The organism is Lacimicrobium sp. SS2-24, assembly GCF_002201535.1.
GTDB lineage: Bacteria > Pseudomonadota > Gammaproteobacteria > Enterobacterales > Alteromonadaceae > Lacimicrobium.
In genome coordinates this window covers 57,672-115,342 of the sequence record NZ_NIWW01000010.1, presented here as the reverse complement: position 1 = coordinate 115,342, position 57,671 = coordinate 57,672, and the positions used below count along the sequence as shown (strand labels likewise).

Annotated in this window: 55 protein-coding genes (2 of these 55 cut by a window edge); 27 read left to right on the top strand and 28 right to left on the bottom strand. The window is 50.6% G+C overall.

Annotated features, from left to right (window positions below; translation table 11 throughout):
* Positions 1-641, top strand: partial view of a replicative DNA helicase gene (gene dnaB / locus CCY32_RS15500; RefSeq protein ID WP_088332299.1) — the 3' end only. 751 nt of this gene lie to the left of the window's left edge; only the last 641 of its 1,392 coding nucleotides appear in the window; the start codon falls outside the window, past its left edge; it ends in the stop codon at positions 639-641.
* Between the two features lie 61 nt (positions 642-702).
* On the opposite strand, the gene smrB is transcribed toward dnaB, so the two are convergent.
* On the bottom strand, positions 703-1,257 hold the full coding sequence (gene smrB / locus CCY32_RS15495) for an endonuclease SmrB (RefSeq protein ID WP_088332297.1): 555 nt from the start codon (positions 1,255-1,257) through the stop codon (positions 703-705).
* A 55-nt stretch (positions 1,258-1,312) separates the two neighbouring features.
* On the opposite strand from smrB, the gene prmB reads away from it, so the two are divergent.
* The 5 genes from prmB to CCY32_RS15470 all read left to right on the top strand — a co-directional run bounded on the left by prmB (position 1,313) and on the right by CCY32_RS15470 (position 5,535).
* Positions 1,313-2,242 (top strand): 50S ribosomal protein L3 N(5)-glutamine methyltransferase, encoded by a 930-nt coding sequence (prmB, locus tag CCY32_RS15490; RefSeq protein WP_088332295.1) that lies wholly within the window; start codon positions 1,313-1,315, stop codon positions 2,240-2,242.
* 27 nt (positions 2,243-2,269) lie between these two features.
* On the top strand, positions 2,270-3,367 hold the full coding sequence (aroC, locus tag CCY32_RS15485; protein ID WP_088332293.1) for a chorismate synthase: 1,098 nt from the start codon (positions 2,270-2,272) through the stop codon (positions 3,365-3,367).
* 219 nt (positions 3,368-3,586) lie between these two features.
* Complete coding sequence (locus tag CCY32_RS15480; protein ID WP_088332291.1) at positions 3,587-4,129, top strand: elongation factor P hydroxylase; 543 nt, start codon at positions 3,587-3,589, stop codon at positions 4,127-4,129.
* The gene (locus tag CCY32_RS15475; protein WP_088332368.1) at positions 4,119-5,237 is read left to right on the top strand and encodes an ATP-NAD kinase family protein; all 1,119 of its coding nucleotides are present in this window, start codon (positions 4,119-4,121) and stop codon (positions 5,235-5,237) included. Before CCY32_RS15480 ends, CCY32_RS15475 begins: the two co-directional genes overlap by 11 nt.
* Before the next feature lie 19 nt (positions 5,238-5,256).
* Positions 5,257-5,535 (top strand): YfcL family protein, encoded by a 279-nt coding sequence (locus CCY32_RS15470; RefSeq protein WP_168171546.1) that lies wholly within the window; start codon positions 5,257-5,259, stop codon positions 5,533-5,535.
* 37 nt (positions 5,536-5,572) lie between these two features.
* Here the strand turns inward: CCY32_RS15470 and glgC are convergent, their stop codons facing one another.
* Positions 5,573-6,844: a glucose-1-phosphate adenylyltransferase gene (gene glgC, locus CCY32_RS15465; RefSeq protein WP_088332287.1), complete on the bottom strand. Its 1,272-nt coding sequence runs from the start codon at positions 6,842-6,844 to the stop codon at positions 5,573-5,575.
* Positions 6,845-7,013: 169 nt separating this feature from the next.
* Between glgC and CCY32_RS15460 the strand changes: the two genes are divergently transcribed.
* The 3 genes from CCY32_RS15460 to CCY32_RS15450 are packed head-to-tail and all read left to right on the top strand — an operon-like array spanning position 7,014 to position 9,064.
* Positions 7,014-7,601: a FlgO family outer membrane protein gene (locus tag CCY32_RS15460; RefSeq protein WP_088332285.1), complete on the top strand. Its 588-nt coding sequence runs from the start codon at positions 7,014-7,016 to the stop codon at positions 7,599-7,601.
* A gap of 5 nt (positions 7,602-7,606) precedes the next feature.
* Complete coding sequence (locus CCY32_RS15455) at positions 7,607-8,368, top strand: FlgO family outer membrane protein (RefSeq protein ID WP_088332366.1); 762 nt, start codon at positions 7,607-7,609, stop codon at positions 8,366-8,368.
* Positions 8,369-9,064, top strand: coding sequence for a FlgO family outer membrane protein (locus tag CCY32_RS15450; protein WP_088332283.1), 696 nt, complete (start codon positions 8,369-8,371; stop codon positions 9,062-9,064). It abuts the gene before it with no gap.
* 73 nt (positions 9,065-9,137) lie between these two features.
* On the opposite strand, the gene mnmC is transcribed toward CCY32_RS15450, so the two are convergent.
* A complete protein-coding gene (gene mnmC / locus CCY32_RS15445) occupies positions 9,138-11,129 on the bottom strand; it encodes a bifunctional tRNA (5-methylaminomethyl-2-thiouridine)(34)-methyltransferase MnmD/FAD-dependent 5-carboxymethylaminomethyl-2-thiouridine(34) oxidoreductase MnmC (RefSeq protein WP_088332281.1) in 1,992 nt (663 codons plus the stop codon).
* A 127-nt stretch (positions 11,130-11,256) separates the two neighbouring features.
* Here mnmC and fabB point away from each other — a divergent pair, with 127 nt between their 5' ends.
* From fabB to CCY32_RS15415, 6 genes are all read left to right on the top strand, one after another.
* A complete protein-coding gene (gene fabB, locus CCY32_RS15440) occupies positions 11,257-12,471 on the top strand; it encodes a beta-ketoacyl-ACP synthase I (RefSeq protein ID WP_088332279.1) in 1,215 nt (404 codons plus the stop codon).
* A 299-nt stretch (positions 12,472-12,770) separates the two neighbouring features.
* Positions 12,771-14,072 (top strand): DEAD/DEAH box helicase, encoded by a 1,302-nt coding sequence (locus CCY32_RS15435; protein WP_088332364.1) that lies wholly within the window; start codon positions 12,771-12,773, stop codon positions 14,070-14,072.
* Positions 14,073-14,145: 73 nt separating this feature from the next.
* Complete coding sequence (locus tag CCY32_RS15430; protein ID WP_088332277.1) at positions 14,146-14,955, top strand: transporter substrate-binding domain-containing protein; 810 nt, start codon at positions 14,146-14,148, stop codon at positions 14,953-14,955.
* A 38-nt stretch (positions 14,956-14,993) separates the two neighbouring features.
* Positions 14,994-16,133 carry a 4-phosphoerythronate dehydrogenase gene (locus tag CCY32_RS15425; RefSeq protein ID WP_088332275.1) on the top strand — a complete coding sequence of 380 codons (1,140 nt, stop codon included), beginning with the start codon at positions 14,994-14,996 and terminating at the stop codon, positions 16,131-16,133.
* Positions 16,134-16,138: 5 nt separating this feature from the next.
* On the top strand, positions 16,139-17,155 hold the full coding sequence (locus CCY32_RS15420) for an aspartate-semialdehyde dehydrogenase (RefSeq protein ID WP_088332273.1): 1,017 nt from the start codon (positions 16,139-16,141) through the stop codon (positions 17,153-17,155).
* 497 nt (positions 17,156-17,652) lie between these two features.
* Positions 17,653-20,457: a FimV/HubP family polar landmark protein gene (locus tag CCY32_RS15415; RefSeq protein WP_088332271.1), complete on the top strand. Its 2,805-nt coding sequence runs from the start codon at positions 17,653-17,655 to the stop codon at positions 20,455-20,457.
* Positions 20,458-20,704: 247 nt separating this feature from the next.
* On the opposite strand, the gene CCY32_RS15410 is transcribed toward CCY32_RS15415, so the two are convergent.
* Positions 20,705-21,091, bottom strand: a complete 387-nt coding sequence (locus CCY32_RS15410) for a TerB family tellurite resistance protein (RefSeq protein ID WP_088332269.1) — start codon at positions 21,089-21,091, stop codon at positions 20,705-20,707.
* 365 nt (positions 21,092-21,456) lie between these two features.
* On the opposite strand from CCY32_RS15410, the gene truA reads away from it, so the two are divergent.
* The 6 genes from truA to purF all read left to right on the top strand — a co-directional run bounded on the left by truA (position 21,457) and on the right by purF (position 27,246).
* Positions 21,457-22,245: a tRNA pseudouridine(38-40) synthase TruA gene (gene truA / locus CCY32_RS15405; RefSeq protein WP_088332267.1), complete on the top strand. Its 789-nt coding sequence runs from the start codon at positions 21,457-21,459 to the stop codon at positions 22,243-22,245.
* Between the two features lie 131 nt (positions 22,246-22,376).
* A complete protein-coding gene (gene accD / locus CCY32_RS15400) occupies positions 22,377-23,228 on the top strand; it encodes an acetyl-CoA carboxylase, carboxyltransferase subunit beta (RefSeq protein ID WP_088332264.1) in 852 nt (283 codons plus the stop codon).
* Positions 23,229-23,230: 2 nt separating this feature from the next.
* Positions 23,231-24,484, top strand: coding sequence for a bifunctional tetrahydrofolate synthase/dihydrofolate synthase (gene folC / locus CCY32_RS15395; RefSeq protein WP_088332262.1), 1,254 nt, complete (start codon positions 23,231-23,233; stop codon positions 24,482-24,484).
* Complete coding sequence (locus tag CCY32_RS15390; protein ID WP_088332260.1) at positions 24,474-25,121, top strand: SPOR domain-containing protein; 648 nt, start codon at positions 24,474-24,476, stop codon at positions 25,119-25,121. Before folC ends, CCY32_RS15390 begins: the two co-directional genes overlap by 11 nt.
* Positions 25,122-25,208: 87 nt before the next feature.
* Positions 25,209-25,706 (top strand): CvpA family protein, encoded by a 498-nt coding sequence (locus tag CCY32_RS15385; RefSeq protein WP_088332258.1) that lies wholly within the window; start codon positions 25,209-25,211, stop codon positions 25,704-25,706.
* A gap of 25 nt (positions 25,707-25,731) precedes the next feature.
* Positions 25,732-27,246 carry an amidophosphoribosyltransferase gene (purF, locus tag CCY32_RS15380; protein WP_088332256.1) on the top strand — a complete coding sequence of 505 codons (1,515 nt, stop codon included), beginning with the start codon at positions 25,732-25,734 and terminating at the stop codon, positions 27,244-27,246.
* An 89-nt stretch (positions 27,247-27,335) separates the two neighbouring features.
* Here purF and CCY32_RS15375 read toward each other — a convergent pair whose 3' ends face one another.
* Positions 27,336-27,938 carry a Yip1 family protein gene (locus CCY32_RS15375; protein WP_088332254.1) on the bottom strand — a complete coding sequence of 201 codons (603 nt, stop codon included), beginning with the start codon at positions 27,936-27,938 and terminating at the stop codon, positions 27,336-27,338.
* Between the two features lie 140 nt (positions 27,939-28,078).
* Positions 28,079-29,695 (bottom strand): Na+/H+ antiporter NhaC family protein, encoded by a 1,617-nt coding sequence (locus tag CCY32_RS15370; protein WP_088332252.1) that lies wholly within the window; start codon positions 29,693-29,695, stop codon positions 28,079-28,081.
* 224 nt (positions 29,696-29,919) lie between these two features.
* On the opposite strand from CCY32_RS15370, the gene miaE reads away from it, so the two are divergent.
* The gene (gene miaE / locus CCY32_RS15365; RefSeq protein ID WP_088332250.1) at positions 29,920-30,711 is read left to right on the top strand and encodes a tRNA isopentenyl-2-thiomethyl-A-37 hydroxylase MiaE; all 792 of its coding nucleotides are present in this window, start codon (positions 29,920-29,922) and stop codon (positions 30,709-30,711) included.
* Here miaE and lpxH read toward each other — a convergent pair.
* The gene (gene lpxH, locus CCY32_RS15360) at positions 30,651-31,376 is read right to left on the bottom strand and encodes a UDP-2,3-diacylglucosamine diphosphatase (protein WP_088332248.1); all 726 of its coding nucleotides are present in this window, start codon (positions 31,374-31,376) and stop codon (positions 30,651-30,653) included. The two genes, miaE and lpxH, sit on opposite strands and share 61 nt — an antisense overlap.
* A 7-nt stretch (positions 31,377-31,383) precedes the next feature.
* Entirely contained in the window at positions 31,384-31,881 is a 498-nt protein-coding gene (locus tag CCY32_RS15355) for a peptidylprolyl isomerase (RefSeq protein WP_088332246.1), read from the bottom strand.
* A gap of 152 nt (positions 31,882-32,033) precedes the next feature.
* Here CCY32_RS15355 and cysS point away from each other — a divergent pair, with 152 nt between their 5' ends.
* Entirely contained in the window at positions 32,034-33,413 is a 1,380-nt protein-coding gene (gene cysS / locus CCY32_RS15350) for a cysteine--tRNA ligase (protein WP_088332244.1), read from the top strand.
* A gap of 72 nt (positions 33,414-33,485) precedes the next feature.
* Here the strand turns inward: cysS and CCY32_RS15345 are convergent, their stop codons facing one another.
* The 8 genes from CCY32_RS15345 to putP form a co-directional block, all read right to left on the bottom strand.
* A complete protein-coding gene (locus CCY32_RS15345; protein WP_088332242.1) occupies positions 33,486-34,616 on the bottom strand; it encodes a PQQ-dependent sugar dehydrogenase in 1,131 nt (376 codons plus the stop codon).
* 108 nt (positions 34,617-34,724) lie between these two features.
* Positions 34,725-36,452 carry an SLC13 family permease gene (locus tag CCY32_RS15340; protein ID WP_088332240.1) on the bottom strand — a complete coding sequence of 576 codons (1,728 nt, stop codon included), beginning with the start codon at positions 36,450-36,452 and terminating at the stop codon, positions 34,725-34,727.
* Between the two features lie 10 nt (positions 36,453-36,462).
* Positions 36,463-37,878 carry a sulfate adenylyltransferase subunit CysN gene (gene cysN, locus CCY32_RS15335; RefSeq protein WP_088332238.1) on the bottom strand — a complete coding sequence of 472 codons (1,416 nt, stop codon included), beginning with the start codon at positions 37,876-37,878 and terminating at the stop codon, positions 36,463-36,465.
* Between the two features lies 1 nt (position 37,879).
* A complete protein-coding gene (cysQ, locus tag CCY32_RS15330) occupies positions 37,880-38,665 on the bottom strand; it encodes a 3'(2'),5'-bisphosphate nucleotidase CysQ (protein ID WP_088332236.1) in 786 nt (261 codons plus the stop codon).
* On the bottom strand, positions 38,665-39,258 hold the full coding sequence (cysC, locus tag CCY32_RS15325; protein WP_088332234.1) for an adenylyl-sulfate kinase: 594 nt from the start codon (positions 39,256-39,258) through the stop codon (positions 38,665-38,667). Before cysC ends, cysQ begins: the two co-directional genes overlap by 1 nt.
* The gene (gene cysD / locus CCY32_RS15320; protein ID WP_088332362.1) at positions 39,258-40,172 is read right to left on the bottom strand and encodes a sulfate adenylyltransferase subunit CysD; all 915 of its coding nucleotides are present in this window, start codon (positions 40,170-40,172) and stop codon (positions 39,258-39,260) included. Before cysD ends, cysC begins: the two co-directional genes overlap by 1 nt.
* A gap of 187 nt (positions 40,173-40,359) precedes the next feature.
* On the bottom strand, positions 40,360-41,577 hold the full coding sequence (locus tag CCY32_RS15315; protein WP_088332232.1) for an HDOD domain-containing protein: 1,218 nt from the start codon (positions 41,575-41,577) through the stop codon (positions 40,360-40,362).
* 161 nt (positions 41,578-41,738) lie between these two features.
* The gene (gene putP / locus CCY32_RS15310; RefSeq protein ID WP_088332360.1) at positions 41,739-43,253 is read right to left on the bottom strand and encodes a sodium/proline symporter PutP; all 1,515 of its coding nucleotides are present in this window, start codon (positions 43,251-43,253) and stop codon (positions 41,739-41,741) included.
* A gap of 134 nt (positions 43,254-43,387) precedes the next feature.
* Between putP and CCY32_RS15305 the strand changes: the two genes are divergently transcribed.
* Positions 43,388-43,849, top strand: a complete 462-nt coding sequence (locus CCY32_RS15305) for a GNAT family N-acetyltransferase (RefSeq protein WP_088332230.1) — start codon at positions 43,388-43,390, stop codon at positions 43,847-43,849.
* Between the two features lie 159 nt (positions 43,850-44,008).
* Here CCY32_RS15305 and CCY32_RS15300 read toward each other — a convergent pair whose 3' ends face one another.
* The 9 genes from CCY32_RS15300 to queF form a co-directional block, all read right to left on the bottom strand.
* Positions 44,009-45,457: a phosphomannomutase gene (locus tag CCY32_RS15300; protein ID WP_088332228.1), complete on the bottom strand. Its 1,449-nt coding sequence runs from the start codon at positions 45,455-45,457 to the stop codon at positions 44,009-44,011.
* Between the two features lie 10 nt (positions 45,458-45,467).
* Complete coding sequence (locus tag CCY32_RS15295) at positions 45,468-46,883, bottom strand: mannose-1-phosphate guanylyltransferase/mannose-6-phosphate isomerase (protein WP_088332226.1); 1,416 nt, start codon at positions 46,881-46,883, stop codon at positions 45,468-45,470.
* Positions 46,884-47,009: 126 nt separating this feature from the next.
* Positions 47,010-47,309: a ComEA family DNA-binding protein gene (locus CCY32_RS15290; RefSeq protein ID WP_168171545.1), complete on the bottom strand. Its 300-nt coding sequence runs from the start codon at positions 47,307-47,309 to the stop codon at positions 47,010-47,012.
* 156 nt (positions 47,310-47,465) lie between these two features.
* The gene (locus CCY32_RS15285) at positions 47,466-48,473 is read right to left on the bottom strand and encodes an isocitrate dehydrogenase (protein WP_088332222.1); all 1,008 of its coding nucleotides are present in this window, start codon (positions 48,471-48,473) and stop codon (positions 47,466-47,468) included.
* A gap of 141 nt (positions 48,474-48,614) precedes the next feature.
* Complete coding sequence (locus tag CCY32_RS15280) at positions 48,615-50,303, bottom strand: HDOD domain-containing protein (protein ID WP_088332220.1); 1,689 nt, start codon at positions 50,301-50,303, stop codon at positions 48,615-48,617.
* Positions 50,300-50,677, bottom strand: a complete 378-nt coding sequence (locus tag CCY32_RS15275) for a DUF3192 domain-containing protein (protein ID WP_088332218.1) — start codon at positions 50,675-50,677, stop codon at positions 50,300-50,302. The genes CCY32_RS15280 and CCY32_RS15275 overlap by 4 nt, the downstream gene beginning before the upstream one ends.
* A 105-nt stretch (positions 50,678-50,782) precedes the next feature.
* Complete coding sequence (ppnN, locus tag CCY32_RS15270; RefSeq protein ID WP_088332216.1) at positions 50,783-52,144, bottom strand: nucleotide 5'-monophosphate nucleosidase PpnN; 1,362 nt, start codon at positions 52,142-52,144, stop codon at positions 50,783-50,785.
* Positions 52,141-53,718 (bottom strand): GGDEF domain-containing protein, encoded by a 1,578-nt coding sequence (locus tag CCY32_RS15265; protein WP_088332214.1) that lies wholly within the window; start codon positions 53,716-53,718, stop codon positions 52,141-52,143. The genes ppnN and CCY32_RS15265 overlap by 4 nt, the downstream gene beginning before the upstream one ends.
* 361 nt (positions 53,719-54,079) lie before the next feature.
* Entirely contained in the window at positions 54,080-54,916 is an 837-nt protein-coding gene (gene queF, locus CCY32_RS15260) for an NADPH-dependent 7-cyano-7-deazaguanine reductase QueF (RefSeq protein ID WP_088332212.1), read from the bottom strand.
* Between the two features lie 69 nt (positions 54,917-54,985).
* Here queF and syd point away from each other — a divergent pair, with 69 nt between their 5' ends.
* Positions 54,986-55,543 carry a SecY-interacting protein gene (gene syd, locus CCY32_RS15255; RefSeq protein WP_088332210.1) on the top strand — a complete coding sequence of 186 codons (558 nt, stop codon included), beginning with the start codon at positions 54,986-54,988 and terminating at the stop codon, positions 55,541-55,543.
* On the opposite strand, the gene CCY32_RS15250 is transcribed toward syd, so the two are convergent.
* Positions 55,540-55,830: a hypothetical protein gene (locus tag CCY32_RS15250; RefSeq protein WP_088332208.1), complete on the bottom strand. Its 291-nt coding sequence runs from the start codon at positions 55,828-55,830 to the stop codon at positions 55,540-55,542. The two genes, syd and CCY32_RS15250, sit on opposite strands and share 4 nt — an antisense overlap.
* Before the next feature lie 196 nt (positions 55,831-56,026).
* Between CCY32_RS15250 and CCY32_RS15245 the strand changes: the two genes are divergently transcribed.
* Positions 56,027-56,386: a DUF3192 domain-containing protein gene (locus tag CCY32_RS15245; RefSeq protein ID WP_088332358.1), complete on the top strand. Its 360-nt coding sequence runs from the start codon at positions 56,027-56,029 to the stop codon at positions 56,384-56,386.
* 124 nt (positions 56,387-56,510) lie between these two features.
* On the opposite strand, the gene CCY32_RS15240 is transcribed toward CCY32_RS15245, so the two are convergent.
* Positions 56,511-56,852: a hypothetical protein gene (locus CCY32_RS15240; protein WP_141096245.1), complete on the bottom strand. Its 342-nt coding sequence runs from the start codon at positions 56,850-56,852 to the stop codon at positions 56,511-56,513.
* Between the two features lie 83 nt (positions 56,853-56,935).
* On the bottom strand, positions 56,936-57,166 hold the full coding sequence (locus CCY32_RS15235; protein ID WP_168171544.1) for a DUF2789 domain-containing protein: 231 nt from the start codon (positions 57,164-57,166) through the stop codon (positions 56,936-56,938).
* 93 nt (positions 57,167-57,259) lie between these two features.
* On the opposite strand from CCY32_RS15235, the gene CCY32_RS15230 reads away from it, so the two are divergent.
* Positions 57,260-57,671, top strand: the 5' portion of a protein-coding gene (locus CCY32_RS15230; RefSeq protein ID WP_088332204.1) for a GNAT family N-acetyltransferase. 230 nt of this gene lie beyond the right edge of the window; the window shows 412 of its 642 coding nt (coding positions 1-412); its start codon is at positions 57,260-57,262; the stop codon falls past the right edge of the window.

The following is a 57,671-nucleotide window of genomic DNA, read 5'->3' as shown; positions in this document are numbered from 1 at the left end:
GTCTGGAAATGCCGGCAGAACAGCTGATGATGCGTATCCTAGCGTCGTTGAGCCGTGTCGATCAGACCAAAATTCGAACCGCCCAGCTGGATGATGAAGACTGGGCACGCATTTCCAACACCATGGCAATGCTCAAAGAAAAAGATAACCTGTTTATTGACGATGCGTCGGGGCTGACGCCTATGGAAGTACGCACCCGTGCACGGAAGCTGGCCCGTGAGCGCGGGGGGATTTCCATGATCATGGTGGATTATCTGCAGTTGATGCAGGTGCCAGGATTAAGTGAAAACCGCACACTGGAGATTGCAGAGATTTCGCGCTCATTGAAGTCCCTTGCAAAAGAGCTGAATGTGCCTGTGGTAGCCCTGTCTCAGCTTAACCGAAGTCTGGAGCAGCGGGCCGATAAAAGACCGGTGAACTCTGACTTGAGGGAATCAGGCTCAATCGAGCAGGACGCCGACCTGATCATGTTTATTTATCGTGATGAGGTTTATCATGAGAACAGTCAGGAAAAAGGCATTGCAGAGATTATTATTGGTAAGCAGCGTAACGGTCCCATCGGTACTGCACGATTAACATTCCAGGGGCATTTCTCCCGTTTTGACAATTATGCCGGCCCGGCCATTGCAGACGAATACTGAGCTGGAAGTTTTCATTCATCCGTTTTCAGCTGACAACTGGGCCCTGAATACTGACCACTTATTAAGTTTGCAGTAATACCAGTAAGGCGCCATTGCCGCCCCATTCTAATGTCGCCTGATGAAATGCCAGTACATCCGGATGTTGAATCAGCCAGTTCGGGACGTGGCGTTTTAGTACATGCCCACCCAGACCATGAACGATACAAACACAACTGCAATGCTGCCTGCGTGCTGTGTGTAGCAGTGCTGCGATTTCCAGTTTCGCTTCTTCCCGTTTCAGCCCATGTAAATCGAGGATCAAATCCGGCGGGTAATCTCCCCGGCGTAGCCGCTTTACTTCATGGTTATCCACGCCGGGTTTGACATACTTAACCGGAAGGTTGGGATCAAACCAGGCCTCAAATCCATCTGAGAACTGGAAACTGGCTGCTGCCTGACGGGCATCGCGGTCTGATCCCCGGTTTTGTTTAGCACGATTTGATCTAACCTCTAGGGTTTTTTTCTTGCTGGTAGGGGGCAGAGGCTGTATTTTGTCCTGCTTTATGGGCTTTACCTGACCTATTTCGCGGCGAAACAGATGGATGTCTTCGTCGGCCAGTGGCGGCTTTCTCGGCATGAGCAATACTTTTGGGTAAACTTCTCACCATGATAACAAAATCGCAGGTATTTGAATGCAAGGCGTAACTGAACAGGAATTGGCGGAGCAGGCAGTCAATGATCTGCACAGCATGCTGGATTTGATGCGTTGGTGTGCAACTCAGTTTAATCAGGCCGGATTGTATTTTGGCCACGGCACGGACAATCCCTGGGATGAAGCGGTGAGCCTGGTGTTGCAGAGTGTGCATCTGCCCCATGACAGCCCCCAGGATTTGTTTGCGGCAAGACTGACGCAGGCAGAGAAAAAGCATATTGTCATGCTGGCTCAGCGACGTGTAAATGAGCGCCTTCCTCTGGCTTATCTGACCCATCAGGCCTGGTTTGCCGGCTTGCCTTTCTATGTGGATGAACGCGTTTTGGTACCGCGCTCACCCTTTGCAGAGCTGATTCAGGGGCATTTCGCGCCGTACATGGATTTCGAACCCGACACCGTACTCGATATGTGTACCGGAAGTGGGTGTATTGCTATCGCTGCCGCAATGGCGTTCAGTGAGGCAGAAGTGGATGCCGTTGATATCAGTGCCGACGCCCTGGCGGTAGCGGAGATCAACATCCAGGAACATGATCTCAGCACCCGGGTCTTTCCCATTCAGTCGGATTTGTTTGAAAACCTCAGTGGTCAGTGTTACGACCTCATCATTGCTAATCCACCCTATGTGGATGCTGAGGACATGGCGGATCTGCCAGAGGAATTTCACCATGAGCCGGAGTTAGGGCTGGCCGCCGGTGATGATGGTCTGGACCTGGTGCACGATTTACTTAAAAAAGGCCCTGACTTTATGAGTGAGCGCGGTTGGATGTTTGTGGAAGTCGGTAATTCCATGGTGCACGTTGAGCAGCAATATCCTGATTTACCCCTGGTGTGGATAGACTTTGAGCAGGGTGGACATGGGATTTTTGCCATCAGTAACCGAGACTTAAAAGCCTGGCTCGGTAAACAATAAATTATTCAGTATAGATAGACGGGAATTATGGCCGGTAATCATTTTGGAAAGCTTTTTACGGTCACCACCTTTGGTGAAAGTCACGGTATAGCCATTGGCGGTGTGGTGGACGGCTGTCCGCCGGGGCTAGAGATCAGCGAAGCGGATCTGCAGGTGGATCTGGACCGGCGAAAACCCGGTACATCACGCTATACCACTGCTCGGCGCGAGGCGGATGAAGTCAGGATCCTTTCCGGGGTGTTTGAGGGTAAAACCACGGGTACGTCAATTGGTTTGATCATTGAAAACACCGACCAGCGCTCAAAAGACTATTCCAAGATTAAGGATACCTTTCGTCCTGGTCATGCTGACTATACCTATCAACAAAAGTATGGCCTGCGTGATTACCGCGGTGGTGGGCGTTCCAGTGCGCGTGAGACCGCCATCCGGGTCGCGGCGGGTGCCATTGCCAAAAAGTACCTGAGAGATCGCCTGGGTATTGAGATTTGTGGTTACCTTTCTCAGCTGGGGCCGATTAGTCTGGCGCCAGAAGATTTATCCATTACCAATGACAATGCGTTTTTCTGTGCCCAGGCCTCGAAACTGGATGAACTGGACGCGTATATGCGGGATTTAAAGAAGTCCGGTGATTCTATTGGCGCCAAAGTGTCAGTGGTCGCCACTGGTGTGCCGGTGGGACTGGGTGAGCCGGTATTTGACCGTTTAGATGCGGACATTGCCTACGCGATGATGGGCATTAACGCAGTTAAAGGAGTCGAAATCGGTGACGGCTTTGCGGTGGTAAATCAAAAAGGCAGTGAACACCGTGATGCCATGTCCCCACAAGGATTCAGATCCAATCGCAGCGGCGGCGTGCTCGGAGGCATTTCCAGTGGCCAGGATATTGTCGCGCACCTGGCTTTGAAACCGACATCCAGTATCAGCGTGCCGGGTGAGTCAGTGGACATTCACGGGTATTCAACGGAGGTGGTGACAAAAGGGCGCCACGATCCCTGTGTTGGTATCCGGGCGGTACCCATTGCTGAGGCCATGCTGGCGTTGGTGCTGATGGATCACTTCCTGCGTCACCGTGGGCAAAATGCGGATGTCAGCAGTATCACACCGGTACTACCGGCATCATGCTGACACTCAGCACTGGAAAGGTATCGCAACCTTAAAACGGCGTCGTTTCAGGCCTGATATTGTCTTAGCTGGTAAGCTCAGGGCCTGTGCAGACTTGAGCTGTTGTTGAGCCGCAGTGCGCGCGCGGTTACAATGCCGCCTTTGTTACTCCCATTATTCATCCGTGACAACTCAATGCAGCACTTTCGTGCAAACCGTTAAGAGGTAAGGCGGTACGTGGAAATGACACATCATTATCAGGATCTGATTCAATTGTTTGATGGTCAGTTTGCGGGTAGTTACAACACCAGGCTGATTAAGGGTACCGATGAGCCTGTTTATCTGCCAGCAGATGATCATTGTCCCTATCACCGGATCGTTTTTGCTCACGGTTTTTACGCCAGCGCTTTACATGAAATTGCCCATTGGTGTCTGGCCGGCAGCCGTCGTCGCCAGCTTCAGGATTATGGTTACTGGTATTGTCCTGATGGTCGTGATGCCAGCCAGCAGGCAGCCTTTGAACAGGTAGAGATCAAACCCCAGGCAATTGAATGGGCCTTTTGCCTCGCTGCTGCAAAGACGTTCAGGGTCAGTACCGATAATCTGGATGGGGCTGAGCCCGATCGGGAGGGGTTTACCCGTAATGTCCAGGCTCAGTTGAACAACTATCTGAAGCACGGATTTCCAGCCCGGGCGCAGCAATTTATCCGTGTCCTGCAGGAGTTTTATAAGACGCCATCGCTGACATTGGTTGGGGCCCATCAAGAGGTCTGCACTGATGTTTAAACTGGGACTGATCATTAACCCCTATGCTGGCATTGGCGGAGCGCTGGCGCTAAAAGGCAGTGATGGTGCTGAGATCCGGCAACAGGCGCTGGACATGGGTGCAAAACAGCTGGCACCGGAGCGCGCAGCGCAGGCCCTGGCGTTGCTGATTCCCTATCAGGCGGACATTACCGTTTATACCGCTGGGGGGGCGATGGGAGAAGATTTGGCCAGGCAGATGGGGTTTTCCACGCAAGTCTGTTTCCAGCCGCCCGCGCAGAGTGAACCCGAAGATACTGAGCAAACAGCCCGCGAACTGATCAAGCAGGAGGTGGACCTGCTGCTATTTGCCGGTGGCGATGGTACCGCTCGCAATATTTGTTCCGTCGTGGATGAGACGCTGCCTGTTTTGGGGATCCCCGCCGGCTGTAAAATTCACTCGGGCGTGTACTCGGTCACACCAAAGGCAGCGGGTCGCGTTGTGGAAAAACTGGTTAAAGGGGAACTGGTGAGTCTGCACGCTGCAGATGTGATGGATATTGATGAGAAAGGTTTCAGAGAAGGGGTGGTCAGAGCACAGCGATTCGGTGAAATGCAGGTGCCTGCAGAGCTGCAGTACGTGCAGTCAGTCAAAATGGGTGGGCGAGAGTCTGAAGAGCTGGTACTGGATGATATTGCCGCTCATGTGATTGAGCTAATGGACGATGAAATTTTTGTCATGGGCTCAGGCTCCACAGTGGCAGAAATCATGGCCTCAATGGGACTGAGCAATACGTTGCTGGGTGTTGATCTGGTGCAGCATCAGCAGTTGCTGGCAGAGGATGTGACAGCGAATCAGTGTCTGCAGGCCATCCGTGACAAGCCCGCAAAACTGGTGATTACCCTGATAGGTGGACAAGGCCATATCTTTGGACGCGGTAACCAGCAGCTTAGCCCTGAGGTCATCCGGGCGATTGGCCGCAATAATATTCTGCTGGTGGCGACAAAATCTAAACTTAATGCGCTGAATGGCAGACCCTTGCTGGTGGATACCGGCGATCCGCATTTAGATCAGGAACTCTGCGGTCTGATGCCGGTTATCACCGGTTATCATGATCAGGTCCTTTATCCGGTTCAGATCCCTCAATAAACATTCCAAGGCAGACTCGATGACTGAACAGCAATTTATCGATTACGTAGAATCCATTGAAGTACACTTCCATCAGACCGTTGCGCAAGGGGATGAGCAGGAGTTGTTTGTTTCAAGTTACCTCAATGGCCACTTTGACCTCATGGTGTCGCGGGCCCTGAATATGGGGATCTACAGTAAGGAAGCTCTGGATCAGGGGGTACGCGAAAGCCTGCAGCAGGCGTTTGATAACAATGAACTGGAACCGGATGATCAGCAGCAGGTCCTGGCACTATGGCAGTCTTTGTCTGTTAACTAAAGGCGGTAACCTGTCACAGGCCACCGCCAGGTGTCGGTCACACGGTAATCCGGTGTAAGGATTGCCCCAGCATTTCCGCCGTTACCAGAGTCACCCCTTTATTGGTGACCCTGAACCCTCTGGCCAGGTCCTCATCACGATTAATGCCAATTTGCGTATTCGGGGGCACATGCGTGCCGCGATCAATAATGGCCTTGCGAATATGACAGTGTCGTCCTATATCCACCTCTGGCAGGATCACCGAATCCTCCACCAGAGAATAAGAATGGATATTAACGTCAGAAAACAGCAGAGAACGATTCAAGCGGGCGCCGGAGATCACACAGCCCCCTGACACCATGGAGTCTGTCGCCATGCCTACCCGTTGTTCCTCATTAATCACAAACTTGGCAGGTGGTTGTTGAACCTGATAGGTCATGATGGGCCAGTTGTCGTCATACAGGTTTAATTCCGGTACAACGGAGATCAGTTCCATATTGGCTTCCCAGAAAGAGTCCAGCGTTCCCACATCGCGCCAGTATGCGCGCTTACCTGAAGCATCCCTGAAGGGGAAGGCGTGCACCTGGCATTTCTCGATGATAGAGGGAATGATGTTTTTGCCGAAATCGTGTTCCGAATCCGGGTTATTAGCATCTTTAATCAGTTGCTCAATGAGAAATTCGGTATTGAACACATAATTTCCCATGGAGGCCAGTGTCTGAGTCGGATCATTGGGTAATGGCGTGGGGTTGGCCGGCTTTTCATCGAAACGGCGAATGCGAAATTGCTCATCTACTGTCATAACTCCAAAAGCGCCAGCCGCTTCTTCGATGGGCACTTCCATGCAGGACACTGTCATGTCTGCGCCGGATTCCACATGTTTGGCCAGCATCTGACCATAGTCCATCTTATAGATGTGGTCGCCTGATAATACCAATATGTATTTGGGAGCCTGAGCCCGGATAATATCCAGATTCTGAAAAATCGCATCAGCCGTCCCTTCGTACCAGGCTTCCGAGGTACGTTGCGAGGCCGGCAATACATCCACAAATTCGCCCATATTGGTATTTAAATGGGACCAGCCACGCATCAGGTGTTTAATCAGAGAGTGGGCTTTGTACTGTGTGGCGACGCCAATTTTTTTAATCCCTGAGTTGATGCAGTTGGACAGGGGAAAATCGATGATGCGGAACTTTCCGCCAAAATGCACAGAGGGCTTGGCCCGCCATTCCGTCAATTCATGTAATCTCGAGCCCTTACCTCCGGCGAGGATCAGAGCATAGGTGTCACGGGTGAGACGGCTGATAAAACGTTGATTATTGTCTGGCATCTTGGCGTTCCTTTTGCAGCGGATATCAAATGGCATCACTACAACTATCAGCAAAAAGACCCATGGGCAAGTACAACAATCGTGAAACTAAGAATGCAGCTTTTCAGCCAACTTGGTGTATTTATTGCAGTATCTCAACAGGAATCATCCTACAGTCGGAACCTGTGATATGAAACAACTGAGTATTGTCATGTTATGCCTCACCTTGCTGGCATGCAGTTCATCGCCACCTGTGCCACCGGTGGATGAGCTGGGAAATATTGAGTGGCATACCTACGAACTGGCTGAAGAGCTGTTTGAGAATTTTGAGGCAAAGTATGCCGCCGGTCATAACTACAGTTATGCCGTTGCCACCTTTGTGCCCGTCGCTACGCTGAAGTACCAGCCTGAACAGCAACATCCATTGATGTTGCTCGGTCATCAGCTTGAACAGGGCATGATTTCTGAGGCCAGCCGCCGTGGTTATATTCCTCAAGACTTTAAGGTCACGAACGATATTATTATAGAGACCCAGGCCGATCGGGTGCTGTCCCGCAATGTGGACGATCTGGCGGCGACACAACGGGTCGATTTTTATATTAGTGGGACAATCGTAGAGCAGGCATCCGGGGCCATCGTTAATGCCCGGATTATTCAGGTGGACAACAAAGCCGTTGTGGCAGCGGCAACCAAGTTTTTTCCTGATAATCTGTTCTGGCGTGAACAGAAGGTCACCACCCGCAATGGCATGCTGTATCGCCAGGATGCTTTGGAGTAATGAAGATGAAAAGACTGTTAGTCCTTTGTGCGGGAACCGCACTGTTATCCGGTTGCGCCAGCTGGTTTCAAAGCGCAGAAACAACCTCTGATACTGAATCACTCAATACGGAGCCTGCCCATCAGGTGAACATCCGTGGCTATGAAGGACCGGAGGGCACAGAGCGTGTCGAAGCGGATCCTGCGGCAGCGATGTTTGTGCGGGAAAATCATCCGGGTGCCGACGCTTTTGGTGCGATCAGCGGTGGCTATGCCAATCGGGGCACCCTATATCAGAGTAAACCCCTGGTAAAACATGTCGGCGACTACGTGCAGAATATGACCCAGGACCTGATTTCCAATATGGAGTACCTGTCTGATAAAACGCCGGTGGGTATTACGCACTTCGCGCTGCTCGACTCCGATCTGCAGCAGACCAATCTGCTGGGGTATCAGCTGGCAGAGTCTTTTATCCATGAACTGCATAAATTCCGTATCCCGGTCATCGATTATAAATCCACAGAATATATTCGTGTGACTGAGCAGGGAGATTTTATTCTGTCACGGGATTACCTTGAACTGAAAGAAAAGGCGCCGCTTGAATATGTGCTGACCGGTACCATGGCGAAACACCAGGGCGGATATCTGGTCAATGCCCGCATTCTGGGAATGCAATCCAAAGCTGTGGTAGCCAGTGCGCAGTCACTGATTCCGTTTTATGTGGTTGAGGCGCTACTGCCCTCGGATCAGCAACTTACCGACGGCGTTAAACTCAGGCAGGGGGACTAAATGTATCGCATGTTGAGATATTTTCCGCTGCTCGCTTTGGTACAGGGGTGTTCGTTGACCCTGGATACACCCTGGCTGTCGGCACAGCAGGCTGAGACTGATACGATGCAAAAACCGCACGTCGAGCAGCCCAGGCCAGTGAATGGTATCTGGTATCAGCCGCCGCCCAGTGAGCAACACACGGCGGTGGAACCATCCATGTCGCTGATGGCCGCTAAGGATAATGGTTACCAAGCGGGATATATCCACAAAACCTTGAATGATTATGCCGAGCAACTGGCGATGGGGCTGGTACATAGTCTGGCGGAACCCAGTGCCCAGGGGCGGGTTGCAGTAGGCTCTTTCGTGGAACTGGATACCAGCCTGACCACAACCTCTGTGCTTGGTAATCAGCTGGCCGAAAAACTGGTTGCGCAGCTGCAGGAATTCGGACTGGCGGTGGTGGATATTAAGACCATGCCGGTCATTGAAGTGGGCCGGGATGGCGACCGTGTATTCAGTCGGGATGTCCGCAATCTGAGTCGCAAGCAACAGCTGGATTATGTTGTATCCGGAACACTGATCCGAAATTCAAGAGGGATCCAGATTAACAGCCGTATGGTGTCACTCAAAGACCAGCAGGTTGTAGCGAGCGCCTCAGGCTTTATTCCCCGTGTAGTAGCCGACTCTCTGGTGCCTATGATGGTGCAGCTTTAACGCCTTTTCCGTGTTACTGCCATGACGCTATTGTGGGCCGGGCTCAGACTCTTACAACAAGGCGTTTGAGTCATTAACCCGGTTGGCGCATCAGCTCCCGAATTAAGAAACGGTTAGGGCTAAGGGCTGCCAATGTTGTGCCATCCAGCGGCATCGGTTTGCCGCTTAACTGGCAAGCCAACACCTCAGCCAGAATAGGCGCGGTGCACAAACCTCTGGAGCCAAGCCCACAGAGTACGAATAAACCCGGAATATCCTCAGCCAGGGGGTAGTGACAATCCTTGTGGCCCTTGCGAAGCTGTGCGTATGCTAGGCGCTGCGCCTCAAAATCAGGTACGGCTCCGGCCAGAGGAAGGTGATCCGGCGTGCCCAGTCTGATGGCTGCCCGGCCCTGTTGCTGGCTTTTAAGCTGATGAATCCAGTCGCAGTCGGTTAGGGCCTTTTGTTGTACCTGCAAGTTTTGTTGTTCTTCCGATTGCCGATAGGCGGTACTGAGGTCATTTTTAACATAGGTAGAGCCGAGGGCATGCTGCCCAGCAAAGGCTGGCGTCAGATACCCTTTGTGACATAACACGGTACGAAGGGCTGTCAAAGGCGGTTGACTGGGGATCGCCTCCACTTGCCCCCTTACCGGGCGCAAAGGTAAGGGGCTAAGCACATCCCACGCCATACTTCTGGCGCCGCCGGCAAGAACCACACAGGCTTCGTGATCCGTGCTGCCATCCTGCCAGTGCAATTGCCATTCATTGCTCGAGCCCTGACTCAACTGACTTAGTACTTTTTCTGTCTGAACTTGCAGGTGTTCACCACAACTGGCAAGTAACGCCTCAATCAGGCCGTGAGGATGAATCCAGCCTCCCTGCGGTATAAACAACCCCGGATAGGGCAGGGGTAAACCTGCCAGTTCGCTTGTCTCGACAGCACTGACCGGATGAACCAGCGAGTCGGGCCAGTGCCCTTTTTCTGCCAGTTTCTCCAATCGTGCTTGCTCTTTTGCATGAAAGCCCAGTTGCAGAACACCACAAAACTGATGGGCAAAGTCATGCTGTTGAGCCAATTGCTGATACAATCTTGCCGCGTAACCGAACGCCTGCGCCATAAAGTGGCTTCGGGTATTGCCTTCGGCATGCAGTTGTGGGTAAAAGCCTCCCTGAGCATTACCCGAGGCGTCACCGGCAATATGCTGGGTATACAGGGTAACCTTATAACCATGGCGACACAGGGCATAGCAGAGGTTGGCGCCTGCCAGGCCGGCACCAATCACAGCAATACGTTTTTGTGGGCTTGCATAGCGGTAATACCAGGGTTTGATGATGTCCGTCTGAGGTTTTTCAGCCAGCTTACCCGCCAACATCTCACGTTTACTGCCAAAACCCGGGCATTTTTTCACTGTAAAGCCGGCCTGCTGAAGGCCCCGTCTGACCGCGCCGGCGGCTGTAAAAGTGGCGAAGGTGCACCCCACTCTCGCCAGGCGCACCATCTGCGCATAAAGGCTATCGGACCACATATCAGGATTTTTACTGGGCGCAAAACCATCTAAAAACCAGGCATCGACCATGCCCTGTGGTGGACAGGAAACGTCCGGAAGAACACCCTGAACATCACCGAAATACAAATCCAGGCGAATAACGCCATAGTCAGTGGTAAAGGTCAGACGATGGCATCCCGGCGTCAGGTCAGGGTATTGCTGAAGTAGCTGATGACTCAACCCAGTCAGCTCAGGCCAGTTATTCAGTGCCTGCTGCAAGTCTTTTTTCGACAGTGGGTATTTTTCTATGGATATGAAGTGAACGTGTCCGGGCCCACATTGCTCATTGTCATGAAGCGCGTTTAGCGCCTGCCAGCAGGCAAGAAAGTTTAATCCGGTACCGAAGCCGGTCTCCATGACCGTAAAAACGTCATCATTGTGTAACAGACGCCAGCGCCCTGGCAGGTCATTATGGGTTAAAAATACGTAGCGCGTTTCTTCAAGGCCATTGTCATTGGAAAAGTAAACATCGCCAAAGGCCTCAGCAATGGGGGTGCCCGTATCGTTATAACGGATTTGTGCGTTTTTAATACTCATTTAGGCTGACATTGGTCAGTGAATTGGCGTATGTTATCGCGGTAATGAGGGCGTCGAAAAGAGCAGACCACTTTAAACGTCAAAATCATTACCATAAGGGCAATTTTTTAAACGCTAAGGTGAAAGCATGAAAAGAGCGGTGATTACAGGACTGGGGATTGTTTCCAGTATTGGTAACGACAAAGATCAGGTTCTGCAGTCCCTGCGCCAGGGAAAAAGCGGTATTCGCTATTCCCAGCAGTTTGCCGATATGGGCTTGCGTAGCCAGGTGTGGGGCAATATTGAACTGGATGTGAAAGAACACATCGATCGCAAGGCACTGCGCTTTATGGGCGAGGCGGCAGCCTACGCATATATCGCGATGCAGCAGGCTATTGAGGATGCCGGAATTGGCGAAGACCTGGTGTCTAATACCCGCACCGGTCTGGTAGCGGGCTCTGGCGGTGCATCCTCAAAAAATCAGGTGGAAGCGGCAGATATTCTGCGTGAAAAAGGCGTTAAACGAGTCGGTCCTTACATGGTGCCGCGGACCATGAGCAGTACAGTCTCTGCCTGTCTTGCCACGCCCTTTAAAATAAAAGGGATCAATTATTCTATTTCCTCTGCCTGTGCCACCAGTGCCCACTGTATTGGTCATGCCCTTGAACAAATTCAGTTGGGTAAGCAGGATATGGTCTTTGCAGGCGGCGGCGAAGAGGTGGACTGGACGCTGGCCATGGAGTTTGACGCCATGGGGGCCCTGTCGACGCGTTACAACGATACGCCGGATAAAGCCTCACGCACCTATGACGCGGATCGGGATGGTTTTGTCATCTCTGGTGGTGGCGGTATGGTGATTGTTGAAGAGCTGGAGCATGCCCTGGCACGCGGTGCAAAAATTTATGCCGAAATCATCGGTTACGGTGCCACCTCTGATGGTTACGATATGGTAGCGCCATCGGGAGAGGGCGCCGTGCGCTGTATGCAGCAAGCCATGGACGGGGTTGAGGAGAGCATCGACTATCTCAATACCCATGGTACCTCGACGCCGGTTGGCGATGTCAAAGAGCTGGAAGCGATTCAGCAGGTATTTGGCGGTAAATCGCCGGCGATCAGTGCCACAAAAGCGATGACCGGTCACGCTCTTGGGGCGGCGGGTGTCCATGAAGCCATCTATAGCATGTTGATGATGGAAAATGGGTTTATCGCACCGTCGGTGAATGTCAGTAACCTTGATGACAAAGCCGAAGGACTGGATATTGTCACCCAGGCCCGCGATGCCAGCATCAATACTGTTATGTCGAATAGCTTCGGCTTCGGTGGCACTAATGCCACGCTGGTACTGCGCCGTTTCGAGAAGTAATAAACAGTTGGCCCACCATCGCCGCCAAGGCGGTGGTGGGTCCTCTGCTCAACAAGCCTGTATAGGTGCCCGTGGTCACATCCGTTTGCGTGCGGCGCCGACTAGCCCGGGTTACTAGCGCACTGTTCGATGCTTTAGATGGACAGCCGCGGGCTTTGCTGTTACAGTGCGCGCTCATTTTAGGCACCCATCGGTCGGTGCTCCTGTCTTGTGAATCTTTCCCGTAGACACCTGAATCTCCTGCCTCAGACCGTATCCATGTCACAGACATGAACAGGCAGGTCAAGGACAATATTTTTATGTTATTTAACGAACTCGGCCTTTCGGCTGAACTTTTGCGTGCCGTTTCCGAGCAAGGTTATACCCAGCCAACGCCCATCCAGGCGAAAGCCATTCCCGAAATTCTTAAGGGTGCCGATGTACTTGCCGGTGCACAAACGGGTACCGGTAAGACGGCGGGCTTCACCTTGCCACTTTTGCATCGTCTCAGCCAATCCGCTCCGGCTGGTGGTAAGCGTCCGGTCAGAGCGCTGGTGTTAACACCTACCCGTGAACTGGCGGCGCAGGTGAGTGAGAGTGTGCGCGCTTATGGTAAGAACCTGCCTTTGAAAAGTGCGGTAATCTTCGGTGGTGTGAGTATCAACCCGCAAATTTCCGCATTGCGCAGAGGCGTGGATATTCTGGTGGCGACCCCAGGGCGCTTGCTTGACCATGTGAATCAGAAAACACTGGATCTGTCTAAAGTCGAAATTCTGGTGCTCGATGAAGCCGACCGCATGCTCGACATGGGCTTTATCCATGATATTAAAAAGGTGCTGGCCTTGTTACCTAAAACACGCCAGAACCTGCTCTTTTCCGCGACCTTCTCCGATGAGATTAAGCGTCTTGCAGACGGTTTGCTTGATGATCCTGTGTTGATCGAAGTGGCCCGTCGCAATACGGCATCGGAAACCGTAGAGCAGGTCATCCATCCCGTTGATAAATCCAGCAAGCGCAAATTGCTGGCCTATCTTATTGGCTCTGAGAACTGGCAACAGGTATTGGTGTTCACGCGCACCAAACACGGTGCTAATCGTCTTGCTCAGCAGCTGGATAAAGATGGGTTAAGTTCCGCCGCCATACATGGCAACAAGAGTCAGGGTGCCCGTACGCGTGCACTGGCTGATTTTAAATCCGGTAAAGTGCGGGTACTGGTCGCCACCGATATTGCCGCCCGGGGATTGGATATCGACCAATTGCCCCATGTGGTAAACTACGAGCTGCCCAATGTTCCTGAGGACTATGTGCATCGCATTGGCCGTACTGGCAGAGCGGGTAACGAAGGCAAAGCCATTTCTCTGCTCAGCATTGATGAAAACAAATTGCTGCGGGATATCGAACGTCTGCTCAAACGTCAGTTGCCAAGAGAAGTGATTGCCGGTTTTGAACCCGATCCTAATGCCAAGCCTGAACCTCAGGTGACGCGTCCGCGGGGCAATAGTCAGGGACGCCATCGTGCCGGTGGCAGAAACCAGTCTGATCGTGGAAATGGCAGTGCGGCATACGCTGGCAACGGTCGCAATCGCAATGGGTCACGGCAGAGCCGCAGCGCAAACATCTGACTCTGATATACTAAAACACTAGAGTAACGTGCACGGACGCCGTCATATCCTCTGGAGTTAGTGTTTGTCGAGTATGAAGCGTAAAAACCTGTGGCAATCTATGACCCTTGGGTTGGTTGCTGGCTTGATGTCGGTTGGGGCATTGGCTAACACGTGGCAGATTGTCACCGAGCCATTCCCGCCGTATTTTGCCCCGCAACTGCCGCAACAGGGGTGGTTGTGGCAGGTGACGCATGCGGCGCTGTCAACCCAGGGAATTGACGCATCACTGGAATTCACCAGTTGGCCAAGAGCGATGCGCCTGACGGCCTCCGGGCAAAGAACGGCAGTGCTCGGTGCGTTTTACAGTCAGGCACGTGCTCGTGATTACCTCTACAGCCAGCCGATTGCTGCTGCAACCAGCGGCTTTTTCAGGCAAAAAGCAAACCGCAAGATTGTTTTTGATGGGGATCTCTCTTCCCTGGAGCGCTTTCGTATCAGTGTGGCGGAACTGGATATGGTCAGCGAGACCCTGCGTAAGTATCCCCGTTTACAGGTGAGTGAAACCAATCAGCTGGTCACCAGCCTGCAACTATTGCTCCGAGGTCGAGTGGATCTGGTTGCCGGGACACGTGAAGTGGGGTTCTACTGGCTGGAGCATGACGACAAGCTGAGTAAGTTGGCTGAAACCAGTCCCATAGAGTTTGTTGAGCCAGCTTTGTCCTCCCATGCCCTGCACCTTGCGTTTCCCCGTAAAGACACCTCCGCGACGCAGTGGAAAACCCTGTTTGAGCAAGGTGTCAGACAGTTACATGATAGCGGTCAGCTGCACACCATTCTCAGACAACATCGGTTCAATGACAGGCAAATAGCGCAATACGTGCAGACGCTCGGCTTCAAATAAGGCAGAATACGCCCCCTGATTTACCTTTACCTGTGTTCATGAAGATCTACTGCGAAGATAGCCTGTTGTATGCCAGAGCATTTTTTAGTGATTGGGGTGAAGTGTGTCTGTTCAGTGGCAGTACTGTTGAGGCGGATACCCTGCGTGATGCAGATATTCTGCTTACCCGTTCCACCACAAAAGTCAATGCAGCACTGCTAAGCAAATGTGACAAGTTGAAGTTTGTCGGAACGGGGACTGCGGGCTTTAACCATCTGGATACGGCCTATTTACAACAGCGTCAGATACCCTGGTCGGCAGCGCCCGGATGCAATGCGGTGGCGGTGGCGGAATACGTCATCAGCAGTTTATTCGCGCTGGCGTTAAAACATCACTGGGACCTGACCGAAAAATGTGTCGGCATTGTGGGTGCAGGACAAGTGGGGAGTGCGCTAAGCCAAAAGCTTAAAGCCCTGGGTATGGACTATCGTCTGTGTGATCCGCCGCTGGCGGAGGCCGGTGATCCCCGTTCTTTTGTGGATATGCCGGACATTATGGCCTGCGACATCATCAGCTTACATGTACCGCTGGTGGATAGTGGCCCTTATCCTACCCGCCATCTGTTTGATCAGATGCTGCTGTCCAGTCTGGAGCCTCACCAGGTCCTGATTAACGCCTGTCGTGGTGAAGTGGTGGATAACCAGGCACTGCTCGAACTGTGCCACAGCGGCACTCACCCTATGCTGGTCATGGACGTGTGGGAAAACGAACCGGCAATACGCACCGGATTGATACCCTATACACAACTGGCAACAGCGCATATTGCCGGCCATACCCTTGAGGGCAAAGCCCGTGGCACTGAGATTCTGTATCAGCGGCTGGCTGAGTACCTTAACTTGCCCAGGCGCCATCGGCTCGAGGATTTTTTACCAGCCCCGCAAACAGACCTGCTTTACCCAGACTCGGCATTGTCGCCCCAGGAGGCGCTCGGTCGGTTGGTGTTTTCGGTTTATGATATCCGCCGTGATGACAAGGATTTTCGTGTCAGCGTAACCGGGCCCGCTGAGTTTGAATATATCCGCAAGCACTATGCTATAAGAAGAGAATTTGCATCCGCGTCAGTTTGCACTGGAAATTCCGCGATGACAGAGGCAATCTTAGGCCTCGGATTTTCTGTTAACCCCACAATAGGAGAGTGACCCGCATGTCCCGTGCTTTTGATGTTGCCGTTTTAGGTGCTACCGGCCTGGTAGGCCAGCATATGATTGAAATTCTCGAACAAAGAGATTTTCCTATCAATAAACTCTATCCCCTGGCCAGTGCACGCTCTGCGGGTGGTACGGTAACCTTCAAGGGTAAAGATGTGCAGGTGCTGGACGCCGAGACATTCGACTGGTCACAGGTGCAGCTAGGGTTTTTCTCCGCAGGGGGAAGTGTTTCTGCTAAGTATGCACCCAAAGCAGCAGAAGCCGGGTGTGTGGTGATTGATAATACCTCTCAATACCGTTATGAGCCCGATATTCCTCTGGTGGTGCCTGAAGTGAACGCCCATGCACTGGCGGATTTTCGCAATCGCAATATTATTGCGAACCCGAATTGCTCCACCATTCAGATGCTGGTGGCCTTAAAGCCCATCCAGGATGCAGTAGGCATTGATCGCATTAACGTGGCCACCTACCAGTCTGTATCCGGAGCGGGTAAGTCCGCGATGGAAGAGTTAGCCCGTCAGACAGCCGACCTGCTGAGTTCAAAAGAGATTAAACCCAGTGCTTTCAGTCGTCAGATTGCCTTTAATGTAATCCCTCAGATTGATGTATTTCAGGACAATGACTACACCAAAGAAGAGATGAAAATGCATTGGGAAACCCAAAAAATAATGGGGGATGAAAGTATCCGGGTAAACGCAACCGCGGTAAGGGTACCGGTCTTCTACGGTCATGGCGAAGCCATTCATCTTGAGACCCGTCAGCCTATTGATGTTGAAGAGGTTAAAAACCTGCTCGAAAACGCCCCGGGTGTGGTGCTGATGCGTGAGCCTGGAGACTTCCCCACTCAGGTGAGCAATGCCAGCGGTAAGGACGAGGTATTTGTGGGACGGGTGCGACAGGATTTCTCTCATCCCAACGGCATCAATCTTTGGGTGGTATCGGATAATGTTCGTAAAGGGGCCGCCACCAACAGTATCCAGATTGCTGAAGTGCTTATTCGCGATTATATGTAAACCCGTTCAGCGAAAGGCCCGGCCATTGCCGGGCCTTTTTATACCTTCTGCAGTAAGCCGACAGTGGATATTGTTGCTATAAGTCTTCTTATTTAGCTCTCATCAATATCTATAACCTTGGTCATTGTGATCGTCCTGTGTGCGCTGCTCGTCGTCATTACGCCCGTTTAACATTGATGACTCAATACCTGTTTGGCCGTCAAATCAGGGACCTGTTTCACAACCCCATGGCACCTGAGGCTCAATGAAAGCGTAAACTGGCCGATATGCTGGTTAATGGGATTTTCCATCACCAATACCCATGGCTTTATGGATCAGCCAATCCATCTGGTTTATAGTTCCTGTTGGAACGCTATTTGCTGGGTCTTGTGGGATAGTCATGGGAATGTCAGAATCCACAGACTGATTGTAAGATGCTGGCAAACTTATAAAAATTTATAACTGACAAACCCCATTATGGGTTTGCTTTTCCATTTTTCGGGGCGACAAGGACAACTATGAGAATGCGACAATTGCTGATAGTGGGTTTGGCATGTTACTTGTCGTCTAGCATCCTGTTGGCCTCTGATTTTCAGCAAGTACAAATTAAAGGTCCAAAGAACTCGACCCGTCAGTATTCTGGTGTTGAATACGGTCCGATTGAGTCCAGTGACACCCTCTGGAGTATCGCCCGTCGGTATCGACAAAATAATGCCTTGAGTATCTATCAGGTCATGGAGGCCATTTATCAGCTTAACCCTGAGGCATTTGAGCAACAGAATCTGAATCTGATGGTGGATGGCTCAATGCTCAAGCTTCCCAGTGAAGCCTATATTTCCCGCATTGATCCCGAAGAAGCCAAGCGCCGGGCTGAACAAGATGAACAGCGCTGGATGCAATCCCGAGGTACGCCCAACTCAGCCACCAATATCAAACCCGTAAAACAGGTTGCCAGCACAGATGATCTCTCCGCTGCACGTCAGGCACTTGAAGAGCGACTGACTAACCTGGATCGGCAAAATCGTAACGAGTTTGAGCAACTAAGACGGCAAATTGCTGCCTCCATTGAATCGGTTCAGGCGTTGTTGGATGACAATGAACGGGTTTACGGTCGCCTTGATGCGGTTAATCAGGATATCGAAGAGTTACGCAACCGAATCGGTCAGGAAGGTGAAATCCAGCAACAGATGGGGCAACTGTTGGCATTGCAGAATGAGCTTCTGGCTAGATCAGAAGCTCAGCAGGCCAAAGAGCAGCAGCAAAAGTGGTATCAGCATCCGGCATTGAAAATCGCGGCGGGTATCGTGCCGTCTCTGTTGCTGCTGGGTGGGTTATTTATGTGGCTCAGACGCCGTCAGTCTGAACCGGCCGCGGCCCCTGTTGCTGATAAGAAGGCCGCTTCTGCGCCAGCCCCGGCGCCGGACAACGAAATGGATGATTTGTCAGACGCACTGACCGAAGAAATGTCCGATGACTTCGATGAACCTGAGCCAGATGAAGATGATGACGATGACCTCTTTGGTGAGGAATTGCTCGATGATGTGCTGACCGATGAGCTGGAGGAGTCTCTGGATGCAGCATTGGAAGATGAGCTGGAAAATTTCGATGATTTGTCTGATGAAATGCTGGTGCCGGAAGACGATGATGACGAGTCGCCGCAGGCGGATTCAGATGATCAGATGGGACTGGACCAGGACGATCTAGATGATCTTTTTGCCGAAGATGATGACGAAGAAGCCATTGATTTGTCAGAACTCGAGGAGCAAGGCGCAGCAGAATCGCCAGAGCAAGAAGCTACCGGCGGCGATGAAGATGCTGACAGCGAGTTTGATGAACTGGAAGATTTTGATGTTTCTGAGGGTGAAGACGGCGATAAGCCCGGGAAGGAATCTGCAGATACTGAGGATGCGGGTGATGAGAAACCGGAGATCAGTATCGATGAGTTACTGGATGAGCCTGTAGCCAAAGACACCGGCGCTGAGGAAGACGAAGCCGATGACTTTGTATCTAAACTCGAAAAGAGCGAACAGCTCAGTGATGAACTGGTCAGTGAGTTGGATGAAGAAATATCCAGTAAAAATAAAGAGCTGGATGACTTAACGGACGAGTTACTGGGCGAGCTTGAACAAGCCGATACCATGCAGGATGAGCTCTCAGATGAATTGCTCGAAGAACTCTCTGATGAGCAAGACGAAGAAGGCGCGGATGATAGCGACGTACAGGATGAACTGTCTGATGAGTTGCTCGAAGAGCTGACAGACGGTGAGAGCGGTGACAGTGCCGAGCAAGATGATCCTCAGGATGCCATTTCCGATGAGTTGCTTGATGAACTCAGTGCAGAAGAACAGCCCGAAGCAGACACTGAAACACAAGCCGGGGCCGAAGATGAGGACGCCACTGCAGCGCAGTCATCGCCAGAGGCAGAAGACTCAGTATCAGAAGAAGCGGACGATTCACAACAGGTTGATGAGCAGGTTGAGGCCAAGGACAGTGAAGAAAGCCTCGATGCAGACACCGACACGGCCAAGTCGGATACCCAGACCACAGACAAAGATCAGAACCTTAGCGGTGATGAAGACGAAGAGGTTTCTGAGCAGGAGCTGGATGCGATACTCGATGACGACTTTGAGCAGGAGGAAATGTCTGCTGAGGAGCCTGAAAACGAGGCAGAGGGAATAGAGCAAGACGCGGCTCCCACGCAAGCCGAAGATGACACTGACAGCGAAGAGCCTCAAACCGAATCTGAAGAGGATAAGAAAGCACGTCAGCAGGTGGATGAGGAGCTGGAAAAAGAGCTCAACGAGCTGCCAGATTTGGGTGACTGGTTAGAAAATCACGAACAGGAAAAGCAAGGTAAAGCCAAAGCCGAAGATGATGAGGTGCTGGATGAACTCGAATCATCAGACTTTGATGAAATGCTCGAGTCGATGGAACAGGAATCTGACGAAGAGACCGATCTGGATATTGAAACGCTGCTCAATGAACAGCTTGCCGAACCTGAAGAACCTGCACCGCTGGCAGAAAGTGAAGACGACTTTTTGGATATCGATGCCCTGCTCAATGAGAGCGTAGAGGCGGAAGAAGACGACTCACACGAAAAGACCCTGAATCTGGACTCTGCACTGGACACGGATGGCGATGAAGATGAAGCGATGGTGGATGTCGACAGTGACAATGGCATGGGTGCCAAACTTGATCTGGCCAGGGCCTATCTGGAAATGGATGACAATGAATCTGCCATCGAACTGTTGCAGCAGGTGGTGGAAAAAGGTGATGAAGAGCAGCAAGAAGAAGCCAAATCGATATTGGATAAACTGCTCTGAGTATTAGCTGGACGGTGTGGGATTCAATCAATCCGATATCACATGAATCAGGCTGTTCGCTCCGTACAGTATTGGCCCTGAAAAGACCCGCCGGAGAACGGCGCAATCTTGCGCCCCTTTCAGATCTTTTCTTTGCACTCCCGGCGTAGTGACAGGTTTCCGTCAGACGAAGTCGGGACTAATACAATGCATGTGGATGGGACTTGTCGTACTTTACTACTGAACAGGGTTACTCGCGTTAGCGCACCTACTGCTCAATGGTCTTAGTCAGGGCTTTACCGAGCACTTTGTGAGTCAGATAACTCAGCAGCTCAGTTTCTCGTTCACTGCGCTCCCCATCAACAACTGTCAGTGCCATTGCCACTTCCAGTGTTTTATCGGCATCCTGATTTAAATCATCACTGAGTGAGCGAATGAAGGCCTTACCGTCATCAATATCGGATACCTGGCGAGCCATATGTATCGCCTCATTAACAAAAGCGGATTTAGAAATCGTACTGCACCAGTCTAAACCCTCTATCATCTGTTCAAGATAGTCCTGCTCACTCAGGCTTACCTTTCCATCGACCTGATAGAGTAGTACAGAGAGTTTTATCAGAGCTTCATTAAAATACTGTTGTTCAGTTAACTTCATTTTGACGCCTTCAACGGTTGCCAGGTAACAGAGTTATGCAGTAGTGCTGGTTTATGACGCTGAGCGAGATCGCCCCCACAGACCCGATCAACGCTTTTTGCCGTTAATTGGACAGCGAGATGTTGATGAGGTTGCAGGTTTTGTCACAACTATAGGTTGCAGGAGCACTAAAACCGATTTTAAGTCTATGTTGCTTTATACTGCATTGAATATGAGCGGATCATTCAGATATTCCTGATTTGTTTATTGTCAGGCTCTGTGTAGGGTTTTTCCAAGTCATATAAAAAATCTCTGCGCGGCGGACCCACATCGCACACCTGCTTTGGTATACTCCCCGGCAAACTGAAACGGGAATAAAAACACGCATGCGTATTGCTCTTGGCATAGAATACGATGGCGCCGGTTATTATGGCTGGCAGCGTCAACAAGAGGTCAACAGTATCCAGCAGGAGCTGGAAGTGGCTCTGAGCCGCATTGCCGATCAGCCCATTGAATTGCAATGCGCAGGGCGCACCGATGCAGGCGTGCATGCGACGGGGCAGGTTGTACATTTTGACGTGCAGGCCGAGCGACCCATGCGTGCCTGGACCATGGGCATGAATGCTAATTTACCGGATAGCATCGCCGTGAAGTGGGCGCATCAGGTGGATGAGGATTTCCATGCCCGCTTTTCTGCCACAGCGCGACGCTATCGTTATATTATCTATAACCATCCCAACCGCCCCGGTATATTGCGCCAGGGTGTGACCCATTATCACCGGCCTCTGGATGTGGATAGGATGCAGCAGGCGGCACAATGTTTACTCGGTGAACATGACTTCAGTGCCTTCAGAGCGTCGATTTGTCAGTCAAAGAGTCCGTTTCGCCACGTGACTGCTTTGCGGCTGTGGCGTCAGGGTGATTATGTGGTGCTGGAAATTAAGGCGAATGCGTTTTTGCACCATATGGTGCGCAATATTACCGGCTCATTGTTGGAAATAGGCTGCAGCCGCCAACCGATAGAGTGGATGCAGCGTTTGCTGCTTGGCAAAGATCGGGCAAAAGCGGCCGCTACCGCTAAACCCAATGGTTTGTATCTGGTTGAAGTCACGTATCCGGATTCATTTAATTTGCCAAAAGCGGTGCCAGGACCGTTATTTTTAACGGACTGTTAAGACCAGTTTTTTTTCGGTTTACGTTGGATTTATGCTTTAATGGCGCCAAAATGGCGTGTTATTCATTACAGCGTTATGACGCTGACAATCAGTGCTAAATTTAATTGTTTAAAAGCATGTGAAGGATCTCCATGAGCTGGATTCAGAAAATTCTACCCCGAACCCAATCCTCTTCAGGCAAAGCTAATGTGCCAGAAGGCGTCTGGACCCAATGTAATCAGTGTGGCGCCACACTCTATCGTCAGGAGTTGGAGCGTCAGCTGGAAGTGTGCCCCAAGTGCGATAACCACATGCGCATCAGTGCCCGGGCCAGAATCAATAGCTTCCTGGATCAAGGAGAGCGCCAGGAGCTGGGCGAAGAACTGGAGCCGCAGGATATTCTCAAGTTCAGAGATTCCAAAAAATACAAAGACCGTATTACTGCGGCCCAAAAAAGCACCAATGAGAAAGATGCGCTGGTGGTAGTCAGAGGAAAGCTCAATGGCATGCCAGTGGTGGTTGCAGCGTTTGAATTTGCCTTTATGGGCGGCTCTATGGCGTCTGTGGTCGGTGCTCGTTTCGTTAAAGCGGTAGAGTGCTGTATTGAAAACAATATGCCGCTGGTGTGTTTTTCCACCAGTGGTGGGGCCCGTATGCAGGAAGCGCTGCTGTCTCTGATGCAGATGGCTAAAACCAGTGCAGCACTGGCCAGACTCAGTGAGAAAGGCCTGCCGTATATTTCTGTATTGACCGACCCAACTATGGGTGGCGTATCCGCCAGTCTGGCGATGCTGGGTGATGTGAATGTTGCAGAGCCTAAAGCCCTGATTGGTTTTGCGGGCCCTCGTGTAATTGAGCAGACGGTCCGTGAGACTTTACCCCCTGGTTTTCAGCGCAGTGAATTCCTGCTTGAAAAAGGGGCCATCGATATGATCGTGGATCGTCGTCAAATGCGTGACAAGCTCTACAGTGTGCTAAGCAAGTTGCACCATCAGCACCACTGATAATGACCCCACCATCTTCAGGTCAGCCGCAGGATCTCAGCGGCTGGCTGTCATACCTTGAATCTATCCATCCGGCTTCCATTGATATGGGGCTGGATCGCATCCGTCTGGTCTATGAACGCCTTGATCTGGATTTGCATCGCAGCCAGGTCATTACTGTCGCGGGAACAAATGGTAAAGGCACAACTTGTGCCATGATTGAGCAGGGATTGATGCAAGCGGGACAAACAACCGCCGTATACAGCTCTCCGCATTTGCTGGACTATCGGGAGCGGGTGAGAGTGAACCACCAGCTACTCTCTGCTCAGTCACACTGTGATGCATTTTCAAGGGTGGAGAAGGCCAGAGGCGATATCACGCTGACGTATTTTGAATTTGGTACGCTGGCTGCGTTGGTGCTGATGGCCGAAGCGAAGCCGGACTACCTTATCCTTGAGGTGGGCCTGGGGGGGCGTCTGGATGCGGTAAATATCATTGATGCCGATATCGCTGTGATTACCACTATTGGACTGGATCATCAGGAATACCTGGGCACTGACAGAGAGCAGATTGGCGTTGAAAAGGCGGGGATCCTGCGGCACAACAAAGTGGCCGTCATAGGAGAGCCGCACCCACCTGTTGCATTAATCGATGTCGTCAAACATATGACCACGCAGGCGTACTGGCAGGGGACGTCATTCAGATATCAGTTGCAAGCAGACGCCTTTGTCTGGCAATCCGATTCAGGACTTGAGATTACCAGTCGCGTGCCTCATATACCTGCTCCCAACGCGGCGACGGCCCTTAAAGTGCTGGAGTTGACCGAACATTTGTCAGCGTTGGATGTGGATCTGCTGTTCGAACAGGTCAGGGTGCCCGGACGCTGTCAGTTACTCAGTCGAAAGCCTGATGTGTTGGTAGATGTGGCACACAACACTCAGGCCGTATCCTATTTGTGTGAACAGCTCAGGCTCCGCCATTGGCGCAAACTGCATCTGGTTGTAGGTATGCTCAAAGATAAGGATATTGAGGGATGCCTGAACCTGTTGCGACCCTTTGAGCCAAACTGGTATCTGGCCGATTTAGAGGGCCCGCGCGCGGCGAGTGCCACAACACTTGCCAGTTACCTGCATGAAAACGACAATATCTCTACCTTCGATAATGTAAAATCTGCGTTGGCGGGGGCGAAAGCCGCAGCGGATGAAGACGATTTGATATTAGTATTCGGGTCTTTCGTGACCCTGGCAGCAGTCTTGGAGCCGGAACATGACGGATAGCGTTGACAAAACTACGCCACGAGGCGGTTCTGCATTTCAGAACCGTCTGGTGGGAACGGTCATTTTGGTGGCACTGGCAGTCATTTTTTTACCTGACATTCTGGATGGTGAGAAAGTGTCGCACCAGGATACCTTTGTGGCGTTACCGGAGCGCCCCAAAACCATTGAGATTGAGGCGCCCGGAGCCTTCCCCCGCAAGCAGGTGGAAGAGAGGGTGACGCGTCAGGTGGAAGTGGTGGATGAAGTGGCTGTAGATGACCCCGTGAAGGCGGGTGAACAAGACATTGCCGAGCCCAACAACAGGATCCAGGCCACTGCGACAGATGACAGCGGGGCAGAACAAACGCAGCCGCAGGTAGAAGATTACCCGGTAGAGGACAAGGTCGCGGCAGAGCAGGGGGCCTGGGTTATCCAGCTCGGTAGTTTTCGTCATCAGAAAAATGTTGCCGAGTTGATGAATAAGCTTAAAGATGGAGGGTACAGGACATTCAGCCGACAGGTGCAGACCAGCTCTGGTACCCTGACCAAAGTATTTGTCGGTCCTGATGTGCAAAAAACCGCACTGGAGCAGCGCCTGCCGGCACTGAATGAACTGACCGGACTGCAGGGTAAAGTGACGGCTTACTCCGTTGAATAGTCAGGCAATATTTAGGCTGCGGATAATTGAGATTTTCCTGTGGCCTTTTGTTAGAATGCGCCCGGCAATTTTCAATCGAAAAACGGCATGAATTGGATCGACTACTGCATTCTGGGCATTATCGCCCTGTCCACCCTGATTAGTCTTGTCAGGGGATTTGTGAAAGAGGCAATCTCGCTTGCCGTATGGTTTGCCGCCTTTTTTATCGCCAGTCAATTTTATCTGGACTTAGCCAGTCATCTTACAAATTTTTCTGATCCGATGATCCGCAGTGCCGTCGCCATCGCGATTCTTTTCGTGGTAACCCTGGTATTAGGCGGTCTGCTTAACTATGTGGTGAGTCAGATGGTGCAGTATACCGGACTATCCGGTACCGATAGGGCACTTGGGGCGGTATTTGGATTATTACGAGGTGCGCTTATCGTCAGCGCACTACTGTTTTTTATGGACGCCTTTACGGCATTTCCGGATTCACAGTGGTGGCAGCAATCCATGCTGATCCCGGAATTTAGGGTAGTTATTGAGTGGTTCTTCGAATATTTGCAGAACCATTCCAGTTTTTTAAACTCTGAAGAGCCAGCGTAGGCTCTTTAACTGATAGGTAATTGGCATGTGTGGTATCCTTGGTATCGTAGGTAAAGGCCCGGTAAATCAGGCTTTGTATGATGGTTTAACCGTTTTACAACATAGAGGACAGGACGCTGCCGGCATTGTCACCGTAGACAATGGCATGTTTCATCTGCGTAAGGCCAACGGTCTGGTGCGAGATGTGTTTCATAGCCGCCATATGCAGCGCTTAACCGGTAATTTTGGTATTGGCCATGCCCGCTATCCTACTGCAGGCACTTCAAGCTCTGCGGAGGCACAGCCCTTTTACGTGAATTCACCCTTTGGTATCGCATTCGCCCACAACGGTAATCTGACCAATGCCCATGAGCTCTCTGATGAGGTATTTCGTATTGCCCGACGTCATATCAATACCACGTCAGATTCAGAACTGTTACTGAATATATTTGCCCATGAACTGCAAAACTGCTCGGGCCTGACGTTGCAGCCCGAAGATGTCTTTGAGGCTGTGACAACCGTACATAAAAAAATCAAAGGTGCCTATGCCGTGGTCGCAGCGATCATCGGCAATGGCATGGTCGCATTTCGCGATCCCAATGGCATTCGCCCTTTGGCGCTGGGCAAGCGTCAGACTGAACTGGGCGATGAATATATGGTGGCCTCGGAAAGTGTGGCATTAGATGTGGTTGGGTTTAGCTTCGTGCGGGATGTGGCACCGGGAGAGGCAATTTATATTACTGAAGACGGACAACTGCATACGCGTCAGTGTGTCGATAATCCCTCTCATTCACCCTGCATCTTTGAGTTTGTTTATTTCTCGCGTCCTGACTCTTTTATTGATGGGATTTCTGTATATGCCTCGCGGGTGAATATGGGGCGCAAACTGGGACAAAAAATTGCCAGAGAATGGGCAGATTTGGATATTGACGTGGTCATTCCCATACCGGAAACGTCCAATGATATTGCGCTGCAGATCGCTCAGGAATTGAACCTTCCTTATCGTCAGGGCTTTGTGAAGAACCGCTACATCGGTCGAACCTTTATCATGCCGGGGCAGACTCAGCGCAGAAAGTCAGTGCGGCGCAAACTCAATGCAATCTCGTCGGAGTTTGCCGGTAAGAACGTGCTGTTGGTAGATGACTCGATTGTGCGAGGGACTACCTCCGAACAGATTATCACCATGGCCAGAGAGTCAGGTGCAAAGCGTGTTTATTTTGCCTCAGCAGCGCCGGAAATCCGCTTTCCCAATGTTTATGGTATCGACATGCCTTCAGCTAACGAGCTGATTGCCTATGGCCGTGAAATTGATGAAATCTGTGAGCTGATTAAAGCGGATGGATTGATTTTTCAGGATATCGAAGATTTGGTAGAGGCTGTGAAAGAGGAAAATCCACAGATCACACGCTTTGAGACATCTGTGTTTGATGGTAACTATATTACCGGCGATGTGGATCAGGCCTATCTGAACAGGCTGGATATGTTACGCAGTGATAATGCCAAGCAAATACCGCAAATGGAATTGTGCAACCTGGAAATGCACAACATGGGCTCAGACTAGATTGTCATTGGCCATTGTCGAAAATTAAAAAAGGCCAGTCTTTGACTGGCCTTTTTTATTCAGGTTTGTTCGGATGGTTTTTAAATTAATCAGCCTGCCATGTATTGCGGGCCCAGTCCCATACTCCAAAGGATCACTGAGGCGGCCATAATCACTACCAGCAGCACTAATCCACAGGTGACCACTGAACTGGCATAAATAAAGCCTTTCTCTTCAGGAATATGCATAATAATCGGTGTGCCGGAATACAGCAGGTAGACCGAATAAGTTAGCCCGGCAAGCCCCACGAGCATCACGAACCACAGCACCGGATAAAGGGCAGCAAAGCCCACCATAAATAACGGCGTGGCAGTATAAGCGGCTAATTCCAATGATTGGGTGAAGGTGGGTTTGGCATCAAAGGTGGTCGCCATCCACTGAATCAGATAAGCCAGTGCAGCCACCCCCGCGATAAGCGCAAAATACATGGCAATGCTCATCATCATGGCACTTTCATGGGTCAGCTTAATCAGATCGCCCACACCGATACTCCAGCCCAGATGAGCCGCAGAGTAATAACTGGTCAGACAGGGGATCAGGGCAATGATCAGAATATGTGTCAGGCTATGAGACAGGCTCTCATGGCGTTTTTCAATATCCTGCCACTCTTCTTTTGGGTGGGCGTAAAGGCCCCACAGGTGATTTAGTATCATACTTACCTCTCTAGCGCAGACAGCTGTTTTTTATAATCTTGTGCACCCGCACAAGGTTAATAAGATGATATAAGAATAACAAAAAATTAACACTATTTTTTGACCTGAATCATAACTTATACGCTTAGCCGTTCCATTTTTTAGTGAGGTTTGGATAGCAGCCTGAAAAACACTAGCAGCGTTATGACACAAGCGGTTAAACCCAGCCACCAGGGTAGGCCCCATGCCACCGGTAAGGTGCCACATACCAGGGCAATGGCGGCGACCAGCAACGCATAAGGTAGTTGTGTGCGCACGTGTTCAAGGTGGTCGCATTGACAGGCCATGGATGACAGCACAGTGGTATCAGAAATGGGTGAGCAATGATCTCCCCACACCGACCCTGCCAGCACAGCAGAGATGGCTGAATAAAATATCGGCATACGCTCACTTACGTTGGTATCCGGTGTGTCAGAGATCACGGCCCAGGTAAGCGGGATAACGATCGGCATCAGGATCGCCATGGTTCCCCATGAAGATCCCGTCCCCAGGGCGATGACAGCGGCAATAATGAAGACGATAGCTGGTATCCATGGTGCGCTGAGGGTATCGCTGAGTAAAGGGATAATATAGCCGACGGTATTCATCTCTTCGATCAGCACTGCCAATGACCAACTGAGAATTAAGATGATCAATGCCCCGGTTATTGAGGCGGCACCGCTTATCCAGGACGCTATGGCATCATCGAGACTCATCAATCTTCGTAACACCGACAGTAAAATGGCCAGCGCAGAGCCAAAGAATGCTGCAACCAGCAGAGCCCTGAAAGGATCGGCACTACCGAGGATATCAATCAGTGTGTTTCCCTCTCCGCTAATGTAGAGTCCGAGGATCATCGTAAGCACCATGCCGGCAATGGGGACCCATGCGTTATCGGCACTCGCTTGGGCTGGCCCTTCAGAAGTCACTGTGACTGATGTTGATGAGGCCTGCCGGGCGCGCCGTTCTGCCTTGAGCATCGGGCCGAAATCCCGACCACTGCTCGCGATGAGAAACACAAAAACCACAGCCAGAATCGGATAGAAGCTGTATCCCAGGCTATATAGAAAAAGCACGAAGGGAGATGGCAGCCCCTCAATTGCTGCAGTCGCTGAGTCAATAAGCCCAACCTGAAACCCCACCCACAGCGAAACCACTGCCAGAGAAGCAATCGGGGCTGCTGTTGAGTCGACAATATAAGCCAGTTTCTCCCTGGAAACCTTTAACTTATCCATCAATGGCCGCATGGTATTACCGGTGAGCAGGGTATTGGCGTAGTCGTCAAAAAATATCACCAGCCCCATTGTAGCGGCGCTCAATTGGGCGCGTTTTGGGGTATTTGCCCAGCGCGATATTCGGTAAACCAATCCGCTCATACCACCGTTTTGGTATATGACCGACATCATGCCGCCAATAAAAACAGTGACCAGTATCAGTAAGATATGATCGGTCTCAGACAAGGCCAGAACCAAATATTTAACTGGCACATCGACAAAACCTTGCACAATTGCCTGTCCACTTGCACCTCCCATAACCCAGGCTCCAAACCAAAGGCTCATTGCCAGTGCCAGGGTTACCTGTCTGAGTAAAAACGCGCAGGTCAGGGCGAGTAAAGGGGGGAGTAGTGCAATGATTGAAGGCTTAAGCGGGTTAAAAGGCGCGCTTAGCAGGACAAACAGGCAACACGACAGCACAACCAGTGTCGTAAGCAAGTAACGCCATCGATTCGGTAACATCATGTTTTACAGTGTTGTTTTAGCAACTTTAAATCTAGTCGAGTTTTCAGAATGCAGCGAAAGTATAGGGTACATACCTTAAGCAGCGTCTTACCCTTGATGCAGAAGATGGTGTTTGTTTGCCAGGCGCGTTCGGTGCAGCCGGAAGAGAGAAATAACACAAAAACTGCTGAAACTGTGGGAATTCCCGTTAAAATACACCGCTTTGCGGTTGGTTTGATGTCTTTATGAATACAGATACGCTGTTACAGCCCATCAACAGGTTTTTACATTGTGCCACGCCGGTGAGTTGGATAAAGCAGGCGACACAACCTGAGCACCTGGCAATACTGCTGATTGACCACGCAAACTGTGAGCTTAAGGCCGCACAAACTGCCATGTGGTTGATGCGCACTTACGCGGTGGATCACAATAGCAGTGACGCATTGCTCGCCTGGCTAAAACCTTACGAGGACTTTGTGTATCGGGGCGTGGGCTCTGGGGAATTTGCGCAAACCGGCTTGTCCAAGAAACTGATTGGCAAATCTGAATTCAGTCTTGGAGATGAACTCATCGACAAAATGGTGTTGCTGATAAAAGAAGAGCTGCATCACTTCCAGCAAGTTGTTGAGATTATGAAGGCACGGGAGATTGACTATGTGAACCTGAGCGCATCGCGTTATGCCAAAGGTCTGATGCACAAAGTACGCAGTCATGAACCCGCCAAGCTGGTGGATAAGCTGATTTGTGGTGCGTATATAGAGGCTCGCTCCTGTGAGCGCTTTGCAGCCCTGGTACCTCATGTGGACGAAGAGCTTGGGGATTTCTATTTGTCCTTATTACGATCCGAAGCCAGGCATTTTCAGGATTACCTGACACTGGCACAGAAGGTTGCGGATGCGGATATTGCTGACCGCGTGCAGCTGTTTGGGAAAACAGAGGCGCAACTGATACTCAGCACGGACGCTCAGCTACGCTTTCACAGCGGCGCGCCGGTCAGCTCGGTTGAATCGGCTGAGACGGTTAATACGCTACTCTGAGTGTACCAGTCGCCGAGTACGATGCGCCGGGCAGGTTGACCATTGAGTTCAAACCGGTGGATGGCGGGGCGGTGAGTGTGGCCGTGGATCAGTGTCTTTACGCCGGCTTGCTCCATCACTCTGAGAACCTCTAACGGTGTCACATCCATAATCTTTTCGGTCAGATTTTTCTGATGCAGCGCACTGGTTTTACGCGCATTGCGTGCCACCCGGCGGCGGTACCACAGCGGCAGGCTCAGCATCAGCCTAGGCCACCACCATCCGCGGGATTTTTTGCGAAAAGCCATGTATCGATGATCCCGGGTGCACAGACTGTCACCATGCATAATCAGTACTTTCTCACCATAAAGATCGATGATCTGCTGTTCCGGTAACAGTTCAACACCCGTTTCTCTGGCGAAACGCGGACCAATCAGGAAATCCCTGTTGCCGTGAATAAAGTAAACTGCCACACCCTGTTCAGTGAGGGAACGGAAGGTCTGCTTAATATGTTGATTAAAGGGGGAGTTGTCATCATCCCCAATCCAGGCTTCAAACAAGTCCCCCAGCACATATAAAGCTGTGGCATGGGGGGCCTGATGGGTCATAAACCCATCAAATGCCGCAGTGATATCGGGCCTGTCTTCACTCAGATGGAGATCGGCGATAAACAGGGTGTGACCCATATGGAGATTATTCGCTTATCTCAACGGATTGAATAATGACCTCCTCAAGGGGGACATCCTGGTGCATGCCGGCACTGCCGGTATCGACTTTGCGAATTTTATCCACCACGTCCATGCCATTGCTGACCTCTGCAAACACACAGTATCCCCAGCCGTCCATGCTTTCACTGCGAAAATTAAGGAAGTTGTTGTCAGCCACGTTAATAAAAAACTGACAGGTCGCAGAATGGGGATCATTGGTGCGGGCCATCGCCACGGTGCCTTTGGCATTGGCCACGCCATTGTTGGCTTCATTCTGAATCGGGGCTTTGGTTTCTTTCTGGCGCATTCCCGGCTCCATGCCACCGCCTTGAATCATGAAACCGTCGATCACACGATGAAAAATCGTGTTGTCATAGAACCCTTCGCGGGCGTACGTAAGGAAGTTTTCAACAGTGGCCGGAGCCTTGTCGGCCAGCATGGTCAGCTCAATGGGACCATAATTGGTGTTCAGTGTTACCGTCATGGTTGTGTCCTGATTAAAAAAATACGGCGACAGTGTATCCCAAAGGGCGTGTTCAGGAAACTTGCAATGGAAACTAGAGGTGCAGGCACCCGGGCCTTAGGGTAAAATTCGCGGCCTAATCTGTTATTCATTACCATTTAGAAGGTTGACCTATGCTACACATATTTAACACCCGGACGCGCCAGAAAGAGCGTTTCACACCTCTGCACGAAGGTAAAGTGGGGTTATATGTGTGTGGTATTACAGTTTATGACCTATGTCATATGGGCCATGCCCGCACTTACCTTAGCTTCGACATGATGGTGAGATACCTGCGTCACCGGGGCTATGAGGTCAACTATGTGCGAAATATTACCGATGTTGACGATAAGATTATCAAACGCGCACAGGAGAATCAGGAGGGATTTACCGACCTGATTGAACGTACCATTTCCATGATGCACGAAGACTTCAACGCTATCGGTTTATTGCCTGCCGATATCGAACCCCGGGTGACGACGCACATGGAGGAGATCATCCAGGTCATACAGCGGTTGGTGGACAAGGGCCATGCTTATCAGGCGGACAGTGGTGACGTATTGTTTGATGTCAGCACCTTTGCGGACTACGGCAAGCTCAGTGGGCAGGATCTGGAGCAGTTGCAGGCAGGCTCGCGGGTGGAAGTGAATACCGATAAAACTGATCCGCTGGATTTCGTGCTGTGGAAGTCGGCTAAACCGCAGGAGCCCAGCTGGGAGTCTCCCTGGGGGAACGGCAGACCAGGGTGGCACATAGAATGTTCTGCGATGAACCACAAGCACCTGGGCGAGCATTTCGACATCCATGGCGGGGGATCGGATCTCATCTTTCCCCATCATGAAAATGAAGTGGCGCAGTCCTGCTGTGCCTTTGATACCCCTTATGTCAATTACTGGGTGCACACCGGAATGGTGCAGGTAAATGAAGAAAAAATGTCCAAGTCGTTGGGGAATTTTTTCACCTTGCGGGATGTGCTGAAACAATACGATGCTGAAACACTGCGTTATTTTCTGCTCAGTGCCCATTATCGCAGCCAGCTCAATTATTCGCAGAACAATATTCTGCAGGCTCGTGCAGCGCTGGAACGCCTGTACACCGCGCTGCGGGACATCCCGCCAGCCGCAGACGTTGACCTGAGTTATGGCGGTTATCAGGCGCGTTTTGACGAGGCCATGGATGATGATTTTAATACCCCTGAAGCTTATTCGGTGCTGTTTGAACTGGCCAGAGACATCAACAAGGCCGATGCCGCTGAGGCCCCTCGACTGGCGGCAATACTGATTCATCTTGGCGGCGTGCTGGGGCTGTTACAGCAATCACCACAGCAGTTTTTACAAGGCAGTGACGAGCATAAGAGTGAGGATGTCGCCGAAATTGAGCGGTTGATTCAGGTGCGTGCGGATGCCCGCAAAAGTAAGGACTGGGGAGCAGCCGATGCGGCCCGTGATGCCCTTAGTGCAATGGGCGTTGAATTGGAAGATGGCCCCGGGGGAACCAGCTGGAGACGGAAATAAAGGAGCCGATGGGGCGGAGACGTCACAGTCTACATGACTGTGACGCCAATTAATGGGACTGTGACGCGGGAATCAGTTGCTGGGGCTGAGTCGCAAGATCTGCCCGTCGGGATGGTCCGTTAACAGGTACACCGCTCCATCAGGCCCTTGTCGTACATCGCGAACACGCTGGCCAATATCAATGCGCTCTTCATGACTCACTTTGTTCTGCTTATCCAGAGTCAGTCTTACCAGCTGGCGGAATTTCAATGACCCGACCAGCAGATTACCCTTCCAGTCTGCAAAGGCATTGGCGGTATAAAAGGCCATGCCGCTTGGTGCAATCGATGGAACCCAATAATGCAACGGTTGTTCCATGCCGGCTTTTTCGGTGTCACCGATTTCACCGCCACCATACTCCTCGCCATAGGTGATTTCCGGCCAGCCATAATTCTTGCCGGCGCGCGTGATATTGATTTCATCGCCACCCTGAGGCCCGTGTTCATGGGTCCAGAGCTCACCGGTATAAGGGTTTAGCGCAGCACCCTGGACATTACGATGTCCATAAGACCAGATATCTGACAGCGCGGCATCGTTGTTAACATAGGGGTTGTCTGCCGGTACCTGTCCGTTGGGCAGGACCCTCACCACTTTGCCGTAGTGGCTGGTCAGTTGCTGCGCTCCGTCACGCTGTGAGCCCCGATCGCCCAAAGTAATAAATAACGCACCGGTGCGGTCAAACACCAGACGGCTGCCAAAGTGATGGCCGGTGTCAATTTTCGGGTTAGCACTGAAAATGACTTGTAATGCCGTTAGCCCATCTTCTTCAAGAATGGCGCTGGCCACAGCGGTGCTGGTTTTGTCACCGTCTTTTGCCGGCTCAGAGAAACTGAAGTAAATACGTTGGTTTTCACTGAACATGGGGTCGATGGTCACATCCAGCAGACCGCCCTGGTTTTTGGCGAGGATGTCAGGAAGTCCGGTGAGCGGTGCGGATTTATTGCCTTGCTCGTCCACAACCCGCAACGTACCTGTGCGTTCGGTGACCAGCATGCGTCCATCTGGCAAAAAGGTCATGCCCCAGGGATGCTGTAGCCCTGAGGTGACCACATCAACCTTAATGCGGGTCTGTTCAGTATCAAGTTGAGCAGGTGTGTTGGCGCAGGCGGCCGTGCTTAACCCCAGGGTCAGGCTGGCCAGTAACAACGCAAATTTGCGGGTCATCGTCTTTCCTTCTCACAGTGTTGGTGTAGCTGTTTATGCTAGCGGAAAATATCCGGACTTTCCTGCACTTGAGCGAATTATAAAGCCAGTTGAGCCGATAAGTGGCAACTAGAGATCGAAACTGATCTTCAGCAGGGACAACACGACGACGGAGTACAGGATAGAGACAGGTACACCGATACGCACAAAGTGTGAGAGCTTGTAGTTTGCGGCGCTGAACACCAGCAAATTGGTCTGGTATCCCCATGGGGAGATAAAGCTGGCACTGGCAGCAAACGCGACGGCCAGTGCAAAAGGTAGCACCGGAGCGCTGAGCATTTCAACGATGCCCCAGGCAAAAGGAAACATCAGTGCCGCAGCCGCATTATTGGTGACCAGCTCTGTCAGTAACAGCGTCAGCAGATAGATGACAACCAGGGCCACAAAGGGACTGGTGTTTTCCAGCAATGGAAAGACCAGGGTGTTAAGACTGGCAATAAGACCCGATTGCTCCAGTGCGGTGGCAAGGCCCAGGGCGCCAACAATCACCATGATCAGATTCACCGGAAGATGGCGTTTGAGCTCAGCACCATTACTGATGCCGCTGAAGACCAATATCGCCAGAAGAAAAACCAGCCCGGTGGCCAGTGAAACAATGTTTGTGGCGCTCAGTAACACGGTCAGTAAAAAGCCGCCAAGGGTCAACCGCTCCTGAAACGTGGTGAGCTTTTTCGGCAGACTGTGCTCGGTGAGGATAAAGAAGTTTTTGGATAAGTTATTGCGTGTGTCGAAATCCGGTCCCGTGGCCAACAGCAGGTTGTCACCGGATTGCAATTTGATATCCCCCAGTTTTCCCGACAGGCTTTCGCCATCACGCCGGATGGCGACGACTGCGGCGTCAAACATGGCGCGAAAGCCCACTTCTTTGAGTGTTTTATCGATCAGTTTGGCGCGATTGGATATGACCACTTCAGTGAGGTTTTCCCGCAGCAATCCATTTGTCTCGGCAAACAGGGTCAGGCCCGGAATATGGTTAAGACTGTCTACGCGCTTGACGTTGCCACTAAAAATGAGTTTGTCACCGGCTTCGATAACGATTTCGGGGGTCACGGGTGAAAGCAGGTGCCCCTGGCGAATAATTTCTGCCAGATACAGCTCAGGCAGATTACGCAGATGATTTTCTTCAATACTTTTGCCGATGAGCGGAGAGTTTGCGTCTACTTTGGCTTCAATAAAATACTCTTTATAGTCAGCCTGCTTGATTTTTATCTCGGGGAGAAGCGGAGAGATAAGAAACAACAATAATCCACAGGACAAACCTGCCACCAATCCGTATAAGGTGAAGTCCAGGAAGGCAAAGCCCGGGTGTCCTTTTTCGACCAAAAAGCTGTCTACAATCAGGTTGGTCGAGGTGCCAATCAGGGTCACCGTTCCTCCCAGGATAGCGGAGTAGGAAAGGGGGATCAGTAGCCGTGAGGCCGGGTGAAACTGATTTTGCGTTACCGGGCTGATCAGGCTGGCGACAATCGCCGTGTTGTTTAACAGGGCTGAACTGGAGAATGTCAGACCGAATAAGCGCCAATAACTCTTGTTATAACTGGCGCTGATAAGCTTTCTGCCGAGCAATTTCAAAAGCGAGGTCTTGTCGATGGCATTGCTGATCAGCAATAACAAGACCAGAGTAATCAGTCCCTGATTAGTCAGCCCATGGGAGAGCTGTAACAAGGAAAGCTGGCCGCTGGCCAACAAAGCCAGCATTGCCAATGAGAAAATGGCCGACGGGCGCTTATCGGTAAAAATAAGCGCCGCGATGGTGACAATAAAAATCCCTGCAACCAGAAGCTGGTTAATGTCCATCTCATTTTACTCAGAGTTTGCTGATATCCAGCGCCTGCCAATGTGGGAAGTGTTTACGCACCAGTGCATTGAATTCCAGTTCAAACTCGGAATAGCTCTGCTTGGTGTCTTTATTGGCAGATTCATCGGCTTCGATAATCATACCGGCACCCACGGTACCATTGGTAAGGCGATCGATAATGATAAAGGCGCCGGTTTTGCGGTTACGCTGATAGGAGTCACAGGCCACGGCCTGAGTCAGCTTGATACTGCCGACCCCAATCTCGTTGAGATTAAGGTGCAACAGATCTTTCTTTTCCATGGTGTTGACGTCAATCTGGTAATCCAGACGCTGTACCGATCCTGATACCGACTTGGTGGCGAATTTGAACTCATATTGCTTATTCGGCATCAGCGGATCTTCTGCCATCCACACCAGATGGGTTTTGTAGGCTGTACTGTGCATCGGCAGATTGTCACTTTTGACGATCATGTCGCCACGGGAAACATCAATTTCGTCATTCAGTGTCAGTGTGACAGCTTGCGGCGCATAGGCTAAATCCTGTTCCCCTTCAAAGGTGACAATCTCTTTGATGGTAGAGGTTTTGCCAGAGGGCAGCGCGGTGATTTCATCGCCGGGTTTGATCTGACCCGAGACAATGGTGCCGGCAAAACCTCGGAAATTGAGGTTCGGACGGTTAACGTACTGCACCGGGAAGCGGAAATCCTGCTGCGTTTGATCTTTCGCGACTTCAATGTTTTCCAGCAACTGCATCAGCGTCTCTCCCTGGTACCAGGGCATGCTTTCGCTGCGGTTCACCACGTTGTCACCTTTGAGGGCCGACAATGGAACAAAGTGAATGTCCGGAATATTCAGCTGCTTGGCAAATTGCAGGTAGTCTTCGCGGATTTTATCAAAGGTACCCTGATCGTAGTCCATCAGGTCCATTTTGTTGATGGCCACGATGACATGTTTGATGCCCAGCAATGAGGCTAAAAATGAGTGTCGACGTGTCTGCACTTTCACACCGCCGCGTGCATCCACCATGACGATCGCCAGTTCGCAGGTGGAGGCACCTGTGACCATGTTACGGGTATACTGTTCGTGTCCCGGGGTATCGGCAATGATGAATTTGCGCTTATCTGTGGAGAAATAGCGGTATGCCACATCAATGGTAATACCCTGCTCACGTTCAGACTGCAGACCATCTACCAGCAGCGCCAGATCCACTTCTTCACCAGTGGTACCAACTTTTTTACTGTCTTTGCTGATGGCTGCCAGTTGGTCTTCGTAAATCATCTTGGAATCGTGCAGCAGGCGACCGATCAGTGTGCTTTTACCGTCATCGACGCTGCCGCAGGTCAAAAAGCGTAGTAAATCTTTACGCTCATGTTGTTCAAGGTAACTGAGAATGTCCTTTTCGAGGAGATCATTTTGGCTATTCATGTTAACAGCTCACTAGAAAATAAGGGTTTAACAACGATTCTTTCTGGTTATAGCGCAGAGGTGTATTCTGCTGTGTCAGAGGCTTGTCGGCGTCCAGTTCAACCACCCTGGCACCGGCAGCAATGACAATGGCATGGGCCGCTGCGGTGTCCCACTCGCTGGTGGGACCCAGCCGAGGGTAAAGGTGTGCCTTGCCTTCCGCGACCAGACACAGTTTTAAGGAACTGCCCATGGCAACCAACTCGGTTTCGCCCGGTAACTGCTCGAGCAATGACTGAATCTGTGGACTCTGATGTGAGCGGCTGCCCACAACTTTCCAGGTTTCACCATCTTGGTGCCGGGCTGGCTTGAGTGGCTCTGTCTTGTCGGACTGTATGCGCTGAGCCTGTTCACCGACCACGCCAACATAAGTAACATTAAGCGCCGGCGCATAGACCACGCCCAATACCGGTTCACCCTGTTCAATCAGGGCGATATTGACGGTAAATTCACCATTTTTCTTAATAAACTCTTTGGTGCCATCAAGGGGGTCGACCAGCCAGTATTGTGACCACTCACGGCGTTCATCCCAGGCGATATGGGCAGATTCCTCGGACAGTACAGGCAGATCGGAAATGGCATTCAGCCCGTCAACAATAATATGATGGGCGGCCAGATCTGCCTCAGTAAGCGGGCTCTTGTCATCTTTTTTGGCAACGTCAAAATCTCTGGCATAGATATTCATGATGGCATCGCCCGCCCGATGGGCGATGTCCGTGACCTGCTCAGCCAATTGCGCCTTGCTCATTACAGGTAACCCTTCTGTGTCAATGCGCTGATCAGCTTGTCTGCCGACTGCTCCGGCGTCTCACCGTCAAATGTCAGGTGTATCTCCGGCGCCTGAGGGGCCTCATACGCCGAATCAATGCCGGTAAAGTGCTTAATATCACCCTGGCGTGCTTTCTGGTATAACCCTTTGGGATCACGTTGCTCGCATACCTCCAGCGGTGTATCCACAAAAACTTCAACGAACTCGCCGTCCTCCAGCAGATTACGGCAAAACTTTCTGTCCGTTTTAAACGGAGAGATAAATGCGGTGATGACGATAAGCCCCGCATCGACAAACAGTTTCGCCACTTCACTGATACGGCGAATATTCTCAACCCGGTCTTTGTCATCAAAGCCCAGATCGCCGCATAGCCCGTGGCGCACATTATCACCATCAAGCAGGTAGGTGTGCTTACCTGCGGCGGTCAGCTTCTGCTCTAAAATATTGGCAATAGTGGATTTGCCAGAGCCACTGAGCCCGGTCAGCCAGATAACGGCGGGTTGCTGAGTTTTTTGGGCAGCGCGGTCGGCTTTGGTAGTCTTGTGATCATGCCAGACGATATTATTGCTCATCAGAAATATCCTTCCATTTTCTTTTTCTCCATAGAGCCGGAACTGTCGTGGTCGATGACCCGACCCTGGCGCTCTGAAGTTTTAGTCAACAACATTTCCTGAATGACATCAGGAAGGGTCGCGGCATGAGACTGCACCGCACCGGTCAAAGGATAACAGCCAAGTGTGCGGAATCGAACGGACTCCATTTTCGGCTCTTCACCTTCCTCCAGTGGCATGCGGTCATCGTCTACCATGATCAGCACGCCATCACGCTCAACAACCGGGCGCGGCTTGGCCAGGTAAAGCTCAGGAATCTCGATGTTCTCCAGATAGATATACTGCCAGATATCCAGTTCGGTCCAGTTGGATAATGGAAAGACCCGAATGCTTTCACCTTTATTCACCCGAGCATTATAAATGTTCCATAATTCAGGACGCTGATTTTTCGGATCCCAGCGGTGATTTTCATCACGAAAGGAATATACCCGTTCTTTGGCCCGCGATTTTTCCTCATCCCGGCGCGCACCGCCGAAAGCCGCATCAAACTGAAACTTATTCAGGGCTTTTTTAAGCGCCTGCGTTTTCATGATATCCGTGTGTTTTGCGCTGCCATGGCTGAAAGGACCCACACCCATGTCAATACCTTCCTGATTCTTGTAAACGATCAGGTCGAGCTGATGCTGTTTTGCCATACGATCGCGAAATTCAATCATTTCGCGAAACTTCCAGGTGGTATCAACGTGTAACAGTGGAAAGGGAATACGTCCGGGCGCAAAGGCCTTGCGGGCCAGATGCAGGAGTACGGAAGAATCTTTACCAACGGAATACAGCATTACGGGGTTGTCGAACTCCGCCGCCACTTCACGAAAAATATGAATACTCTCAGCTTCGAGCTGCTTCAGATGGGTTAAGGATGGAATATTGGCGTCCATGGTTTTGTTCAGACCTGTAAAGTTTTCAGAATGAGTATTATGCGATTGTGTTCTATACATAGAACATTACCACGATCGGGGCGATTCTGGCTATGCAAGATCGCTATATCAAATAGCAAACGATCTTAATATATGCAGCGCAAGGGAAGGGAAATCGGCGCACTAACAGGGTGATGTTGTTATCGGTTCAGGCTGAATTTTCTCTTAAGGTTGCCCAGCGTACGGCATCCAGATAATTTCGCGTGACTTTATCTATACTGAACCCCATCTTGTCACACTGACTCTTGGCCGCTTGCCAGTCGGCCTGCTCAAAGGCCTCCATAAGGGTCAGGTATTCAGCCAGGCGCCCCTGGCGACGGACCAAAGCATCTTTAATGACCTGTGAAATTGGCAGTTTGTCGAGCAATTCCACCAGTGGTGCATCCAGCATCCCTTCGAGCAGGGACAATAACCCGGTCAGAAATGCGGCGCTTTCTGTAGCCTGTTCTCCGGGCAACGTGGAGGTCAGCTCACAAAAGCGGGCCCTGACCAGGGACATTACCGTCAATGCGGGAGGTTTCTTGTCCACAAACTGAGCCGTAAAGAGTACTGACACAAAACGTCTGAGTTCTTGTAAGCCGAGTAACACGATGGCCTGTTTGATGTTTGAGATCTCGCTGCGCCGTTTAAAAATGGGTGACTGGGCATAACGCAACAGTTTGAAAGAGAGATTCACATCGCCTTCAAATACCTGACTAATTGCCGATGTATCCGGCTCTGGTTCGGCCAGCGAGGTCATCAACCTGGCGACAGTCATTTGCGAGGGCTCCAGCGTGCGGCTTTTCAGTACCTCGGGTTTGCTGAAAAAATAGCCCTGGAAGTATTCAAAGCCCATGTTCAATGCCTGATGGTACTCATCATGGGTTTCGACTTTTTCCGCCAAAAGCTTGATGTTGGGGAAGCCTCCAATAGCCTCTTTGATCAGACGAATTTCACTGGCCGGGGTAACCTGATAATCAATCTTAATGATGTCGGTATAGGGGTAAAAGTGCTTCCAAACACCTTTATGCTCATAGTCGTCCAATGCAATGGTATAACCACGCTGTTTCAATTCCTGACAGGCTTTGAGCAACTTCTTGGTGGGAGTGACGGTTTCCAGGATTTCGACGACCACGAACTCTTTTGGGAGGAGCATAGGGTAGCCATTTAGCAGCGATTCTTCGGTAAAGTTGATAAAAGCCAGTTTATCTTCGGTCAGCTTATCCATGCCAAGGTTAAACTGCAGGCCTTCTATCATTTTTGAGGTTGCCTGCTCATCACAGACGTCAGGAAAGACATTTTCCAGGCTGTCTCTGAATAACAGCTCATAGGCCACGACATCTTTTTCTCTGTTTAGTATGGGCTGACGAGCTGCAAAAAACGCCATTGTAGAGTGCTTCTCCTGTTCCTAAGCTATCTCTATGCTAGTAGATTGGTGCACAGGATACCAGAGGCGATTCACACAACTGTAACAATCTGCTATCTCAAGGCAATGGACAAAAAAATACCGGCAAGGTATGCCGGTATTTTATTCGAACTGACTGATTATTAAGACTCTTCGCGCAGTTTCACTTCCATTTCTTCATGTCGGCTTTGCAGCGCTTCGCTGGGCGGCGCCGTGAGGTTGCTGACAATGAAAATGGTTAATGTACATAGGATGAATCCAGGGACGATCTCATAGATCACGCTGCTCAGGCTTTCTCCACCAATGGTGACGGGTGCATAGATCCAGAACAGTACCGTAGCCGCGCCTACTAACATCCCGGCCAGCGCGCCGTTGCGATTCATGCGCTTCCAGAACAGACTGACAATGATCACGGGACCAAAGGCGGCGCCAAAACCTGCCCAGGCATTACTGACCAAATTCAGTACGCTGTTTTGCGGATTCCAGGCCAGCACGATAGCAACCAACGCCACCACCAGTACCGAGATTCGACCCACCAATACCAGTTCTTTATCACCGGCATCACGGCGCAGGAACGCCTTGTAGAAATCTTCGGTGAGCGAGCTTGACGTTACCAAAAGCTGTGACGAGATGGTACTCATAATGGCCGCCAGAATCGCGGCTAGCAGGAAGCCGCCAATTAGCGGATGAAACAGAAATTGCGAGAAAATGATGAAGATCGTTTCCGCATCATCCAGTTGCATTTTTGTTTCAGCCACATAGGCAACCCCCACAAAGCCAGTCGCCAGGGCACCAATAATGGATACGATCATCCAGCTCATACCAATACGACGTGCGGTGGTGATCGCTTTGACTGAACGGATTGCCATAAAGCGAACAATTATATGGGGTTGACCAAAGTAGCCTAGCCCCCAGGCCAGCAGTGAAATGACACCAAGCACGGAGAGCGCCTCTCCGGTAGCACCATTGACAAAGAGTTTGAGCATATCAGGGTTGATGTCGCCAACGGCGGTGCTCACCTGATCCACGCCGCCCAAATGATTGAAAGCCACAATAGGCACCATCACCAGCGACACAAACATGATACAGCCCTGCACAAAATCGGTCATACTCACCGCCAGAAAGCCGCCAAACAGGGTATAAGCCGCGACCACACCCGCGGTGACAAACAGGCCCGTGCTGTAATCCATGCCAAATGAACTGTCGAATAGCTTACCGCCTGCAACCAGGCTGGCCGAGGTGTATAAGGTAAAGAAAACTATAATGACCAGCGACGAGAAGATGCGCAGGTAGCGGCCTTTATCGTCAAAGCGATTAGCAAAGTAATCGGGAATGGTGATCGAGTCATTCGCCACTTCCGTGTAGACACGTAGCCTTGGTGCCACGATCAGGTAATTCAAAAAGGCGCCGATGACCAGACCCACGGCGATCCAGCTTTGAGATATCCCCGCCAGATACATCGCACCGGGCAATCCCATCAGCATCCAGCCACTCATATCAGAGGCGCCGGCGGATAACGCGGTGACACCAGGTCCCAGCTTTCTGCCGCCGAGCATATAACCGGAGACATCCGAGGTTGACGTGCGATAAGCATATAAGCCAATGCCCAGCATGGCGATAAAATATAATGCGAGCGAGACTAATGTACCAGTTTCTATATACGTACCAGTTTCCACAAAGCTCTCCTGTAATTGTTTTGACTGAACAGAAACAACGAAAAAGTAAAAATTAGAAAATTCAGTCAATTAGCGTACCATGCTATCAAGATGTTATCCCATTCTCCAGAGCACTTATGAAACTGCAAACACGCTGGTGTAAATACGCACAGCTGGACACCTTGACACTTGAGCGCATTCTGGCGCTGAGACAGCAGGTCTTTATCATTGAGCAGCAAAGTATTTATGCTGACATTGATGGCCTGGATCCCATCAGCTGGCATGTTTTGCTCGAGCATGAGCAGCAGTTATTTGGTTATGCGCGTCTGTTCCCTGACGATGAGGGGAAGTGTTACCGGTTGCAGCGCATTGTGCTGGCAAAAAATGCCAGAGGGATGGGACAGGGAAAGGCGTTAATGGAGTCGTTGATCGGCAAAGCACAGTCGCTGCAGGATTATCCAGACTTGCAGCTCAGTGCGCAGGTACACCTGCAGGACTTTTATCGTGGCTGGGGGTTTACCCCTAAAGGGCCAGAATACGACGATGGCGGTATTTTGCATGTTGATATGCACCGCCCGCTGGTATGGCAACCTTCCTAAAGCACAGGGTACGTAAGGCGTTTACTGGACAGGACGTATTTCGAAAGCTCCATATTGGCGTTGCAGTCACAGGTTGAACAAGGCACACAACTGGCAGTTGATTTAGCACAGGCATCACTGATGCCTGTTCACACCAGCATCAGTGATGCGCTGCCGGTGTCAGTCGGTATCAATTAGCGCCAGTAATTCCGTTGTTTTTTGCTGCAACAATGCCTTATCCCCCCGGGTCTCTACATTCAGGCGAATAACTGGTTCGGTGTTGGATTTTCTTAAATTGAACCGCCACTGGTCAAATTCAAGCCCGACACCATCTGTATTATCCCGGTGTTTGGCCTGGTCCTGATAGGTTTCCAGAATAGTGTTCAGGGTGGCATCTGCGTCCTTCACTGTGCGGTTAATTTCACCGGAAGAGGGGAAGGCAGCAATGCGTTCTGCCACTAACTCGGAAAGGGCCTGATTGCTGCTGGAGACAAGCTCCGCTACCAATAACCAGGGGATCATGCCCGAATCGCAATAGGCAAAGTCACGGAAATAGTGGTGGGCACTCATTTCACCACCATAAACCGCATCTTCTTTGCGCATACGTTCTTTGATAAAGGCATGACCGGTTTTACTCATCACCGGCCGTCCACCGGCATTGAGGATGATGTCCTGTGTATTCCAGTAGACTCTGGGGTCGAAAATAATTGCGGCCCCGGGATCCTTATTCAGGAACGCTTTGGCCAGTAATCCAACGATGTAATAGCCCTCGACGAAGTTACCTTTTTCATCAAACAGGAAGCAGCGATCAAAATCGCCATCCCAGGCAATGCCCATATTGGCCTGATGGTCGATGACCGCCTGACGGGTTTGATGACGACATTCAGGCAGAAGCGGATTAGGAATGCCGTTGGGAAAGGTGCCATCGCCCTGATGATTGACCTTAATAAACTCGATTTCAACACCGCGTTCAGCAAGGGCTTTTTCAATCGCATCGATAGCATGTCCGGCCGCACCGTTGCCTGCATTAACCACCAGTTTAAGGGGCTTTAACTGCTGTGGCTCGATATAGCTCAGCATGTGCTCGGTGTAAGCAGACAATACCGATTTTTGCTGGTAGGAGCCCGTTGCCAAAAGTTTATCCCGCTCGACCAGAGCATGACCCTGAGCGAATTCCCCTTTGATTTTATCATGGCTGTATGCGGCCAGACTTACCGCCACCTCTTGATCGTCATAACCCTCGGCCAGGGCTTTCACGTCATCAAGCCCGGTATCGCCACTTATCGGGCGGGAGCCTTCGCGGACCAATTTCATGCCGTTGTAATCAATCGGGTTATGGCTGGCCGTCACCTGAATACCACCACTTTGATTGAGATAACTGGTGGCGAAGTAGATTTCTTCGGTACCGGTCATGCCCAAATCAGTGACGCTGGCGCCACCGTCTATGAGTCCGGCACTGAGGGCCAGTTTTAGAGGCTCTGAGGTCAGCCGAATATCACCTCCCACAACGACCTCTTTGGCCTCAAGATGCTCGGCGAAGGCACGGCCAATCCGATAGGCAATCGTCTCATTCAACTGTTGACCCAGCTGACCGCGAATATCATAGGCTTTAAAACAACTGAGATGCATTGCAGCGTCCTTACTTATTGACCCGACCATAGCGGTCTGAGAAGCGCACGATATCGTCTTCACCCAGATACGCACCCGATTGCACTTCAATCAGCTCCAGCGGTATCTTGCCGGGGTTTTCAAGACTGTGGGTGGTGCCGATGGGAATATAGGTAGACTCATTTTCAGTGAGTAAAAAGGTCTTATCATCACAACTGACTTTGGCCGTGCCGGTCACGACAATCCAGTGTTCAGCGCGGTGGTGATGCATTTGTAATGACAGTTTTTCGCCGGGCTTAACCTTAATGCGCTTGACCTGAAAGCGTTCGGCCTGATCTAATGAGTCATAGCTGCCCCAGGGGCGGAATACTTCACGATGGAATTCATACTCGGGACGTTTTTGCGCCTTGAGCGTATCGACCACTTTTTTGATGTCCTGAACCTTGTCTTTGTGGGCTACCAGCATCGCGTCTTTGGTTTCGACCACGATCACATCGTCAAGGCCAATCACACAGACCAGCCGTTCTTCTGCATTAATATAACTGTTGTTAACCTGTTCAAGGAGTACGTCGCCCTGTATCACGTTGCCCTGAGTGTCTTTGGGCAGCACATCCCACAACGATGACCAGCTGCCCACATCACTCCAGCCAGCGTCCAGAGGCACCACTGCGGCCGCGTCAGTGTTTTCCATAACGGCGTAGTCAATTGAATCTGAGGGGCACTGTGAGAAGATTTCAGCGTTGACCCTGACAAAATCAAGGTCCTTTTGCTCAGATTCGATGGCTGTTTTGCAGCACTCATGTATCTGTGGCGCAAACTTTTTCAGTTCTTCCAGGTAGCGGCTGGCCTTAAACATAAACATGCCACTATTCCACAGGTATCCGCCCTGTTGAAGATACTGTTGGGCGGTCTCCAGATTCGGTTTTTCAACGAACTCCGACACCCCGAAAGCATTATCGTTTCCAGCCAGGGCTGTACCCTGACGGATGTAGCCGTATCCGGTATGGGCGCTGGTGGGGACAATGCCAAAGGTCACCAGTTTGTCTTGTAATGCCAGTGCCTGCGCGTTGGCAATGGCCTGGTGGAAGCTGTGCACATCTTCAATCAGATGATCTGCGGCCAGCACTAACAACACCGGGTCCTCGCCGTTTTGCACAGCATGAAAGGCAGCAAGGGCGATGGCAGGTGCGGTATTCTTGCCCATTGGCTCAAGCAAGATGCCGTCATGGGCAATATCAGATTGCAACAACTGCTCTGCAACAATAAACCTGTGTGCGTCATTACAGACAAAAACCGGTGCTTCACAGGCAAGTCCATCAAGACGATGTAGCGTTTGCTGCAACATGCTGTGGGAATCGGTTAGCGGCAGAAATTGTTTGGGAAAAGCGGCCCGGGATTTGGGCCAGAGGCGACTACCTACGCCTCCTGCCATGATAATTGGCTTCATAAGGATCATCCTGACTGACATACTGTTATCTGCCAAGCATACCATTTCAATTCGTGCTGAGGTATAGCTGAATAGGCTCTGATAACCATAGCGGTACGTCCTTGTACCTGATACGGCATGTTTTCCTTAATTGACGCTGACTTTACCTCGCAAGGCGTTCATGGACTTCTTGCCCACACCTTGTATTTTTACCAGATCATCAATGGAGTGAAAGTTGCCATGTTTTTCCCGGTGTTGAATAATCGCCTCAGCTTTTTTCTTGCCAATGCCGGGAAGCGACATCAGCTCTTTCAGTGAAGCGGTATTGAGATTAATGACAGCTTGTGTGGTTGCCACTTTGTCCTGAGTTACATCCTTATTCAATGCAAGGGTCTGTAAAGGGGCAAACAGACCAAGCATTACGACACCCCATATTAACCATTTCATGATTTTCTCCTTAACCTTGTTATCCATTTGGGTGTGAAGACTTCAACCGCATACAAACCACAATATGCAGTTAAAGCACCTTTAAGTGTAGAAGAAAATTACGCAGAAAAAAGGCCGGAACGCCGGCCTTTGAGAACGGGGTCACATGAACAGATGTTACAGTCTTTCCAGCACCGCCTGGGTGAAATCAGTGGTGCCGTGGCTACCACCCAAATCGCGGGTGGTGCGATCACCAGACTCAATGACGTCCTTTATCGCCAGACGAATTTTTTCCGCTTTGTCTGCCATGCCAAGGTGTTCCAGCATCTGGATGGCAGCCAGAATTACAGAGGTGGGATTGGCCAGGTTTTTGCCTGCAATATCCGGAGCCGAACCGTGTACCGCTTCAAAAATGGCACAGTTCTCACCAATGTTTGCACCCGGAGCCATGCCCAGGCCGCCAACCAGACCAGCACAGAGATCCGAGATGATATCGCCAAACAGATTGGTGGTAACAATCACATCAAACTGATGAGGGTTCATCACCAGTTGCATGCAGGTGTTGTCGACGATCATTTCGGTTGATTCTATTTGCGGATAGCGCTCGGCCACTTCTCGGGCAACCTTGAGGAAGAGGCCGGAAGTTGACTTGAGAATATTGGCTTTGTGCACCGCAGTGACCTTCTTGCGGCCCTCTTTAAGTGCCATCTCGTAAGCAAATGTGAGAATGCGCTCTGCACCTTCACGGGTGATTTTGCTCATGGCTTCTGCTTCACGACCGTCTTCGGAGACTTTCTGTCCGAGGCCGGAGTACATACCCTCGGTATTCTCCCTTACGGTGATGATGTCGATATCTTCGTATCGCGCTTTCGTTCCTTTAAAAGACAGTACCGGACGCACGTTGGCAAAGAGTTTAAATTGCTTACGCAGACTCACATTAATAGAAGTAAATCCCTCGCCCACAGGGGTCGTCAGTGGACCTTTGAGCGTTATGCGGTTCTTGGCAATCAAATCCAGAGTCTGCTGAGGCAACAGTTCACCATGATTCTCCAGCGCCATCAAACCCGCATCGGCGAAATCATAAGCAAAATCACAGCCTGCCTTATCAAGGATCTGCAAGGTAGCATTGACGATATCAGGACCGATGCCATCGCCACGGATAACCGTTATACGCTGTTGAGTCATGGAAAATTCCTCTGTCTGTCGTTTTTAATAGGGGAGACCCCGGGATTATGGTGGGGTAGTTAAGGCGGCGATTTATAGCATTAAATGGTGCGATCTTCCAGTAAAAACCCCAGTTCTGCAGAGAAGCGCAATCTTGTAATCTTAGTCTACAGGCCAGTAACACTGGCTGTTTTCAAGCACCGATTCGATGATGTTATGTTGGTCCGCGCTTTGCAGATTCAGTACCGTCAATGCCTGCTGCTGATATTGCCTGTCAGCATCTGATGCGAGTGAGTCGCCAAAATAGATCTGGCGGGTCATCATCAGCGCCAGCCCCAACAGGCTCGCCTGCAATTTCGTCAGTGTGTTCAGTCGCATGTCGTCGGGCAGCTGATGATGACATCGAATGGCGTCAACACTGCTAGTGGGCTGCTGCCAGGCTCGGGTCAATGTCAGGCTATGTTTTAGCGAAGAGGTGTCGGTCGCCAGAACAAATAAAGTCTCCAGCGAATAGTGAGGGGTGCCTCTGCGCGGCAGAGACGTCCGGCGCTTAAGGGGGAGACTGATAAACAAACCGGAGCAAAAAAAATAGCCCAGCGTGACAACGGTCTCTGTTGTCAGCTTAGATTGTCTCTCAGCCAATGCTTCAACCACGTGACCAAACAATATGCAGAACTGTAATATGTGTTGTTGTAAAGGAAAGTAAAATTGATTGAGTCGGGAGAGTAGTGCTTGTTGCACCAACACGCTGTTGGTGCGTTCAAATCCCTGAAACAACAACGCATGCTTGACTTCCTCCATCTGCAATTTCATTCGAGTACGGTGACTTGCGGTGGTTTTGAGTTGTCTGGCTAAAAACCCTTCGGCAGCAATGTGTTCACAAATTTTATCAATATCCGGATCCTGTCGCTGTAGCAAGTCCTGGATCGCCAATAATTTCGCAGGAGGTTTGCTCAAAGGCTGAGAGCTGCTCTGCAATGAAGGGGCACCGCTTTGCTGTTGAAAAGCCGCTTGCCAGTGCACATCCCACAGCGTATTGATAACTGACAGCTCTTTTACTTTAAGTGGCGCAAGTACTTTACAATTCGGTGACGCTGAAATCAGTGTGATGTCATCATCAAAGTGCTGACAGTGCGGATCGTAGTATCTGATTAACCAGGATGTATCCGTTCGGGACAGTATTATCGCAGTTTTGTCATCGGCGAATCGTATCAGACTACCGGGGGGAATCAGCCCTGCCTGAGAAATTATCGGAGTAAGCAGATCATAGCAGGCAGTGGGAAGCGCACGGGCCAGTTTTCGTAATGCACTGAGCCATTTTTCCTCACGACTGGCTGAACTCGAGGGGTTAGTTAGCAGGGCGACGGTCATCAGAAGCAGTTGAGGGTGGGTGAGGCGTGTAAAGCGCCGATAAAACCCCGCCTTTTTCTGAAGAGGTAATAAACGTGCGACCGGAATTAAGCTGCTGGACCAGATCCGGTGATCCAGACGTTTGAGCTGACTGAGGAATGTCTCGGTTATCGTCGGCCAGCTGTAAAGATCCAACGTCATGGCAGCGCACACCATTCCATAGCGGCTCTGGGTATGCCAACGGTGAAACTGGCACAGGTTGAGGGCAAGCAGCATGCGTCGAAAGCGGTGGTTTAGTGTTCGCGAATAGCTCGGGAAGTAGAGCTGGGTCAGCGACTGCCATGCTGCTGGTTCGAGGTTATAGTCGTCAACCAGGCGCCGGGAAAGTGACAAGCAATGAGAGAGAATGTCATTCACATTGCCACTTTGTTGGAGCCGTTTTTCCAGTTCTGCCAGCCCTTCGAGCTGGTTTTGAACGCCTTTAGATAAAGGTTGACTCACTGCCAGTCGGTATACTGTTGATAGGTTCCGTCGCCCCAGGCGATAAGAACATCATTTTCGAAGAGTAATGGGGTGCACTCGTTCATGGTGGTAATGCCATCAGATTCCATGTGCTGTGTGCGATAGAACATAATCTGGACTCGTTGATCGCCAATTTGTTTGGCTTCACTGATGTCCGGGGCTCCCATCAACTCAATAATATTCTGCCGTTGGGTACCTAACTCAAGCTTACCTATCTGCACCTTATTGTATTGTTCACGATCCCGCCAATCCATGGAGTCGGGATCATCCGGGTAGAAAACTAATACTAAAGCGGCAAAAATCAGATAAATGCCAAAACCAATAGCGGCACGTTTTATAATTTTTTTATTCATGTGACGTCACGTTCTCTTGGGCTTACACAAGCAAGCCAATCTTTGCGTTACAAGCATACAACAGTATGCCTGTGATTGAGATATCAGCGGAAGAAATTCAGCCGTTTATTTGACCAGTTTATAGCATGGGTCATAGCGTTTACCGGGTAACTTCATACGGTTTTGTGCAACAAACGACTCTAACATGGCATCTAACATATCCATGAGCCTGGCGTCGCCATGCAGGTTGAATGGACCTTTCTGCCTGATTTGCTCTATCCCTTCCGCCTTGACATTACCGGCTACTATACCCGAAAAAGCGCGACGAAGTGACGCGGCCAGCTCCGCTTTCGGTTGTTCCAGGTGCAGGTTAAGCTGCGACATATTGTCATGACTGGGGATAAAGGGGGCCTGAAAATCCTGATCGATTTTCATCGACCAATTGAACTGATAGGAGTCTCCACGCTGACGGCGATATTCGGTCACGTCCGGCTGGTTTTCACGTACGACCCTGGCCACTTCTGAGGCATCATCAACGATAATGGTATACAGGTTCTGTGCTGTTCTGCCGAGCGTCTCACCGATAAACGCATCAATACTATTGAAATAGGCTTCACTCTCTTTGGGGCCGGTCAGTACAATGGGCAGAACCTGTTCACGGTTCTGTTCGTTGAGCATAATCCCGAGCAAATAGAGCAGCTCTTCTGCTGTGCCCACGCCGCCGGGAAAGATAACAATAGCATGGGCCGTGCGGACGAAGGCCTCCAGGCGCTTTTCAATATCCGGCATGATCACCAGTTCATTGACAATCGGGTTAGGGGGCTCGGCAGCAATGATACTGGGCTCTGATATACCCAGATAACGACCATTACGGTATCGTTGCTTGGCATGGCCTATTGTGGCTCCTTTCATCGGCCCTTTCATCGCGCCGGGGCCACATCCGGTGCAAATGTTCATGTCTCTGAGACCCAGTTGATATCCCACTTCTTTGGTGTATTTGTACTCGATTTCGCCGATCGAATGTCCACCCCAGCAGACCACCATATTAGGCTCTGCAGCAGCCTGGATAGCATTGGCATTACGCAACATGTCGAACACCATGTGAGTGATGTGGGTGGATTCAGACTGGTCTACAAACAGGTTGCCCTCATAGCGCGCACCCATATGCAGTAAATCCCTCAGCACGGCAAACAAGTGTTCGTGCACGCCTTTGATCAGTTTGTTGTCTACAAAGGCCAATTCGGGCGGGTTGATGAGCTCTATCTTTACGCCTCGCTCGCGGCGCAATAGATTGACTTCAAAGTCTTCATAAGGAGAAAAGATGTTTTCGTAATTGTCTTCCTGAGCACCACTGTTGAGAACGGCGAGGCAGCAGTTACGAAAAAGACGATAGAGTTCGCTGGAGGTGGATTTTTTAAGACGGTCAACTTCGAATTGCGACAACAGGCTCATGGAGCCAATAGGGTTTAACTGTACTGTTCGTTTCATTCTTTTCCTTGGTCAATAACACAGCGATTTCTGCCCTGATTTTTTGCTTCAAAGAGCGCCTTATCGGCACGCTCAAAGGCTCGCTGGACATCATCTCCCTGTCTGAAATGTGTGGCGCCAATTGAAACCGTAATCTTGACACTCTCATGTTTGAACTTGAAGGGGATTTTTGCGATTTGTAAACGCAGCTTCTCAAGGGGGGCTTCCAGTTCCTCTGCGCACGTTTGCGGCAGCAACAAGATAAACTCTTCTCCGCCCCAGCGCGCCAGAAAATCCGTCGATCGCAGGCACTTGCTCATCTGTTGCGCAATGACTTGCAGTGTTTTGTCTCCGGCGGCATGCCCATAACTGTCATTGATATTCTTGAAGTGATCGACATCCATCAGTGCGATGCTCAGATTCGTACCGTAGCGGCGCCAACGGCGAAACTCCAGGTCAACTCTGTCATTGTAAGCACTGCGGTTGGGAATTTGTGTCAGTTCGTCGTGATGACTGCGGTACTTCTGTTGTAGTAGTCGTTGCTTATACTCGGCGGTTTCCTGCTCGAGGTGGCTTAACTGGTCTTTCATATCTTTGAGCAGCTTCATCAGTACACGCTGTTCGTCCTGGTCGGTCTTTTCCCGCGACTCAATCGTGGCTGCCATCTTGCTCAGATATTCCGACGCTTGTTTGCGCAACAATTTGAGATTTTCGGCCTCTTCAATGGCCACTTCAATATCCATGACCTGTTGTTTTAACTGCGCGGTATTGTCCGTTTTTAGTTGAAAAGTGGACTCACTTTCTTCTATCGAATGACTGACCGACTGGCTGACTTTATCCAAGGTACTATGCAGACTGGAGACAAAGCGCTCGGCATGTTTACGTTCCTGGATGACCTCTCTGAGAATGGTCCGTATGATAATCAGACAGCACTCCAGCAGCTGCTCATGGTCTAGTCCTTTGGCCAATTGCTCGCGAACCTGTCGTAGTTCTTTATCTTTTCTGGCACTGGTGCTGAGCTGAGATATCAACTCTCTGAGCTCATCGGTGATTTCTTTGTGCAGTGCTAACGCGGCGTTTTGAAGACCCGCCGAACCAATAGCATCAGTATTACTATCGGAAACACGACAGTTTTCCAGAGCCTTTTGAAATAGTTCCAGTGCCTTTTCAAAGTGTGGGAGTGAGGCGAAAACACTGGATTGGCTTTGCCGTACCTGACGCAGAAAGCTTTGAGCGTCTTGCTTTAACGGCTCGGGTAAGTCGCGGTTGTCTTGTAAGGCCTGAATGGCGCTCTCGATGAGATAATGGGACTTCTGGTTTTGCAGTCGCACCTGGTCACAGTTTTCCATCAACAGGGCCGTCAGTTTGCCGATACTGACTTCTGCGAGGGTAAAGTTGACCTTGCCACCCAGGTGGCTTCGGAGTGTTTGTAGTTCCTTGTCCAGAGCAGGTATCGCCCCTTCGTAGAATTTACTCAACCTGAGAATAAATTGCGACAGGGTATCTATTTGGTGCTTAAAACTACGCAACACTTTTTGCTGGTTTTGGGTAGTTAAATCCAGTTTTGTCGGTGGTAACTGTGACCCATTTTCCATGCTTTGCTTCACTCGCAGACTCGAATGCTCTTTAGTCCATTATAATGGTTTATGAGATGGTTAAGAATATTTTTTATAACAAGATGTTAGGTAAAGATTTTGGTAAGCCTGAAATCAGCCTTATAGCGGCCACTTAACCTCAAAGACAGAAAACAAAAAAGGCGGTAAAGCCGCCTTTTTCTGTTCCTTTTCCGCACTTTGGTTAGTCGTCGCTCAGGGGACGTTTAACCAGATAGTAGGGCAGGCGTTCTGATGCAGGTTGTAACATGTGATGTCCATCGATTAATAAAACCGCCGCTATTTTATTCAATTGACAGAAAAATGAAAGTCATATTGTAAGTTTACTTTCCTGATTTCATTTTTACTGGCGGATTAATCGTTCAAACACTGGCGCGGTTTCGAAGTTGCTGCGAAAAGGACTGATGTCCAGCCCCCCGCGTCGGGTATATCGTGCGTACACTGTGAGCTTTTGTGGTTGGCACTGGCGCAAGATGTCACAATAAATTCTCTCGACGCACTGTTCATGAAACTCGTTGTGTTGCCTGAAAGTGATCAGGTAGCGCAACAAACTTTCTTTGATGATTTCTTTGCCTGTATAACGGATAGTGACACTGCCCCAATCAGGTTGGTGGGTAATCAGGCAGTTTGATTTGAGAAGGTGACTGATATGCTCGCGTTCTACCCATGCTTCTCCGCACATTAACACGTTCTCATCAGGCTGATATTGAGTGACTTCAATGTCCAGATCGTCGAGAAGCTCACCTTTACCGGGGCAAACCTGAAACGCGTCTGTTTCGCTGAGCGAGAACAGCCTGACCCTAACATCGGCGGCTGCACAGCGACTGAGATCTTGTTCAATGAGCTGCTGCAATGCGTCAGGTGTGTCGACTTTGTACTGATTGAAACTGTTCAGATACAGTTTAAATGACTTGGATTCGATCAGATTGGGGCTGTTTGCAGGTACGCAGGCCTGCAAGATAGCAACGCAGGGTTTACCCCTGGAATTCAGCCAGGAGAGCTCGTATCCGTTCCAGATATCAACGCCATTGAAGGGCTGTTCTTCGACAATGCCGAGTTCCTCTCGATTGAGGCTGCGGGGTACGGCTTGCAACAGCTTCGGACTGTAGGTGTCAACATACTGCGATGTTTTACCCAGACTGAGGTGAGCAAGAGGAGAGGAGGACGTGGTATCACCCATAAATTACCCTGAATGTTGAAAATGATATAGTAGCAAGACAGTCAATTATACCGTGTTAATGGATAACAGATGAATAAGAGTGTGGCACAAAGCCTTGATGAATTTGTACAACGCCTGATAAAGACTTATGCAGCACCGGGCAGTGTCTTACAGACCGAATGGGATGAAAACTGGCCATCACCCTGTGAACAGGGGCAACCTGATGAACGCGGTTTGATTCGCTGGCAACCGGTTAAACGCGAACATCCTGGCGATTTTTCTGTCACTGAACAGGCACTGGAAATGACGTTTCATGAAGATGTTAAAAGTTTTTATGGTCGCTATTGGAGTGAGGGGCTGGACGCCAGCACGCCAAGAGGCGCACTGCAACTCATACAGCCCTGGAATGAGGAGGACTTTGAGCGCTTGTTGCAGAATCTGGTGGGGCATGTGCTCATGAAAAGGCGACTCAAGCAGCCAGAGACGCTTTTTATTGCGGTCACAGATGATGATGATTTTATTATCAGTGTCGACAATGCCACCGGTAACGTGATGTTAGAGCAGGTAGGACTGGAGCCGACAGAAGTCCTGGCGCAGTCTCTCAGTGAATTTATTGACCAGATTGAGCCGGCAATGCCTTCACATTAACGGCGGTTGTTTTGTTGTTCTAATAACTGGCTCAACAAGGTTTCGAGTTTCTCTATGCGGGCTTCCAGTGAGGTTATACGTTGTTCGTGGGAAGGTGGTTTTGCCACGGGTTGTTCTTCTTCAGGCAGGCGAACTTTTGGATTTTTTTTCCACTTTTGCAATACCGACAAGATATCCGGCAGAGGGAGCGGCTGGCGAGCATGACTTTTAATCAATGCCACTGAAGGGGTTTTGCCGGATTCAGCCAATGACTGGCATAAAGAAAGAATGTACTGATGATGGGACATGATAAAACCTGTTTGCTGTTGGTACTAAAAACTGGTCAGAATCACTATTTTATCATGAACCCGGATCGAGCAAGATTTAATAAATTCTTTAAAAACAATCCGTTACTTCCTGGCCTTTTTTTTGCTAAGCATCAGTGAACCCATAAAGACGCGCTCATGGTTGAGCGTTGTGATGTTTTTCAATAAAGAGGTAACAATGAGAACAACAATACTTGCTGTACCCGTACTGGCGGTACTTACACTCAGCGGATGTGTCATTTCAGTGGGCGGCGATGGCTACCATGAAGGTGACTGGCAGAAAAAAGAAGCTCAGAATCGTCGTATGGTGGCAAAACTTGAGCAGGGACAAGGGTTTGAACAGGTCTCGGCCCAGTTTGGCTCTCCCGAATTCAGTGAATTTCACCAAAGTGACTCCGGCAAGTATCAGGTACTGTTTTACCGTACGCACAGAAACAAGGGTGACGGGGTCACCACCATGGATGAATGTACGCCGCTGGTGTTCAGAAACGGTGAATTAATTGGCTGGGGAAACAGCGCTTATGAGGCCATTAAGTAGGCTCAAGCGTCGATTCTAAAACGGTGTCACAGAGGCGCAATACTGAAAAGTGGTTGCCCCTGTGGCACGACACTGTTGACTTCATGGTGATAGGGCGACAGCGGCTTATCTGGCTGACGGACCCTTAGTTGACATAGGTCACCCTATGACGATATCCCGGCACAATGCGTAACTTCCAGCGATTCAGCTCTTCCTGGCTGAAGGCTGGCACCGGAGTGTGCTGAGATATCCAGGCATTGGTGTTCATAGGGGCGCCGTTTTGGTCAGGCAGGGCATCAAAGGTCTGGTGCCCGGCTATCAACAGCATATCATGGCCTTCTTGCTGGCTTGTACGAACCCGGTCTTGCAGCTCCTGTATACTATCAACACGCACAACACTGGCGTGCAACCCATCCCAGATAACCTGTTGTTCCTGTGCCCCGAGGTCGGTATTGAAAAAAGCCTTCGCGGTGGTACTTTTTCCCAAAAGAATTAACGCATTGGTCGCCTTTAAGTCCGTTGTTTTGAAGCCGCAAAACCACAAGGTTTATTAACAGGGTCTTTTCCTGACTATCTCAATCTGCAGTTGAGCTGGTCGATGACTTCTGCCCATTCGGCATCTTCCTGTAGGGCACCACGCAGTAAATTAGCCTGTGCTGGACTCCAGAAAGGGGCATCTTCTAATCGGGTGCGGCTGTCGAGCCCGCGGTGGGTGTCGATAAACTGATTGATCGAGGCTGTATCATCCTGCAGCCCCAACTGATTGAAGAGATCGTTAAGTGACGGATTTGCCATATTCATACTGCGTTTACCTTTTAACAAGTGTTTAACAAAAGTTCCGGGTTGGGGTATGGTAGATAGCATTAAATATAGTCAACGAAAGCGGATTTTTGCATGAATACAGCCCCTCTTAATCCTGATGAGGTCAAAGCGATTTATTTGAGTGAGGAAGATCTTGTTGTTGCCTCTTCGATTCTCTATCAGGCGTACCATGACGATCCTCTGTTTATGGAGATATTCAAGGCTGAGGAGGAAGAATACGAATCACGTCTTCGTAGCGCTATTCGTGAGGAGCTGCATACGTTTTGGCAGGCAAAACAGCCGATGGTGGGGCTTTTCGAAGGGCAGCGATTGCTCGCCGTGGCGTGTGTTTTGCGACCTGATGCGGGATTCGGACCAGGGCGTTTCTGGCATTGGCGGCTAAAAATGTTACTGACAGCGGGCTTGTTTGGTACCCGCCAGATGGTCGAAAAAGAGCAAAAAGTAAAAGATAATGTGCCGGCTAACCGCTATCACTTGCTCTCTT

Coding starts and splice junctions, on each gene's coding strand:
- prmB (WP_088332295.1), top strand. CDS start 1,313: ATGCAAGGCGTAACTGAACAGGAATTGGCGGAGCAGGCAGTCAATGAT.
- CCY32_RS15455 (WP_088332366.1), top strand. CDS start 7,607: ATGAAAAGACTGTTAGTCCTTTGTGCGGGAACCGCACTGTTATCCGGT.
- fabB (WP_088332279.1), top strand. CDS start 11,257: ATGAAAAGAGCGGTGATTACAGGACTGGGGATTGTTTCCAGTATTGGT.
- lpxH (WP_088332248.1), bottom strand. CDS start 31,376: ATGGGTCACACCCTGTTTATCGCCGATCTCCATCTGAGTGAAGACAGG.
- CCY32_RS15340 (WP_088332240.1), bottom strand. CDS start 36,452: ATGGACATTAACCAGCTTCTGGTTGCAGGGATTTTTATTGTCACCATC.
- CCY32_RS15425 (WP_088332275.1), top strand. CDS start 14,994: ATGAAGATCTACTGCGAAGATAGCCTGTTGTATGCCAGAGCATTTTTT.
- CCY32_RS15390 (WP_088332260.1), top strand. CDS start 24,474: ATGACGGATAGCGTTGACAAAACTACGCCACGAGGCGGTTCTGCATTT.
- CCY32_RS15410 (WP_088332269.1), bottom strand. CDS start 21,091: ATGAAGTTAACTGAACAACAGTATTTTAATGAAGCTCTGATAAAACTC.
- miaE (WP_088332250.1), top strand. CDS start 29,920: ATGAATACAGATACGCTGTTACAGCCCATCAACAGGTTTTTACATTGT.
- CCY32_RS15415 (WP_088332271.1), top strand. CDS start 17,653: ATGAGAATGCGACAATTGCTGATAGTGGGTTTGGCATGTTACTTGTCG.
- cysS (WP_088332244.1), top strand. CDS start 32,034: ATGCTACACATATTTAACACCCGGACGCGCCAGAAAGAGCGTTTCACA.
- CCY32_RS15420 (WP_088332273.1), top strand. CDS start 16,139: ATGTCCCGTGCTTTTGATGTTGCCGTTTTAGGTGCTACCGGCCTGGTA.
- cysQ (WP_088332236.1), bottom strand. CDS start 38,665: ATGAGCAAGGCGCAATTGGCTGAGCAGGTCACGGACATCGCCCATCGG.
- CCY32_RS15300 (WP_088332228.1), bottom strand. CDS start 45,457: ATGCATCTCAGTTGTTTTAAAGCCTATGATATTCGCGGTCAGCTGGGT.
- mnmC (WP_088332281.1), bottom strand. CDS start 11,129: ATGAGTATTAAAAACGCACAAATCCGTTATAACGATACGGGCACCCCC.
- CCY32_RS15285 (WP_088332222.1), bottom strand. CDS start 48,473: ATGACTCAACAGCGTATAACGGTTATCCGTGGCGATGGCATCGGTCCT.
- aroC (WP_088332293.1), top strand. CDS start 2,270: ATGGCCGGTAATCATTTTGGAAAGCTTTTTACGGTCACCACCTTTGGT.
- queF (WP_088332212.1), bottom strand. CDS start 54,916: ATGGGTGATACCACGTCCTCCTCTCCTCTTGCTCACCTCAGTCTGGGT.
- CCY32_RS15460 (WP_088332285.1), top strand. CDS start 7,014: ATGAAACAACTGAGTATTGTCATGTTATGCCTCACCTTGCTGGCATGC.
- truA (WP_088332267.1), top strand. CDS start 21,457: ATGCGTATTGCTCTTGGCATAGAATACGATGGCGCCGGTTATTATGGC.
- accD (WP_088332264.1), top strand. CDS start 22,377: ATGAGCTGGATTCAGAAAATTCTACCCCGAACCCAATCCTCTTCAGGC.
- CCY32_RS15305 (WP_088332230.1), top strand. CDS start 43,388: ATGAAACTGCAAACACGCTGGTGTAAATACGCACAGCTGGACACCTTG.
- cysD (WP_088332362.1), bottom strand. CDS start 40,172: ATGGACGCCAATATTCCATCCTTAACCCATCTGAAGCAGCTCGAAGCT.
- CCY32_RS15265 (WP_088332214.1), bottom strand. CDS start 53,718: ATGGAAAATGGGTCACAGTTACCACCGACAAAACTGGATTTAACTACC.
- CCY32_RS15295 (WP_088332226.1), bottom strand. CDS start 46,883: ATGAAGCCAATTATCATGGCAGGAGGCGTAGGTAGTCGCCTCTGGCCC.
- ppnN (WP_088332216.1), bottom strand. CDS start 52,144: ATGAAACGAACAGTACAGTTAAACCCTATTGGCTCCATGAGCCTGTTG.
- glgC (WP_088332287.1), bottom strand. CDS start 6,844: ATGCCAGACAATAATCAACGTTTTATCAGCCGTCTCACCCGTGACACC.
- cysN (WP_088332238.1), bottom strand. CDS start 37,878: ATGAATAGCCAAAATGATCTCCTCGAAAAGGACATTCTCAGTTACCTT.
- CCY32_RS15470 (WP_168171546.1), top strand. CDS start 5,257: ATGACTGAACAGCAATTTATCGATTACGTAGAATCCATTGAAGTACAC.
- CCY32_RS15245 (WP_088332358.1), top strand. CDS start 56,027: ATGAGAACAACAATACTTGCTGTACCCGTACTGGCGGTACTTACACTC.
- CCY32_RS15250 (WP_088332208.1), bottom strand. CDS start 55,830: ATGTCCCATCATCAGTACATTCTTTCTTTATGCCAGTCATTGGCTGAA.
- CCY32_RS15370 (WP_088332252.1), bottom strand. CDS start 29,695: ATGATGTTACCGAATCGATGGCGTTACTTGCTTACGACACTGGTTGTG.
- CCY32_RS15430 (WP_088332277.1), top strand. CDS start 14,146: ATGAAGCGTAAAAACCTGTGGCAATCTATGACCCTTGGGTTGGTTGCT.
- CCY32_RS15345 (WP_088332242.1), bottom strand. CDS start 34,616: ATGACCCGCAAATTTGCGTTGTTACTGGCCAGCCTGACCCTGGGGTTA.
- folC (WP_088332262.1), top strand. CDS start 23,231: ATGACCCCACCATCTTCAGGTCAGCCGCAGGATCTCAGCGGCTGGCTG.
- CCY32_RS15355 (WP_088332246.1), bottom strand. CDS start 31,881: ATGACGGTAACACTGAACACCAATTATGGTCCCATTGAGCTGACCATG.
- purF (WP_088332256.1), top strand. CDS start 25,732: ATGTGTGGTATCCTTGGTATCGTAGGTAAAGGCCCGGTAAATCAGGCT.
- CCY32_RS15480 (WP_088332291.1), top strand. CDS start 3,587: ATGACACATCATTATCAGGATCTGATTCAATTGTTTGATGGTCAGTTT.
- CCY32_RS15450 (WP_088332283.1), top strand. CDS start 8,369: ATGTATCGCATGTTGAGATATTTTCCGCTGCTCGCTTTGGTACAGGGG.
- smrB (WP_088332297.1), bottom strand. CDS start 1,257: ATGCCGAGAAAGCCGCCACTGGCCGACGAAGACATCCATCTGTTTCGC.
- CCY32_RS15235 (WP_168171544.1), bottom strand. CDS start 57,166: ATGAATATGGCAAATCCGTCACTTAACGATCTCTTCAATCAGTTGGGG.
- CCY32_RS15385 (WP_088332258.1), top strand. CDS start 25,209: ATGAATTGGATCGACTACTGCATTCTGGGCATTATCGCCCTGTCCACC.
- syd (WP_088332210.1), top strand. CDS start 54,986: ATGAATAAGAGTGTGGCACAAAGCCTTGATGAATTTGTACAACGCCTG.
- CCY32_RS15290 (WP_168171545.1), bottom strand. CDS start 47,309: ATGAAATGGTTAATATGGGGTGTCGTAATGCTTGGTCTGTTTGCCCCT.
- CCY32_RS15315 (WP_088332232.1), bottom strand. CDS start 41,577: ATGGCGTTTTTTGCAGCTCGTCAGCCCATACTAAACAGAGAAAAAGAT.
- CCY32_RS15375 (WP_088332254.1), bottom strand. CDS start 27,938: ATGATACTAAATCACCTGTGGGGCCTTTACGCCCACCCAAAAGAAGAG.
- cysC (WP_088332234.1), bottom strand. CDS start 39,258: ATGAGCAATAATATCGTCTGGCATGATCACAAGACTACCAAAGCCGAC.
- CCY32_RS15435 (WP_088332364.1), top strand. CDS start 12,771: ATGTTATTTAACGAACTCGGCCTTTCGGCTGAACTTTTGCGTGCCGTT.
- CCY32_RS15275 (WP_088332218.1), bottom strand. CDS start 50,677: ATGAATAAAAAAATTATAAAACGTGCCGCTATTGGTTTTGGCATTTAT.